General features: G+C 42.1%; 55 protein-coding genes (1 of these 55 running past the window's edge). 5 read left to right on the top strand and 50 right to left on the bottom strand.

Annotated elements, in window-relative coordinates; translation table 11 throughout:
* On the top strand, window positions 1-1307 hold the 3' portion of the coding sequence (locus MKY17_RS08050) for an NFACT RNA binding domain-containing protein (protein WP_098371059.1). 415 nt of this gene lie to the left of the window's left edge; 1307 of the gene's 1722 nt are visible here — the last part of the coding sequence; its start codon lies off the left edge, out of view; it ends in the stop codon at window positions 1305-1307.
* Between the two features lie 53 nt (window positions 1308-1360).
* Here the strand turns inward: MKY17_RS08050 and pyrE are convergent, their stop codons facing one another.
* From pyrE to spoIIGA, 23 genes are all read right to left on the bottom strand, one after another.
* Window positions 1361-1996: an orotate phosphoribosyltransferase gene (pyrE, locus tag MKY17_RS08045; protein WP_098371060.1), complete on the bottom strand. Its 636-nt coding sequence runs from the start codon at window positions 1994-1996 to the stop codon at window positions 1361-1363.
* Entirely contained in the window at window positions 1990-2706 is a 717-nt protein-coding gene (pyrF, locus tag MKY17_RS08040) for an orotidine-5'-phosphate decarboxylase (RefSeq protein WP_098371061.1), read from the bottom strand. Before pyrF ends, pyrE begins: the two co-directional genes overlap by 7 nt.
* Entirely contained in the window at window positions 2678-3619 is a 942-nt protein-coding gene (locus MKY17_RS08035) for a dihydroorotate dehydrogenase (protein ID WP_098371062.1), read from the bottom strand. The genes pyrF and MKY17_RS08035 overlap by 29 nt, the downstream gene beginning before the upstream one ends.
* On the bottom strand, window positions 3616-4395 hold the full coding sequence (locus MKY17_RS08030; RefSeq protein ID WP_098371063.1) for a dihydroorotate dehydrogenase electron transfer subunit: 780 nt from the start codon (window positions 4393-4395) through the stop codon (window positions 3616-3618). Before MKY17_RS08030 ends, MKY17_RS08035 begins: the two co-directional genes overlap by 4 nt.
* Complete coding sequence (carB, locus tag MKY17_RS08025) at window positions 4392-7598, bottom strand: carbamoyl-phosphate synthase large subunit (RefSeq protein WP_098371064.1); 3207 nt, start codon at window positions 7596-7598, stop codon at window positions 4392-4394. The genes MKY17_RS08030 and carB overlap by 4 nt, the downstream gene beginning before the upstream one ends.
* Window positions 7577-8683: a carbamoyl phosphate synthase small subunit gene (locus MKY17_RS08020; protein WP_098371065.1), complete on the bottom strand. Its 1107-nt coding sequence runs from the start codon at window positions 8681-8683 to the stop codon at window positions 7577-7579. The genes carB and MKY17_RS08020 overlap by 22 nt, the downstream gene beginning before the upstream one ends.
* A complete protein-coding gene (locus MKY17_RS08015) occupies window positions 8680-9966 on the bottom strand; it encodes a dihydroorotase (RefSeq protein WP_098371066.1) in 1287 nt (428 codons plus the stop codon). The genes MKY17_RS08020 and MKY17_RS08015 overlap by 4 nt, the downstream gene beginning before the upstream one ends.
* Window positions 9929-10864, bottom strand: coding sequence for an aspartate carbamoyltransferase catalytic subunit (locus MKY17_RS08010; RefSeq protein ID WP_098371382.1), 936 nt, complete (start codon window positions 10862-10864; stop codon window positions 9929-9931). The genes MKY17_RS08015 and MKY17_RS08010 overlap by 38 nt, the downstream gene beginning before the upstream one ends.
* A gap of 194 nt (window positions 10865-11058) precedes the next feature.
* Window positions 11059-12348: a solute carrier family 23 protein gene (locus tag MKY17_RS08005; RefSeq protein WP_098371067.1), complete on the bottom strand. Its 1290-nt coding sequence runs from the start codon at window positions 12346-12348 to the stop codon at window positions 11059-11061.
* 176 nt (window positions 12349-12524) lie between these two features.
* On the bottom strand, window positions 12525-13067 hold the full coding sequence (gene pyrR / locus MKY17_RS08000; RefSeq protein ID WP_098371383.1) for a bifunctional pyr operon transcriptional regulator/uracil phosphoribosyltransferase PyrR: 543 nt from the start codon (window positions 13065-13067) through the stop codon (window positions 12525-12527).
* 196 nt (window positions 13068-13263) lie between these two features.
* Window positions 13264-14181, bottom strand: a complete 918-nt coding sequence (locus tag MKY17_RS07995) for an RluA family pseudouridine synthase (protein ID WP_098371068.1) — start codon at window positions 14179-14181, stop codon at window positions 13264-13266.
* Window positions 14174-14644, bottom strand: a complete 471-nt coding sequence (gene lspA, locus MKY17_RS07990; protein ID WP_098371069.1) for a signal peptidase II — start codon at window positions 14642-14644, stop codon at window positions 14174-14176. Before lspA ends, MKY17_RS07995 begins: the two co-directional genes overlap by 8 nt.
* Window positions 14645-14851: 207 nt before the next feature.
* Window positions 14852-17620, bottom strand: coding sequence for an isoleucine--tRNA ligase (gene ileS / locus MKY17_RS07985; protein WP_098371070.1), 2769 nt, complete (start codon window positions 17618-17620; stop codon window positions 14852-14854).
* Between the two features lie 393 nt (window positions 17621-18013).
* Window positions 18014-18529: a DivIVA domain-containing protein gene (locus MKY17_RS07980; protein ID WP_098371071.1), complete on the bottom strand. Its 516-nt coding sequence runs from the start codon at window positions 18527-18529 to the stop codon at window positions 18014-18016.
* Window positions 18530-18614: 85 nt separating this feature from the next.
* Complete coding sequence (locus tag MKY17_RS07975; protein ID WP_098371072.1) at window positions 18615-19388, bottom strand: RNA-binding protein; 774 nt, start codon at window positions 19386-19388, stop codon at window positions 18615-18617.
* Window positions 19389-19518: 130 nt separating this feature from the next.
* On the bottom strand, window positions 19519-19785 hold the full coding sequence (locus MKY17_RS07970; protein WP_063596305.1) for a YggT family protein: 267 nt from the start codon (window positions 19783-19785) through the stop codon (window positions 19519-19521).
* A 6-nt stretch (window positions 19786-19791) separates the two neighbouring features.
* Window positions 19792-20256 carry a cell division protein SepF gene (locus MKY17_RS07965; RefSeq protein ID WP_063596306.1) on the bottom strand — a complete coding sequence of 155 codons (465 nt, stop codon included), beginning with the start codon at window positions 20254-20256 and terminating at the stop codon, window positions 19792-19794.
* 21 nt (window positions 20257-20277) lie between these two features.
* Window positions 20278-20949 carry a YggS family pyridoxal phosphate-dependent enzyme gene (locus MKY17_RS07960; RefSeq protein ID WP_063596307.1) on the bottom strand — a complete coding sequence of 224 codons (672 nt, stop codon included), beginning with the start codon at window positions 20947-20949 and terminating at the stop codon, window positions 20278-20280.
* A 2-nt stretch (window positions 20950-20951) separates the two neighbouring features.
* Complete coding sequence (pgeF, locus tag MKY17_RS07955; RefSeq protein WP_098371073.1) at window positions 20952-21779, bottom strand: peptidoglycan editing factor PgeF; 828 nt, start codon at window positions 21777-21779, stop codon at window positions 20952-20954.
* Between the two features lie 55 nt (window positions 21780-21834).
* Window positions 21835-22104, bottom strand: a complete 270-nt coding sequence (locus MKY17_RS07950; protein WP_076366653.1) for a YlmC/YmxH family sporulation protein — start codon at window positions 22102-22104, stop codon at window positions 21835-21837.
* A gap of 228 nt (window positions 22105-22332) precedes the next feature.
* Window positions 22333-23112: an RNA polymerase sporulation sigma factor SigG gene (sigG, locus tag MKY17_RS07945; RefSeq protein WP_034313871.1), complete on the bottom strand. Its 780-nt coding sequence runs from the start codon at window positions 23110-23112 to the stop codon at window positions 22333-22335.
* 150 nt (window positions 23113-23262) lie between these two features.
* Entirely contained in the window at window positions 23263-23982 is a 720-nt protein-coding gene (sigE, locus tag MKY17_RS07940) for an RNA polymerase sporulation sigma factor SigE (RefSeq protein WP_034313874.1), read from the bottom strand.
* A 58-nt stretch (window positions 23983-24040) separates the two neighbouring features.
* The gene (spoIIGA, locus tag MKY17_RS07935; RefSeq protein ID WP_098371074.1) at window positions 24041-24967 is read right to left on the bottom strand and encodes a sigma-E processing peptidase SpoIIGA; all 927 of its coding nucleotides are present in this window, start codon (window positions 24965-24967) and stop codon (window positions 24041-24043) included.
* 371 nt (window positions 24968-25338) lie between these two features.
* On the opposite strand from spoIIGA, the gene tnpB reads away from it, so the two are divergent.
* The gene (gene tnpB, locus MKY17_RS07930) at window positions 25339-26544 is read left to right on the top strand and encodes an IS200/IS605 family element RNA-guided endonuclease TnpB (protein WP_098371075.1); all 1206 of its coding nucleotides are present in this window, start codon (window positions 25339-25341) and stop codon (window positions 26542-26544) included.
* A gap of 140 nt (window positions 26545-26684) precedes the next feature.
* Here the strand turns inward: tnpB and ftsZ are convergent, their stop codons facing one another.
* From ftsZ to MKY17_RS07835, 19 genes are all read right to left on the bottom strand, one after another.
* Window positions 26685-27842, bottom strand: a complete 1158-nt coding sequence (gene ftsZ, locus MKY17_RS07925) for a cell division protein FtsZ (protein ID WP_098371076.1) — start codon at window positions 27840-27842, stop codon at window positions 26685-26687.
* A gap of 44 nt (window positions 27843-27886) precedes the next feature.
* Window positions 27887-29185 carry a cell division protein FtsA gene (ftsA, locus tag MKY17_RS07920; RefSeq protein WP_098371077.1) on the bottom strand — a complete coding sequence of 433 codons (1299 nt, stop codon included), beginning with the start codon at window positions 29183-29185 and terminating at the stop codon, window positions 27887-27889.
* 264 nt (window positions 29186-29449) lie between these two features.
* Window positions 29450-29815 carry a small basic family protein gene (locus tag MKY17_RS07915; protein ID WP_098371078.1) on the bottom strand — a complete coding sequence of 122 codons (366 nt, stop codon included), beginning with the start codon at window positions 29813-29815 and terminating at the stop codon, window positions 29450-29452.
* Window positions 29815-30525: a DUF881 domain-containing protein gene (locus tag MKY17_RS07910; RefSeq protein WP_098371079.1), complete on the bottom strand. Its 711-nt coding sequence runs from the start codon at window positions 30523-30525 to the stop codon at window positions 29815-29817. Before MKY17_RS07910 ends, MKY17_RS07915 begins: the two co-directional genes overlap by 1 nt.
* Window positions 30526-30567: 42 nt before the next feature.
* Window positions 30568-31260: a DUF881 domain-containing protein gene (locus MKY17_RS07905; RefSeq protein ID WP_098371080.1), complete on the bottom strand. Its 693-nt coding sequence runs from the start codon at window positions 31258-31260 to the stop codon at window positions 30568-30570.
* A complete protein-coding gene (locus MKY17_RS07900; protein WP_098371081.1) occupies window positions 31247-32029 on the bottom strand; it encodes an FtsQ-type POTRA domain-containing protein in 783 nt (260 codons plus the stop codon). Before MKY17_RS07900 ends, MKY17_RS07905 begins: the two co-directional genes overlap by 14 nt.
* A gap of 131 nt (window positions 32030-32160) precedes the next feature.
* Complete coding sequence (gene murB, locus MKY17_RS07895; protein ID WP_098371082.1) at window positions 32161-33069, bottom strand: UDP-N-acetylmuramate dehydrogenase; 909 nt, start codon at window positions 33067-33069, stop codon at window positions 32161-32163.
* 355 nt (window positions 33070-33424) lie between these two features.
* Entirely contained in the window at window positions 33425-34525 is a 1101-nt protein-coding gene (spoVE, locus tag MKY17_RS07890) for a stage V sporulation protein E (RefSeq protein ID WP_098371083.1), read from the bottom strand.
* A gap of 160 nt (window positions 34526-34685) precedes the next feature.
* A complete protein-coding gene (murD, locus tag MKY17_RS07885) occupies window positions 34686-36038 on the bottom strand; it encodes a UDP-N-acetylmuramoyl-L-alanine--D-glutamate ligase (RefSeq protein ID WP_098371084.1) in 1353 nt (450 codons plus the stop codon).
* Window positions 36039-37016, bottom strand: a complete 978-nt coding sequence (gene mraY, locus MKY17_RS07880) for a phospho-N-acetylmuramoyl-pentapeptide-transferase (protein ID WP_034313901.1) — start codon at window positions 37014-37016, stop codon at window positions 36039-36041.
* A gap of 88 nt (window positions 37017-37104) precedes the next feature.
* Complete coding sequence (locus MKY17_RS07875) at window positions 37105-38577, bottom strand: UDP-N-acetylmuramoyl-L-alanyl-D-glutamate--2,6-diaminopimelate ligase (protein ID WP_098371085.1); 1473 nt, start codon at window positions 38575-38577, stop codon at window positions 37105-37107.
* A 158-nt stretch (window positions 38578-38735) separates the two neighbouring features.
* Window positions 38736-40658, bottom strand: a complete 1923-nt coding sequence (locus tag MKY17_RS07870; protein WP_098371086.1) for a stage V sporulation protein D — start codon at window positions 40656-40658, stop codon at window positions 38736-38738.
* Between the two features lie 112 nt (window positions 40659-40770).
* Window positions 40771-42927 (bottom strand): penicillin-binding protein, encoded by a 2157-nt coding sequence (locus MKY17_RS07865; protein ID WP_339201625.1) that lies wholly within the window; start codon window positions 42925-42927, stop codon window positions 40771-40773.
* Between the two features lie 2 nt (window positions 42928-42929).
* Entirely contained in the window at window positions 42930-43286 is a 357-nt protein-coding gene (gene ftsL / locus MKY17_RS07860; RefSeq protein ID WP_076366682.1) for a cell division protein FtsL, read from the bottom strand.
* Between the two features lie 33 nt (window positions 43287-43319).
* Window positions 43320-44252: a 16S rRNA (cytosine(1402)-N(4))-methyltransferase RsmH gene (gene rsmH / locus MKY17_RS07855; RefSeq protein ID WP_034313911.1), complete on the bottom strand. Its 933-nt coding sequence runs from the start codon at window positions 44250-44252 to the stop codon at window positions 43320-43322.
* A 52-nt stretch (window positions 44253-44304) separates the two neighbouring features.
* The gene (gene mraZ, locus MKY17_RS07850) at window positions 44305-44736 is read right to left on the bottom strand and encodes a division/cell wall cluster transcriptional repressor MraZ (protein ID WP_034313914.1); all 432 of its coding nucleotides are present in this window, start codon (window positions 44734-44736) and stop codon (window positions 44305-44307) included.
* A gap of 343 nt (window positions 44737-45079) precedes the next feature.
* Window positions 45080-46708, bottom strand: a complete 1629-nt coding sequence (bshC, locus tag MKY17_RS07845; RefSeq protein WP_098371088.1) for a bacillithiol biosynthesis cysteine-adding enzyme BshC — start codon at window positions 46706-46708, stop codon at window positions 45080-45082.
* Window positions 46709-46817: 109 nt separating this feature from the next.
* On the bottom strand, window positions 46818-47210 hold the full coding sequence (locus tag MKY17_RS07840) for a DUF3397 domain-containing protein (protein WP_098371089.1): 393 nt from the start codon (window positions 47208-47210) through the stop codon (window positions 46818-46820).
* Between the two features lie 4 nt (window positions 47211-47214).
* Window positions 47215-48099, bottom strand: a complete 885-nt coding sequence (locus MKY17_RS07835; RefSeq protein ID WP_098371090.1) for a 2-dehydropantoate 2-reductase — start codon at window positions 48097-48099, stop codon at window positions 47215-47217.
* A 463-nt stretch (window positions 48100-48562) separates the two neighbouring features.
* On the opposite strand from MKY17_RS07835, the gene MKY17_RS07830 reads away from it, so the two are divergent.
* The gene (locus MKY17_RS07830) at window positions 48563-49051 is read left to right on the top strand and encodes an N-acetyltransferase (protein WP_098371091.1); all 489 of its coding nucleotides are present in this window, start codon (window positions 48563-48565) and stop codon (window positions 49049-49051) included.
* 44 nt (window positions 49052-49095) lie between these two features.
* Here the strand turns inward: MKY17_RS07830 and MKY17_RS07825 are convergent, their stop codons facing one another.
* The 4 genes from MKY17_RS07825 to MKY17_RS07810 form a co-directional block, all read right to left on the bottom strand.
* On the bottom strand, window positions 49096-49716 hold the full coding sequence (locus MKY17_RS07825) for an RsfA family transcriptional regulator (protein ID WP_098371092.1): 621 nt from the start codon (window positions 49714-49716) through the stop codon (window positions 49096-49098).
* 78 nt (window positions 49717-49794) lie between these two features.
* Window positions 49795-50559, bottom strand: coding sequence for an enoyl-CoA hydratase/isomerase family protein (locus MKY17_RS07820; protein WP_098371384.1), 765 nt, complete (start codon window positions 50557-50559; stop codon window positions 49795-49797).
* A 148-nt stretch (window positions 50560-50707) separates the two neighbouring features.
* The gene (gene rpmF / locus MKY17_RS07815) at window positions 50708-50881 is read right to left on the bottom strand and encodes a 50S ribosomal protein L32 (RefSeq protein ID WP_034313929.1); all 174 of its coding nucleotides are present in this window, start codon (window positions 50879-50881) and stop codon (window positions 50708-50710) included.
* A 65-nt stretch (window positions 50882-50946) separates the two neighbouring features.
* Window positions 50947-51468, bottom strand: a complete 522-nt coding sequence (locus MKY17_RS07810) for a DUF177 domain-containing protein (protein ID WP_098371093.1) — start codon at window positions 51466-51468, stop codon at window positions 50947-50949.
* A 218-nt stretch (window positions 51469-51686) separates the two neighbouring features.
* Between MKY17_RS07810 and MKY17_RS07805 the strand changes: the two genes are divergently transcribed.
* Window positions 51687-52892, top strand: a complete 1206-nt coding sequence (locus tag MKY17_RS07805; protein ID WP_098371094.1) for a nucleotidyltransferase — start codon at window positions 51687-51689, stop codon at window positions 52890-52892.
* 92 nt (window positions 52893-52984) lie between these two features.
* Here MKY17_RS07805 and MKY17_RS07800 read toward each other — a convergent pair whose 3' ends face one another.
* Window positions 52985-54010: a SepM family pheromone-processing serine protease gene (locus MKY17_RS07800; protein ID WP_098371095.1), complete on the bottom strand. Its 1026-nt coding sequence runs from the start codon at window positions 54008-54010 to the stop codon at window positions 52985-52987.
* Window positions 54000-54797, bottom strand: a complete 798-nt coding sequence (locus MKY17_RS07795; protein WP_098371096.1) for a patatin-like phospholipase family protein — start codon at window positions 54795-54797, stop codon at window positions 54000-54002. Before MKY17_RS07795 ends, MKY17_RS07800 begins: the two co-directional genes overlap by 11 nt.
* Window positions 54798-55104: 307 nt before the next feature.
* Here MKY17_RS07795 and ylbJ point away from each other — a divergent pair, with 307 nt between their 5' ends.
* Complete coding sequence (gene ylbJ, locus MKY17_RS07790; RefSeq protein ID WP_098371097.1) at window positions 55105-56322, top strand: sporulation integral membrane protein YlbJ; 1218 nt, start codon at window positions 55105-55107, stop codon at window positions 56320-56322.
* A gap of 41 nt (window positions 56323-56363) precedes the next feature.
* Here the strand turns inward: ylbJ and coaD are convergent, their stop codons facing one another.
* Both coaD and rsmD read right to left on the bottom strand, forming a co-directional pair.
* The gene (coaD, locus tag MKY17_RS07785; RefSeq protein ID WP_098371098.1) at window positions 56364-56855 is read right to left on the bottom strand and encodes a pantetheine-phosphate adenylyltransferase; all 492 of its coding nucleotides are present in this window, start codon (window positions 56853-56855) and stop codon (window positions 56364-56366) included.
* A complete protein-coding gene (gene rsmD, locus MKY17_RS07780) occupies window positions 56856-57431 on the bottom strand; it encodes a 16S rRNA (guanine(966)-N(2))-methyltransferase RsmD (RefSeq protein ID WP_034313946.1) in 576 nt (191 codons plus the stop codon).
* Window positions 57432-57671: the final 240 nt, after the last annotated feature.

Here is a 57671-nt window from a genome sequence, read left to right as displayed (position 1 = left end):
TTTTGGACAGCATTAAGCATGTTTCACATGCCGTTAACAGTTATCGGGCGATATTGCCTGGCCAGGAATATTTGGCCCCGCCCGCACAAGAAAAGAAGAATCCTTTCGAGGCTACCGAGGACGATATAAGGAAGAATATTGACTTCAATGCAGGAAAGCTGGATCGACAGCTTGTTGCCCATTTTTCTGGAGTTTCACCATTAGTTGCAAAGGAAGCCGTTTACCGGGCTGGACTTGCCAACAGCACGACCCTTCCATCAGCTTTTTTAAAGATTATCCAAGAAATCTCGGAGCAATACTATACTGCGATGATCAAACAAGATGGAAATAAAGAAGTTTTTTATATGCTTCCACTAGAGCATCTGACTGGGAATCAACGTACATTTCCTTCATTGAGCGAGATGCTCGACCGCTATTACTTCGGAAAGGCAGAAAGAGATCGGGTTAAGCAAAAGAGCCAGGATGTAGAACGTTTCATTACTAATGAAATAGAAAAAAACTCAAAAAAAATCGGGAAGCTCGAACGTACATTAAAAGATACGGAACGCGGAGAACAGTATCAGTTGTTCGGTGAGCTTCTTACAGCTAATCTATATCAAATGAAAAAAGGCATGAAGGAAATAGAAGTCGTCAATTATTATGATGAAGAACAAAGTATGGTCACCATCCCGCTTGACCCATTAAAAAATCCATCAGATAATGCACAGAAGTACTTCTCCAGATACCAAAAGTCCAAAAATGCAGTCGGAGTCGTCCAAGAACAAATCGAAAAAACAAAATTGGAATTGGCCTACTTTGAGGCCTTGCATCAGCAGCTCCAATCAGCTTCACCCAGAGATATAGAGGAGATTCGCGAAGAACTTCAGGAAGAAGGATACATTAGGCAAAAAAAGAAAAAAGGCATGAAAAAGCCTGCAAATGCAAAACCGCAGCTTGAAACATATTATGCTACAGATGGAGATCTCATTTTTGTCGGGAAGAATAATAAACAAAATGATTATCTAACGAATAAGTTTGCACGCCGTGATGAAATATGGCTTCATACCAAAGATATACCTGGCTCACATGTTGTGATTCGAAATGAATCGCCAAGTGAAAAAACGATAAAAGAGGCAGCCGTATTAGCAGCTTTCTTCAGTAAAGCACAGCAATCGAGCTCAGTGCCCGTTGATTTCACACAAGTTCGCCATGTTAAGAAACCGAATGGTTCCAAACCCGGGTTCGTGATCTACGACCAGCAGCAGACCGTATATATTACACCTGATGCCGATACTGTCATACGCTTAAAGGAAGCTGTAAAGGATTGAAAGGTAAAAAAATAGAGGTGGCCCAATCCTTTGTGATTGGGCCACCTCTATTTTCATGCAGAAATCCAAGCCGTATCAGCTGGATTCTCCCGCCATTTTTTTAGCTTTTCCAATTCTTCTGCTGTGATGTACCCTTTTTCATTAGCGACTTTTATCAAAGTCGAGTAGTCACTCAATGAATGGTTAATAATGCCCTCAGCATCGAATTTTTCTTTTCCTTTTTCCAATTCGTAAGTAAAGATTGAAACGACTCCTAGAACATCACAGCCAGCTTCTTTCAGTGCATTAACAGCAGTAATCACACTTCCACCGGTTGAAATCAAGTCTTCCACAACCACCACTTTTTGTCCTGGAACAGCACGGCCTTCGATTTGATTGCCCTTTCCGTGCTCCTTGGCTTTGGATCGAACATAGCACATCGGTGCATTTAATTTTTCACTCACCCAAGCTGCATGCGGAATGCCGGCAGTTGCTGTGCCTGCAATCAGTTCAGCCTCAGGGAAATTCTGTTCAATTAATCCTTTCAATCCTTCCGCTATTTCATTGCGAACCTCTGGGTATGAAAGGGTTAAGCGGTTGTCACAATAAATAGGTGATTGAATTCCAGATGCCCAAGTAAAGGGGTCATTCGGCTGTAGGTACACTGCTTTTATTTCCAATAGATGTTCAGCTATCTTATTATTTAACATGATATTCCCTCCCAAGCTGCTTTCATATCCAAATACGCCCTTAATGGATCTGCCGCCCCCGTTATGGCTCTCCCTACAACGATGGCATCCGCTCCAAAATCCCTAGCCTGTTCAGGCGTGGCAATTCTCTTTTGATCATGCGCCTGTCCACCTGCACTTCGGATTCCAGGTGTGACCGTTAAGAATTCATGACCGATGCGTTCATGTATGTTCTTTACTTCATGGGTGGAACAGACGACGCCATCCAATCCTGCCTGTCTAGTAAGTTTTGCATAATGGAGGACCGAGTCCTCCAGAGATCCGGCAATGTTTTGCTCAACATTCATTTGTTCTTGTGACGTGCTCGTCAGTTGGGTAACCCCTATGCATAATGGACGTTTTTTACCAGCGGACGTTCCCTTATCCAAACCTTCCATGGCTGCTTCCATCATCTTTTGTCCACCCGCCGCATGTACATTGACCATGTCAGCCCCTAAAGTTGCCAATCCTGTCATGGCCATTTTGACCGTATTCGGAATATCATGAAGCTTCAAGTCCAAAAACACATCGTGGCCTTGCTCTTTTACGAAAGAAATTATTGATGGTCCATTCTGATAAAATAATTCCATCCCCACTTTTACAGCCAGTTTTTCCAAATGGAACTGTTTTAGGAATTCTTCTGTTTGAATGAGGTCAGGGAAATCAAGAGCGATAATTAGTGACTGCTTCATTCTGCTTCCAGCTCCTTCCGGTACATTCTGAAATATGGTCAAATCCGAGCTCATCCAACAATTTCGGTAATTCTTCGATGATGGTCGGGCATACAAAGGGATCCACGAAGTTAGCGGTTCCCACCGCAACGGCACTTGCACCCGCATAGAAAAATTCAATGACGTCTTCCGCTGTAGCGATGCCGCCCATTCCGATGATCGGAATAGACACTTGCTGGCTTACCTCATAAATCATCCGGAGCGCAACAGGTTTTATTGCAGGACCAGATAACCCACCCGTCCTGTTAGAAAGGATCGGTCTGCCAGTTTTTAAATCCAATCGCATGCCGACTAATGTATTTATCATTGTCAAACCGTCGGCACCGCCTTCTTCTACGGCTTTAGCCATTTCCACAATATTACTGACATTCGGTGAAAGCTTCACATATACAGGGACGGAAGACACTTCCTTAACCGCCTTGGTCACCTCTTTAGCAACTTCCGGCACCGTACCGAAAGCAATGCCACCTTCTTTTACATTCGGACAAGAGATATTCAATTCAAGTGCTTTTACATTCCCCACCTTACTTATATCACTGGCTACCTTTACATAGTCATCTATTTGCGAACCGGCAACGTTGGCGATGATGGGAACATCATACCCACCTAGCCAGGCCAATTCTTCACTGATGACCTTTTCTAAACCTGGATTCTGCAGACCGATAGCGTTCAGCATTCCCGAAGAGGTTTCCGCAACACGCGGAGTCGGGTTACCGAACCTCGGCTCAGGAGTGGTCGCTTTGATCATGATCGCCCCAAGAATATCCAAGTCGAAAAATTGACTGTATTCACGGCCGAATCCAAAGCATCCAGATGCTGGCATGACCGGGTTTTTCAAGTTTAATCCTGGTAATTCAACTGAAAGCCTGCTCATAATACCACCTCTCCTGCCCGGAATACGGGTCCATCACTGCATACCTTTTTATAACTGAAACCAGTTGGATCATCCCCTGTATGACACACGCAGGCAAAGCATGCACCGATGCCGCACCCCATCCTTTCCTCAAGGGACAGGTAAAGCTTTTTCTCACGATAGCCCGCTTCCAACGCTTTTAACATTGGTGTCGGCCCGCATGAAAAGATCGTTGCAAACTCTTGCTCCAGGTTGTCTATTACAGTCGTAACAAATCCTTTTGTCCCATATGAACCATCCACCGTGGCAATATAAGTATCACCTAATTCACTGAATTCTTTTTCGTAAAAGATGGCTGACTTGGTCTGGAAGCCCAATACATGGATTACCTTAACACCTTTCGCAACCAACATCCGTGATAATTGATACAGGGGCGGGACCCCAATCCCGCCACCAACCAATAATGCCGTTTCGCCCTTTTTGGCCTCATGAACGGGAAATCCGTTGCCAAGGGGTCCAAGGATATCGACCGCTTCCGCCTCTTTACGCTGTGATAACAGCGTCGTTCCTTTACCTTCAGCGCGGTATATCATCGTGAACTGTTTTTCACTGTTGTTGTAAGAAGAAATTGAAATCGGGCGTCTTAACAATGGCTCAGTGCCATCTGTTGTCTTGACTTGGACAAACTGGCCTGGCTGATTCATCTCTGAAACCAATTCACCTTGCAGAGTAAGTTCAAAAATGGATGGGGCCAGTTCCTTATGATTTAACACCTTCATTCTTTCCTTCTTGATCATATATAGCTCACCTCACGACTTTTTTCCGTTTTTCCCATTGCTTCTGCCGAGAAAGTCATGGATTCTATCACTCTTAAAATAGCTTCTGCCGTATCAAGTGATGTTAGGCATGTCACTCCATTTTCAACCGATTCACGTCGGATTCTGAAACCATCTCGGGCCGGCTGCTTACCTTTTGTCAAAGTATTTATGACAAATTGTGCTTCCCCGTTCCGGATAACATCCAGCAGGTTTGTACCTTCTTCGCCAATTTTACCGACAATCGCAGTAGGGATGCCGGATTGCTTCAATAAGGCAGCGGTTCCGCTGGTGGCTATCAGCTTGAAACCGATATTATGGAAACGTCTTGCTAAAAGTAGCGCTTCTTGCTTATCTTTATCAGATATCGTCAATAACACCGAACCATGCCCCTTAATTTTGAAACCGGAAGCGACCAGCCCTTTGTATAAAGCCTTTTCAAGGGTGCTATCTTTCCCCATTACTTCACCAGTCGATTTCATTTCAGGTCCGAGTGAGATGTCCACACCTCTTAATTTCGCAAAAGAGAAGACCGGCACTTTCACATAGACTCCAGTTTGTTCTGGCACTAACCCCGATTTGTAACCTTGGCTTTCAAGTGTGTGGCCCAAGATGACCTTCGTGGCTAAGTTAGCCATCGGCACGTTCGTAATTTTACTTAAGAATGGAACGGTTCGGCTTGAACGTGGATTTACTTCAATCACATACACTTCTTCATTGCTGATGACATATTGAATGTTCAAGAGACCAATTATATTCAAACCTTTTGCCAATCTGGTCGTATAATCGATGATTACTTCTTTTTGTTTTTCCGTTAAATTTTGAGGCGGATAGACTGCAATCGAATCACCTGAATGGACGCCTGCACGTTCGATATGCTCCATGATTCCAGGGATAACAACCGTTTCGCCATCGGAAATTCCATCGACTTCGATTTCCTTACCCGTTAAGTAGCGGTCTATCAGGACAGGATGATCCGGATTTATTTTCACGGCATTTTTCATGTAATGCAGCAATTCTTCTTGTTTATAGACGATTTCCATCGCTCTTCCTCCGAGAACATACGATGGCCTTACTAAAACCGGATAACCAATATCTTCAGCGATGACGATCGCTTCATCAACGGATGTTGCGGTTTTACCCTTTGGCTGCGGAATGCCTAAATCCTTAAGTGCTCTTTCGAATTTATTGCGATTTTCCGCCCTATCCAGGTCTTCAAGTGAAGTACCAAGGATCTTCACTCCTCTTTCAACAAGACCATCTGCAAGGTTGATTGCTGTCTGTCCACCAAACTGGACGATGACCCCTTCCGGTTTTTCCAAATCGATGACATGCATGACATCTTCAATAGTCAATGGTTCGAAATAAAGTTTGTCGGAGATACTGAAATCCGTCGAAACTGTTTCGGGATTGTTGTTGATGATGATCGCTTCATATCCCGCTTCTTTAATGGCCCATACCGAATGTACGGTCGCATAATCAAACTCTACTCCTTGCCCGATTCTAATTGGGCCTGATCCCAGAACAATGACACTTTTCTTGTCAGTAACGATGGATTCATTCTCATCTTCGTATGTCCCATAAAAATACGGTGTTTCCGATTCGAATTCCGCAGCACATGTATCAACCATTTTGTAAACAGGGATGATTCCTTGCTGTTTCCGGTACTCATAGACGTCAATTTCGGGAACTCCCCATATTTCTGCAATCGTTTTGTCAGAAAACCCTAGTTCTTTAGCCTTTTGCAATACTTCACAATCAAAAGAATGTTCTTTAAGCTGATTTTCAAAGTCGATAATCTTTTTCAACTTATGCAAGAAGAATAAATCGATCTGGCTCCATTCGTGTATTGTTTCGATCGTTATTCCCCTTCTTAACGCTTCACCGATATAGAATAACCGTTCATCTCCCGCTTTTCGGATCCGTTTCTCTATTTTTCCATCTTCAAACTCGTCATTCAAATTAAGATGGTATATACCCGCTTCAAGGGAACGGACAGCTTTTAAGATTGATTCCTCGAATGTACGGCCGATTGCCATGACTTCTCCGGTCGCCTTCATTTGGGTCCCGAGCCTACGGTTGGCGCTTTCGAACTTATCGAAAGGCCAGCGCGGAATTTTCGTAACGACATAGTCCAGTGCCGGTTCAAAGCTGGCATAGGTTTTGCCAGTGACAGGGTTCATCATTTCATCGAGCGTCAAACCAACGGCTATCTTTGCTGCAAGCTTTGCAATTGGATATCCTGTTGCTTTTGAAGCAAGTGCCGACGAACGGCTGACCCTTGGGTTCACTTCAATGACATAATATTGATAGCTGTTTGGATCTAGCGCCAGCTGAACATTACATCCACCTTCAATCTTCAAGGCACGGATAATCTTCAAAGACGTATTTCGAAGCATTTGGTACTCTCTGTCACTTAATGTTTGGCTTGGTGCGGCAACAATTGAATCGCCTGTATGGACACCGACAGGATCGAAGTTTTCCATATTACAAACGACTATCGCATTATCATTTGAATCACGCATCACTTCATATTCCACTTCTTTGAAACCGGCAATGCTCTTCTCAAGCAGACATTGGTGTACCGGGCTGCTTTTCAGGCCACCCTCAACAATCTCGATCAGCTGCTCTTCGTTATCACAAATCCCACCGCCTGTTCCGCCAAGCGTGAAGGCAGGACGAACAATGACTGGGTAGCCGACTCGTTCAACGAATGTATAAGCCTCTTCCAAGTTATGAATAATGTCGCTATCAGGTACTGGTTCCCCTAGATCGTTCATTAGCGTACGGAAAAGGTCACGGTCTTCCGCTTGTTGGATAGCTGAAAGTTTGGTCCCAAGAATCTGTACATTGCATTCTTCCAGGATTCCTGCTTCGGCAAGCTCGACTGCCATGTTCAAGCCAGTCTGTCCGCCCAAGGTAGGTAACAGTGCATCCGGGCGCTCTTTACGAATGATTTTGCTGACAAATTCCAATGTGATCGGTTCGATATAAACCGCGTCAGCCATTTCACTGTCTGTCATGATTGTAGCAGGGTTAGAGTTAATCAGGATCACACGATAACCTTCTTCTTTTAAGGCTATACACGCTTGGGTTCCTGCATAATCGAACTCGGCGGCCTGTCCGATGACGATCGGACCGGAACCAATTACTAGGATGCTTTTTATATCAGTGCGTTTTGGCATGTTTTTTCCCCCTTGTTGGTTGCAGTTTCAATCATTTGTAAGAATTCATTGAATAAGTAGTTGGCATCTTCCGGCCCTGGTGATGCTTCCGGGTGATATTGTACGGTGAAAGCCGGATACTTTTTATGGCGCAGACCTTCAATCGTATCATCATTCAATGCTGTATGTGTCACAATAAGTTCTGTATTTTCAATGGAAAGCTCTTCTACTGTATATCCATGATTTTGAGATGTGATGGATACCTTTCCGGTACGAAGGTCCCTAACCGGATGATTAGAACCTCGATGGCCGAATTTTAATTTTTCCGTATCCGCCCCGTTTGCCAGTGCGAATAATTGATGTCCTAAACAGATTCCGAATAATGGCACTTGAGTTTGGATTGTACGGATCATTTCAAGCGTCTCATGAACACTTTTCGGATCTCCAGGACCGTTTGAAAGCATCACGCCATCCGGATGATATTGCATCACTTCTTCGGCCGTGACGTTATAAGGCACAACCACGACATCACAGCCGCGCTTCGTCAACTCACGTAAAATCCCATGCTTCATGCCATAATCTACAAGAACTACCCGCGGGCCTCTGCCCGGACTGGAATAAGGTGCTTTTGTTGAAACCTGTTTCACTTGATTAGAAGGAATCACTGTTGCTTTCAACTGGGAAACGACTTCTTTTGCATCTTTATTGATATTGCAGAGCGCCCCTTTAAGTGAACCTGATTTCCTGATGATTCTAGTCAGCTTTCTCGTATCGATTCCGCTTATTCCAGGTATGTTCTTCATTTTCAGATATTCATCAAGTGATAATTGGTTTCTCCAGTTGGAAGGAAGTTCTGCCGTTTCCTTAACGACGAATCCCGATATCGCTGGATTGATGGATTCAAAATCATCCCGGTTTATTCCGTAGTTCCCGATTAATGGATACGTAAGTGTAACGATTTGACCGCAATAGGATGGATCGGATAGAATCTCCTGGTACCCTGTCATTCCTGTGTTAAAAACGACTTCACCTATTTTTTCTACGTCCCCTCCGAATGCTTCCCCAAGGAATACTGTCCCGTCTTCTAAAATTAGCTGTCTTTTCATCCTTGAACACGTCCTTTTTCCCAAGCTATTTTTCCTTCCGCAATCGTCATGACTGGCCAGCCATAACATTTCTTTTCATTAAAAGGTGTATTTTTTCCTTTTGAAGCAAACTCTTCAGCATTAATTTCTTTTTCTGTTTCCAAATCGATGAGCACGATATCCGCGATAGCACCCTCCTTTAGCTCTCCATAAGGAAGGGAGAAACTTTCAGATGGTTTGATTGTCATGAAATCGATCAATTGCTTTAATGTAATGACTCCCTTTTTAACCAATTCGGTGTAAAGCAGCGGGAAGGCCGTTTCCAATCCTACTATTCCGAAAGGAGCCAGCTGCATTCCCTGCGCTTTTTCCTCTGCCGCATGCGGGGCATGGTCAGTTGCTATAAAATCGATGGTTCCGTCAAGCAGTCCTTCTATTAATGCATCCCGATCTTCACGGCCCCTCAATGGCGGGTTCATTTTATAATTCGTATCAAGTCCCGGTATATCATCTTCACACAATAATAAGTGATGCGGTGTAACTTCGGCTGTGACGCGGATACCGGCGCGTTTGGCATCCCTTACCGTCCTTACCGATTCCTTCGTGGAAATATGGCAAACGTGATAATGGCAATCCGCCGCTTCAGCAAGGAGGATATCCCGGGCAATATGTACAGCTTCACATACTGACGGAATTCCATTGATTCCCTGTTCTTTTGAGAATCTTCCTTCGTGGACGGAGCCTTTATTGATTAAGCTATTGTCTTCACAATGAGCAACTATGGCCATATCTTGAGCGGCTGCCCGTTTCATCGCTTCCAGCATCATCCCTGCTTCTTGAATTCCCACGCCATCGTCCGTAAAGGCGAAAGCACCCGTTTGTTTTAATGAAGAAAAGTCGGTCAACTCCTTGCCTGCTTCCCTAATCGTAATGGATGCATATGGGAGTACCCTGACATGAGCCGTTTCTTCAATTTTCCTGTTTAGCGCTTCAAGGTTTTCCACTGTATCGGGAACTGGCCTTGTATTAGGCATCGCCGCTACCGTAGTGAAACCGCCTCTTGCCGCTGCAAGCGTTCCACTTGCGATTGTTTCTTTATGTTCACCGCCCGGTTCGCGTAAATGGACATGCAGGTCAATGAAACCTGATGTAATAAGTAACCCTTCAGCGTCAACTACTTTACAATTTTCCGTTGCCAAGTTCTCGCCGATCTTTGTGATTACCTTGCCTTCCATTTCAATATCCGCTTTTTTGAATGAGTTTTGATTATCTAGCAATACTCCATTTTTGATTACTGTTTTCATGAATGTTTCCCCCTTCGGATTGGTCAAGCACATTTTTTAATACGGCCATTCTAATGAACACGCCATTCTCCATTTGTTTAAAAATTCTTGAGCGGCTGCATTCGACTAAATCACTGTCTATTTCAACACCGCGGTTTATTGGTGCAGGATGCATGATGATCGCACCCGGTTTCATATTTTTTTCACGTTGTTTGGTCAGGCCGAAACTTTCCAGATAATCTCCATTTGCCTGATCGTATTTTTCAATATGCCTTTCATGCTGTATTCTGAGCAGCATGACCACATCCGAGGTAGCTACCGCATGGTCGATGTCTTCATACCTTCCTAAACTGTTTGTTCTGTCAAACCATTCAGGCGGACCCGAAAATACGACATTCGCTCCTAAACGAGTTAATGCTTCTGCATTCGATTTCGCAACTCGACTATGCCTCACATCACCGATTATGGAGATCTTCAGACCTTTGAAACTTTTAAACTCTTGTTTTATCGTCAATAAGTCCAGTAATGATTGGGTTGGATGATTTCCGCAGCCATCACCTGCATTGATTATTGGAATCCCGATCTTCTCATTCAATTCGTCAAAATAATTATCCTGTTCATGACGGATGATCAAGGCATTTACACCTATTGCTTCTAACGTTTTAACAGTGTCATATAAGGTTTCACCTTTTAACACGGATGATGTACCCGCATCAAAAGGAATGACCTCTAGTCCCAATTTTCTTTCAGCCATTTCAAAGCTTGATTTTGTACGTGTACTTGGTTCAAAGAAGAGATTGGCAACTGTGGTCTGCTGCTTTGGATTCCAGCTAGATCCGTTGGCAAAACACTCTGCCTCATGTAAAATTTTTTCAATATCAGTTAAAGTCAATTCATTCATGGTCAATAATTTTTTCATCGATCCTGCTCCTTTCACATTTGTGATGCGGGGCATAAAAAATACCCCGCCATTAAGGACAGGGTGTAGGTCATAAAGAGTGTGAGGACACGGAATGGTTTACACTTTATCCCGTTCTCATTCTTTACAGCAACACCCTTTTAAGCCTCTCTGGACTTCTTTTAAAAGGTGATTTATTGTTTTGATGCAGTATCTTATTTTTCAAATATATCTCCGGATATTTTTTCACGGTCCGGAAGAATCAAGTTAAGAAGGATTCCGACGATGGCTGAAAGTGCCATTCCGGAAAGCGATACCGTTTCCGATAGTTGTACGAACGCTCCTCCGATTCCTAACACCAGGATGACTGAAGCTATCATCAGGTTCCTTTTCTTGTCAAAATCGACCTTATTATCAATCAGCATCCTCAATCCACTTGATGCGATGATACCGAAGAGCAAGATGGAAATACCGCCCATCACAGCTGTAGGTATCGAGCTGATGACTGCTGAAATCTTACCGTTAAAGCCAAAGATGATTGCAGTCAATGCTGCCCCACCGATGATATACACACTGTACGCCTTTGTCATAGTCAGGACCCCAATATTCTCGCCATATGAAGTCAGCGGCGGCCCACCGATTAAGGAACCAATCATGATTCCTGCTCCATCTCCTAAAATCGAGCGATGCAAACCGGGATTTTCCAAAAAATTTCTGCCGACTACTTTGCTCAGTACCATCTGGTGTCCGATATGTTCTGATAAAGTTACGATGGCGACCGGTACCATGATGGCAATGACTTCCCATGAGAAGGACGGTGTATAGGTTACATAGGGAAACATGAATTCAGGCATTTCCCACCATTGGGCTGACTTGATCGGTTCATAATCTATTATACCTGCAACAGCCGAACAGCCGTAGCCGACTATGATTCCCATTAAAATGGGGATCAAGTTAATGAATCCCTTAAAGAACACGTTGCAGATGATGGTTACCGCTAAAGTAATCAGCGCTATCACTATATATGTGACGCTGTATTTATCTTGTGGATCATACATTGCCATGTCCACGGCCGTTCCGGCTAGGCTTAATCCGATTACGATAATCACCGGACCCACCACAACCGGAGGAAGTATATTCATCAACCAGCGCAATCCGACTTTTTGGATAATCAAAGCTACTATCCCATATATGAACCCTGCTGCAAAACAGCCGATCATGGCCGCTTCCGGACCTCCTAGAGCCTTAGCCGCGATGATTGGCGAAATGAAAGCGAAAGATGAACCGAGATAAGCAGGTATCTTACCTTTGGTTATCAATAAGTATGAAAGTGTGCCCAATCCGCTTGAAACCAGTGCTACCGCCGGGCTCAATCCTACCAAGAATGGCACCAGCACCGTTGCACCGAACATGGCGAACAAATGCTGGATGCTTAACGTAATCCACTGGCCAGCCTTTGGCACGTCCTCGACATCCAGTACGATGTCCCTTTTAGTTTCTTCCATTTCCGTATCCCCCTCATGAAAATTCCATCAAAACTGCAAAAACCCTCTTTGCAATATACAAAGAGGGTTTCTCAGAAGGCGAATGCCTATGCGTAGGCACAGCTCTCCCGATTGACTCCCCTTTGCCAGCCTCTCTGGACTGTCTTTAAAAGGGTAATATGAAATTTTCATGTTGTTTAGTTTTCTAATATAGTAACTTGATCTACTTCATCTACTTCTGTTAAAGTAACTGTAATTTTTTCAGATTGAGAAGTCGGAACGTTTTTGCCGACAAAATCCGCGCGAATCGGCAATTCCCTATGTCCCCTATCCACTAATACGGCGAGCTGGATCTGCGAAGGTCTTCCCAAATCCACCAGAGCATCCATTGCCGCTCTAACGGTTCTGCCTGTGAAAAGAACATCATCCACTAAAATCACTTTCTTGTCAGTGATATTGACCGGAATGTCTGAGCCTTTTACGATGGGTTCCCCATCATTGGTCTTTTTCGAAAGGTCATCACGATAAAGTGTAATATCCAGTTCACCAAGTTCTATTTCCTTGCCTTCTATTTGATTGATGCGCTTTGCAAGTCGGTCAGCGAGGAAAATCCCGCGAGTACGTATCCCGATTAAGACGCAATTCTCAATACCCTTATTTTTCTCAATAATTTCATGGGCAATTCTCGTCAAGGCTCTGCTAATGGCCTGCTCATCAAGTACTATGGCTTTCTCATTCAACACGTCGGCCACCCCGATTCCTTTTTTCTGATAGGTTAATTTCAACAAAAAATCCTCATGCCAAGAAGGCATGAGGATTTTATCGCCATGGGCATGGTTATCCCACTTTGCGTATCCGTTTCCTTCTCAGTCTCTCTGAACTGTGTTAAAGGTTCTTATTAAGTTGTTATTATAATATATCAGAAAAACGAATTTGTCAATCCTTACTTCTACGTAATTGATTAATTAGATTTGCAAACTCTTCCGGAATCGGAGCTTCAAATTCCATATACTCATTTGTACGCGGATGAATGAAACCTAGAAGACCCGCGTGCAACGCTTGTCCATCTAATTTCAGTGTCTTTTTCGGACCATATTTCGGATCTCCCGCCAGTGGGAAGCCAATGTATTTCATGTGTACACGGATTTGATGTGTTCTTCCTGTTTCAAGCTGGCATTCCACCAAAGTGAAAGCTTTGAAGCGTTCGATGACACGGAAATGCGTGACAGCATTTTTGGAATTCGAATCTGTGACAGTCATACTTTGGCGATCTTTTTTATCGCGGCCGATCGGTGCATCGATCGTTCCGAAGTCATGAGGGATCACACCATGAACTACAGCTTGATACTTACGGGTAACCGTTTTATCAACAAGCTGCTGTACCAGTTTCTCATGTGCCATATCATTTTTGGCAACCATCAATAAACCTGATGTATCTTTGTCGATCCGATGGACGATTCCAGGCCGCATGACTCCGTTAATTCCAGAAAGATCCTTGCAGTGAGCCATCAATCCATTTACAAGCGTGCCAGATACATGTCCCGGTGCCGGATGGACGACCATGCCGCTCGGTTTATTAACAACGAGTACATCTTTATCTTCATAATAGATATCCAAATCCATTTCCTCTGCTACCGCATCCAATTCCTCAAGATCAGGAATCGTCACTTCGATTGTATCGCCAGGAATAGCTTTGTAATTTGTCTTTATCGCCGTGCCATTTACCAAAACATGATCATCCTTAATCCATTGCTGGACCTGAGTACGTGACCATTCCTCATTCAAAGTGGAAAGAGCCTTATCAATCCTAACTCCTTTTAGTGTTTCATCGATGCTGTATAACCTTTTATCCATTATCTTTCTCCTTAGCGTTTTTTTCTTCTAAAAACATATGAATCACGAGCAGTCCGACACCAATTGAAAGCGCAGCATCAGCAACATTAAATACCGGGAAACTGTAGCTGAAAATATAGGTATGAACGAAATCCACTACTTCCTGACGAGCAACACGATCGATGAAATTACCAATCGCACCGCCTAGCATGAGAGCAAGTGCAACTCCAAGCAAAATGCTTTCCTTCGCCATTTTCTGAATATAATAGACAAGTCCAATAATGACAGCGATGGTGATGATGTAGAAAAACCACATTTGACCTTGTAGAATTCCCCATGCTGCCCCACGATTACGATGCGAGGTGATATATAGAAGGTTTTCAATAATTTCAATGCTTTCTCCGTACTCCATTTTTTTCACAATCATCCATTTTGTCAGCTGATCGATAGCTATGACCAAAAGGGCAATCAAATAATAAAACACATTTTTTCCCCCAAACTAATCAAATCTTCACTTTTGAATTGTAGCATAAACTAGAAATAATGACTAATCCGAAAAGCATAAGTCTGCTAACTGTACCTGAAGAATATCAGGAAGATTGGATAAAGGTAGAATTCCCGATTTGGGTTTTAGCTTTTATTCCCGCAAAAAGCCGGCCCTTTATAAAGGGACCGGCTTTTTTTGTGGGAATTATTGATTCACGTAATGCTCTTTCACGACTGTAGCACAACGCGGGCAAAGTGTTGGATGTTCTTCCACTTGACCTACTTCCTTCGAAACATTCCAGCAACGTTCACACGTTTCACCTTCTGCTTTTGTAACAAGGATCGCTATATCCTCAAGTTTAACCGCTTCTGCTGGGGCACTTGCCACATCGCCAGCGATTTCGAATTCGGATACGATGAATAGCTGTTCAAAGCTTTCCTTGATGCCATCAAGCAGATTCTTCGTTTCTTCATTAAGATATACCATCACTTTAGCGTTCAGTGATTTTCCGATGACCTTCTGGTTACGGGCTTCTTCTAATGCTTTTAGAACATTATCACGGACATCCATAAACGCCGTCCATTTTTCTTCAATGACTTCAGCATCATCAACGGAAATTTCTTCAGGCATCAATGTCAACTGTACACTTTCTTCCGTTACACCCGGAATGAACGCCCATACTTCATCAGCTGTATGAGAGAGGATCGGTGACACCAATTTGGTTAAGCTGACCAATGATTCGTAAAGGACCGTTTGAATGGCCAAACGCTCTTTACCATTTGGAGCTTCACAATAAAGAATGTCTTTTGCATAATCAAGGTAGAACGAACTTAAATCCTGTGTACAGAAATTATTGACCATATTATAAATTGTAGCAAACTCATAATTTTCATAACTTAGCTTCGAATGTTTGATCAGTTTATTCAATTTAACGAGCATGTATCGATCTACTTCAGGCAATTCTTGGACTGCCACTTTATCGGTTTTTGGATTGAATCCATCCAAGTTCCCTAACAGGAAGCGGAATGTATTACGGATTTTACGGTAAACTTCCGAAACTTGTTTTAAAATAGGATCGGAAACCCTGACATCCGATTGGTAATCCACCGAAGCTACCCAAAGGCGTAAGATATCTGCACCAAGTTGGTTCATGACCTTGGATGGCAGTACAACATTCCCAATCGACTTACTCATTTTACGGCCTTCGCCATCCAATGCGAAACCGTGGCTAAGTACACCTTTATATGGCGCTTTGCCTGTAACTGCAACACCTGTTGAAAGCGATGAGTTAAACCAGCCGCGATATTGATCGGACCCTTCTAAATAAAGGTCAGCAGGCCGTTGCAAGTCGTCTCTTTCTTCAAGTACCGCTTGATGAGAAGAACCGGAATCGAACCATACGTCCATGATATCCGTTTCTTTCGTGAAGATACCATTCGGGCTGCCTTCATGTGTATAGCTTTCAGGCAGAAGATCTTTCGCTTCACGTTCAAACCAGATGTTTGAACCGTGTTCGCGGAATAGATTTGAAATATGGTTGATTGTTTCATCCGTAATGATCGGCTCGCCATTTTCTGCATAAAACACAGGAATTGGCACTCCCCAAGCGCGTTGGCGGGAAATACACCAATCCCCGCGGTCACGGACCATATTGAATAGGCGCGTTTCGCCCCAAGCCGGTACCCATTTGGTTTCTTCAATCGCTTCCAGAAGTTCACTGCGGAAGTCTTTGATTGACGCGAACCATTGTGCTGTTGCACGGAAGATCGTTGGCTTCTTCGTCCTCCAGTCATGTGGGTAAGAGTGCGTAATGAACGTCAAGTTCAATAACGCGCCTACTTCAGTTAATTTTTCGGTAATAGGTTTATTCGCTTGATCATAAAATAATCCGGCAAATTCCCCTGCCTCTTCCGTCATGACTCCTTTTTCATCTACAGGACAAAGTACGTCCAAGCCGTATTTTTGCCCAATGATAAAGTCATCTTCACCATGGCCAGGCGCAGTATGAACACAACCCGTTCCAGCTTCAGTCGTTACGTGCTCACCTAACATCACTAAAGATTCGCGGTCATAAAGAGGATGTTTGGCAACAGCACGGTCCAACTCGCTTCCTTTAACTGTTTTCAGGATAGACGGGTTTTCCCAGCCTAATGTTTCCGTAACCGACTCAAGCAGTGCCTCAGCAAGTAAGTACTTTTCATTTTCGACAGCCACCACTACGTAATTTAATTGCGGGTGCAATGAAATACCAAGATTAGCAGGGATCGTCCATGGTGTTGTCGTCCAGATGATGATTTTGACGCCCTCTTCGATTACACCTTTGCCATCTGTGACTTCAAAAGCAACATAGATGGACGCAGAACGTTTGTCTTGATATTCAATTTCTGCTTCGGCAAGAGCTGATTCACTTGACGGGGACCAGTAAACAGGTTTTTTCCCTTTATAAATATAGCCTTTTTTCGCCATTTCACCGAATACCTTGATTTGCTGGGCTTCATATTCAGGCTTCAATGTGATATAAGGATTATCCCAATCACCACGGACCCCTATTCTCTTAAACTGCTCACGTTGATTGTTAATCTGACCATAAGCATACTCTTCACAAAGCTTTCTGAATTCGGCAACGCTCATTTCTTTCCGTTTCACGCCTTTTTTTGTCAATGCCGTTTCGATCGGAAGCCCATGCGTATCCCAGCCAGGTACATACGGAGCTTGAAAACCGCTCATAGATTTAAATCGGACAATGAAATCCTTTAAAACCTTGTTCATTGCATGGCCCATATGGATATCGCCGTTTGCATACGGAGGTCCATCATGCAAAATGAATAAAGGACGTCCTTCCGTTTGTTCTTGCACTTTTTTATAGATGTTCATTTCATTCCATTTTTCTTGGATTTCCGGTTCACGTTTCGGCAAATTCCCCCGCATTGGAAATTCAGTTTTAGGCATCAATAAGGTATCTTTGTATTCCATCATTAAATCCTCCATCCGTCTTTACATAAATTCATTCGAACCGATGACTTGATATCCGACCAAAATAAAAAGCCCTCTCATCCCTAAAAAAGGGACGAGAAAGCTTAGCTTCCCGCGGTACCACCCTGGCTAGAAAGATTCACAAAGTGAATCCATCCTCTCGAGCATTCGTAACGTGAATGAAACGCTTCATTTACTTACTGCAAAAGCAGGTTCAACTCAGAACTCAAGGGTGATCTTCAATATCTTCGCTTATTCCGGGCTTTCACCATCCCCGGTTCGCTAAAAATAAGTGTGTGAAGAATTTACTTTCCCTGTCATCGTCTAATTTCATAATGAATAGTATTGTTAAAAAATTATATGCGAAAAAAGTGTTCAAAGTCAAGGAATCGTTTAAATTTCCTCTTCCACTCTCTCATTTAATTCTATTTCAGTCGCATCCACTTCATAATCCAGAAGATGATCCCAATCGTCATTGTCCAGCAAATCGAGCTGTGCACCGACAAGCATTTTGAAACGCGTCCGGAATACTTTGGATTGCTTTTTCAAATCCTCAATATCCATCGCTATTTTCCTTGCTTTCACGAGTGACTCATTGACGATCCTGTCCGCGTTTTTCTCTGCTTCCTTTATGATCAGTTTCGCTTCTTTTTGGGCATTGCGCCTTAATTCTTCAGCTGCTTCCTGAGCGACAATAATCGACTTGTTAAGTGTACCCTCAATTGTCGTAAAATGTCCCAAACGATCAAAAGTCTCGTTCAGTTTATCTTCAAGTTCTTTCTTCTCCCTCAAAATCAGTTCATAATCTTTAATGATCTGGTCGAGAAATTCATTAACTTCATCTTCATCATACCCACGAAATACTTTGTTAAATTCCTTGTTATGTATATCTATCGGGGTTAAGGGCATTACGGCACCTCCAGAACGGTTTCTACTCTAGTATGTTAAAACTCTATATTCGACAATAAATTTATAAATCCTGCTTTTTATTGAATTATTTTTGTCTGCCTAACGAGATTCTCCACTTATCCTTCTTGGTTTTCCCATCGATTGAAGCTATTTTACATCTGCCAAAACCTCTGATGGAAAGTGAATCACCTTCACGGCATTCTTCCGAGACGTTTTCCGTTTGCTTGAAATTCACCTTTACTTTACCTGACGTTATCAAGGCCTGCGTTTTTTGACGGGACATGTTCAGGACGGACGATAGCACACTGTCAAGCCTAAGAGAACTGACGGTGGTTACTTGCTCTTCCCATTTTTCTTTAACTTGGACGATATCCTCGATCGGAAGCCGTCTGATGGAAACAGAAGCATTACCTATTTTCTCCATATTCCCTGTGAGATATGAATCCATCTCCTCGGCAGCTATAAACTGAGTATGCTCCTCCGTCACTATTATATCACCAAATTTTTCACGTTTTACCCCTAGTGACATCAAGGTTCCAAGTATTTGCCTATGTTCAAGCGTAACAAACTTTTTTGGATAGGAGATATCGTATAAGGAGATATTGAAATCCGATGGTTCAGGAGAGTAATAATCAGGGTAAATGAGCACACGTTTTCGCTCTACGAAATCGCCCCCGCCATTGAATTGCAGTTTCGCATCCGGATCATTCCCCAATAAGGAAGTAAGGATTTCCTGCTGACGCGGATCAAGAAAATCAGATAGTTTCGGAGCGTAGGAATTTTTAACCTGATCGATCCAATTCATAGCCTGGTCAATAAAATCTTTTTCCTCCGGCCTGAAATGCTGATAAATACTCATGATTGAATAAATGCTCCTTAATTATCAAATTAATGGACGATCATAAGTAATTGATTAAACGGCTCTGCGTTGCTACTACACAGCAGAGTATCTTCCGACTGTGTAGTAATCATGTCAGGTTAGTTGTTGATCATCCTATTAAAGTCTGTAAGTAATTGATTCCATAACCGCTGGCAAAATTAAGTACCAGCAAAGCCACAAGAGGTGAAAGATCAATCATGCCAAGTGGCGGGATGAACTTTCTGAACGGTTCTAAATACGGTTCGCAAATCTTTTCCAGAAATTGACCAATCGATGTCTCCCTTGCATTGGGGAACCATGACATCAATATGTAACCGATTAATGCCATTGAATAAATTTCAATTAAATAATATAAACCCTGAAGCACTAAACCCATTAACCATTACCACCTCGCTTCTTCGTACTCCTCTTCGGCGGCGAAGCCGGTAATATTACCGGAAACATCGACGTTGTCCGGGGTACATAAGAATATATCTGTTCCGATTTTTTGGATATCCCCGCTGATTGCATAAACAGTCCCACTTAGAAAATCAATGATTCGCTTTCCTTGGTCATGCTGGATTCGTTGAAGGTTCACGACTACAGCACGCCTGTTTTTTAAATGGTCAGCTACCTCCTGGGCTTCTGCATAAGCACGAGGCTCCAATAATACTACTTTAGAAGATTTCTGTACGCTTTGCAAACTTACGATATTCTGATTGGCATGATTCCCTGCAGAAGCGGACTGATGCTGTTTAGCTGACTTCACGACTTTTGGTTCAGCCTCCTCTTCTTCCATCATTTCATCCTTGTACTCATACTCATCATCCAGCGCGAAATAAGATTTAAATTTTGATACGAACGACATCTATAGGGTACCTCCTTAAAATTATTCGCCTACAAGTGCTGTACCAATCCTGATCATTGTAGCGCCTTCCTCAATGGCAATCATGAAATCATTGGACATCCCCATGGACAACTCAGTACAGGGGGCATGCTTCAACTCTAAATTTTGTATTTCAACCTGGATACCTTTCAGTTTGCGGAAGCATTCCCGCAAAACCTGTTCATCATCGGTCAGTGGAGCCATTGTCATCAATCCTGCAACATTCACCTTATCAAACTTGGATAATCCTTTGATGAAATCCATCGTCTCCTCAGGACCCAGGCCATGTTTTGATTCCTCACCAGAAACATTCACCTGCACTAAACAGTTTATCGGCTCATTTGCTCGTTTTTGAATTTCTTCTGCCAAAGAAATGCGATCCAATGAATGGATATACGAAATTTTATCGATGACATTCTTTACTTTGCGTGTTTGCATAGAACCGATATAATGCCAGTTGGGCTTGTCCTTCAGCACTTCATATTTAGTCAAAAGCCCTTCGTCACGGTTTTCACCCAAATCAAGTATTCCCGCTTCCAATGCTTCATTCGCTCTCTCGACCGAAACATATTTCGTCACTGCGATCAACTTTATCGCTTCACGGTCCCTTCCACTATTCTCACATGCTCTATTTATCTTTTCTTCGATGTTTTTTAAATTGTCCACTACTTTCACTGTTACTCTAAATCCTCCTTCCAACCGATAAAACTCATCAATCTGCCTGTCTTCCCGTTATCACGGCGATGTGAAAAAAACAATTCATGATCACAGCTTGTACAGTATGATGTAACGTCGATCTGACTTTTTGGAATTCCTGATTTTTGAAGAATCAATGCATTAAGTTGCTTAAGGTCTAACTGATATTGTCCTTCACTGATTAAATTATAGGGCTTTTCGTCAATATCTACCAGCATATTCTGCACTAAATCCATGACATAATCATCAACTACATAGCACTTTGAACAAATCGACGGTCCAATAACAGCAAATATCTCACTTGCTTTTATACCCTCACTCAGCCATGCCTCAACCATTTTCCGTGCAATTCCATAAACCGTACCCTTCCATCCAGCATGTGCCACCCCAATCATACCATGTGCCGGAGCAAGAAAGTATAAGGGCACGCAGTCTGCATAGCAAAGGGTCAATAGAGCGTTTTGGTCCTTCGTATAGAATCCGTCAGTCGCTTTAAAGGCTGAATCATAATCCGTAGCACCTCTCCCGCCATCGCGGCTGGTAACTTGATGGATTTTCGTTTCATGTGTCTGCTCGGCGCCTATCCATTCATTAAGCGGAAACGTCAGCTTATCAGCTATAATACTGCGGTTTCCCTGTACATCTTCAAGTTTATCACCGACATGAAAACCGGTATTCAATGTTTGAAAATCACCTGTACTGACTCCCCCATTTTTTGTGGTGAAGCCCGCTACGAGCTGGAGATTTTTTTGTCTCCAGCTGTCAATGAGCATATATTGGTCTTTTATTAAAACAAATGGCTCTTTCATGCTATAAACCTCTTTATTTTTAGTCTAGTGTATCATATATTTGTGCCACGCACCTTTAAAACCGTTCATCTTTCACTTCGGCTTGAAAAACAGTCTGATGCTCAACAAGTATGACATCTGCACCGATTTTTTTTATTTTACGCCATGGGATCACAATATCCTGTTCCCTGCCAAAAAAACCCATCAACCTAGTTCCATTTGAAACAATGATGGCCTCTATTTTCCCCGTGGCCGTATTGATTTCAAGATCTGACATATTACCTAATTTCTTACCATCCGCTATATTGACGATATCCTTAATTTGAAATTCGGAAATCCTGGTCACATCACTCAGCTCCTCAAAATTTCATCATAGATGAAGGTCCTATTCCTATGTATATGACATGATGCGCTCAAGGATGAAGAATACGATAAATAAACGTCCATTCGATCACGATCCCTTCCGGAAGGGATTTTCAACAAAATAAAAAAGCCGCTATGGATAAGTAGCTTTAAGCGGGTATTGACATTTATGCCCTACCCGCTTCAGCTAACTTTTTCTCATGCTCAGCTTCTACTGTTGGATATTTTTATTCATTTGTTTGATTGCCGCTTTTTCCAATCGGGAGACCTGTGCTTGTGAAATGCCGATTTCCTCGGCTACCTCCATTTGCGTCTTCCCTTGGAAAAACCGTTTGCGAAGGATCATTTTTTCCCGGTCATTCAACCGTCTCATGCCTTCATTTATAGCTATTTCATCAATCCAGGTACTATCTTTATTTTTTTCATCACTTAGTTGGTCGAGTACATAAATCGGATCCCCGCCATCATTATAAATCGGTTCAAAAAGTGAAACTGGATCTTGTATAGCATCTAGTGCAAAAACAATTTCTTCATGAGGTACTTCCAACACCTTGGCGATTTCTTCAGCTGTCGGCTCACGAAGGGTCTGGCTTATGAGCTTTTCTTTTACCTGCAAAGCTTTGTAAGCGATGTCTCTTAAAGAACGGGATACCCGAATCGGATTATTGTCACGAAGATATCTTCTGATTTCTCCAATAATCATCGGAACAGCATACGTTGAAAACTTAACATTTTGACCTAGGTCAAAGTTATCTATCGACTTCATCAACCCTATACAGCCTACCTGAAATAGATCATCTACATACTCTCCCCGATTGTTGAAGCGTTGAATGACGCTTAGAACGAGTCGAAGATTCCCGTTTACCAGTTTCTCTCTTGCTGAAATATCGCCATCTTGCAGTTCTTTAAAGAGTTTTCTCATTTCTTCATTCTTTAAAACCGGTAATTTTGATGTATCCACACCGCAGATTTCAACCTTATTACGAGACAAAATTATTCCCTCCTCACAGGAGCGCTGTACAAAAAACAGTATTTCCGCGGGAGGAAAAAATATGCACATGGCTAGAACAGAAAATCCCCATTATTTTTCAATATAGCTACCAAAGTATTGATTTGATTGACATTTAAGCACTTTATTTTTTTACACCATTTTATTAAATTCTTTACGAAGCCTCTTAATAATCCTTTTTTCCAAACGTGAAATGTAAGATTGGGAAATCCCCAGCATGTCGGCAACGTCCTTTTGGGTTTTTTCTTCTCCGCCTGCAAGCCCAAAACGGAGTTCCATTATCTGTTTTTCACGTTCGGATAACTGTGTAAGTGCTTTTGTCAGCAGCTTACGGTCAACATTTGCCTCAAGGTCTTTCGTGATAATGTCATCGTCCGTTCCAAGTACATCGGATAACAGAAGTTCATTTCCATCCCAATCAATATTCAGGGGTTCATCAAAAGAAACTTCAGAACGGATTTTGTTATTTCTGCGTAAATACATTAATATTTCATTCTCGATGCATCTCGAAGCATATGTAGCGAGTTTTATTTTCTTCTCAGGATTGAATGTATTCACAGCTTTGATCAAACCTATGGTTCCAATGCTGATTAAATCCTCAATATTGATGCCAGTATTTTCGAATTTCCTGGCAATATAAACCACCAGCCTTAAATTACGTTCAATCAAGATCGAGCGTGCAGCTTCATCGCCATTCGGTAATTTATTGATCAGTATTGCCTCTTCTTCCTTCGAAAGGGGCGGGGGCAGTGCCTCACTCCCTCCTATATAAAATATTTCGTCCGTTTTCAATCCGAGCTTGAACAATAGTTTGTACCAAAAATAAGTGAGCCGAAGAATGAATTTCTTCAAAATAATTCTCCCTTCTAATAAACGGATTATGGGTCAAATTAAAGAGTGAATTGATGGTTCAGGAGGCATTTTGCACCGGTATCCCGGTTAACATTTTCGGGTGAACGATAGATTGATAGCTATTGTCGGGAGAGAGTTGCTGAAAGGTAAACGAAACGAGACCCTGCTTGACATGAAATTCTTTTTCTCCTTGAATGATTTTAATGTAATCCGGTTTGATTGCGGTTAACAGCTGATGTTCATGGCCCACGACTTTATAAGGGATGACACGCATTCTTCCTGTCCATGAATATTCGGGCTGCGTTTCCTGACTTATCAGGTTATCAGGATTTTTAAAGAGTTCTAGCATATCGTCCGGAATTCCTGTTTCCCCTCCTGAAAGAGAGATGATCATGACTGGGGAGCGTGTAATCGGATCATATAGTTGATTGCCGCTATCCACCAATCCATGAAATTCCCCTTCAAAGTCAGAGATTTTAACCGAGACTGAAACCATTTGTTCATGTGTAAGCTTGGTCATCTCCATCCCTTCTAGTGTTCGCTTGGAAAATTGCCATGCGAGCGGGAACCCGATCATTACGAATATCCAGCTGACAGGGTCGCCAAAACGGTTGATTCCTGCATATTGACCAGGGTCCTTGGACACGATTTGGAATTCAAATAAGTAGTGAAGTCCCAGAAGGATTCCTCCCGATAAAAACGTCACGAAATATAAAGTGGCCACCGATTTCATGAAAAGTTTCAACCTATTAAACCCAAAGGTTGCCAGCACCATGACAAGGGATACTAAAATCTTCATGTACACTCGGTCGGCAATTGCATAAAAAGGAGTGAATGCCAATACGATAATGAAGGAACCAATCAACCCGCCGATGCATACCCGCCAAAGAGCTACCCTTCGTTTAAGAATGATTGCGGTCCAATATAAAAGGAGGCAGTCAAATAACCAATTCAACAACCAGATCACATCTAAATATAAAGTCAAACACCCTCCCCTCCTTTTATTAACAAACCTTCCACTAGCAAAAAGTATAGCGTACCTGCCCTTAGAAAGTGTGTCACTTTTTGTACTGAAAACTTAAGAGTTTTTCAGTCATTTTTACCCTTTTTGTAGAAAAACAGCCATTGATATTTTCAATACCGTCTTAGAGACTATCCTGCTCCCTTTTACTTCTGTCGATTTATGTTATAAAAGTTTAATAATTTATCATTTCCCTCCAGAAGACTCCCTCTTCAAGCGTGTGAAGGGCGAGAGTCCAACGGTAAGGGGAGATGAATGGCGGTTGGCATAATCCAAAGTAATCTTTTGACAAACATACGTTCCCTGAATGATAATAACTATAAAGGGGTGAACCAATGGTCGTAAACAAGGCTTATAAATTTCGAATCTATCCAACGAAAGAACAACTAGTTCTCATCAATAAAACGATCGGCTGCTCCCGTTTTGTCTATAACTTCTTTTTAGGCAAGCAAAATGAGAAAGATGCCTACTGGTATATCTGTGAAGAAATGAAGCAAAACGGCCAATTACCCTCTAATGAATGGAAAGGTTCTTTTCTGAATAAATATGCAACAATCAAAGAACTTCCAGCTTTAAAGAAAGAGTATTCTTTCCTAAAAGAAGTAGACAGTATAGCCTTACAGAAATCAGTAGAAAATTTAGCAGATTCCTATAGTCGATATTATAAAAAACAAAACAAGTCTCCACGCTTCAAATCGAAAAAGAATCCGGTCCAATCCTACACGACTAAACATACGAATGGAAATATCGGAATGTTTGGAAACCAAATTAAATTGCCAAAACTCGGTTTAGTTCGTTTTGCTAAAAGCCGCGAGGTCGAAGGGCGAATCATCAATGCAACAATCAGGCGGAACCCTTCGGGTAAATATTTCATTTCTGTTTTAGCGGAAACCAATGTACAAGTACTTCCTAAAACGAATCGTTCGTGCGGTGTAGATGTTGGTTTGAAGAATTTTGCCATTCTTTCAGATGGTACGGTTTATCAAAACCCAAAGTTCTTCGGAACGGTCGAAAAAAAATTGGCCAAAGCACAACGAATTCTTTCAAGGCGACAAGAAATAGCCTTGAATCAAAATAAACCATTGGCTGAAGCCAAAAATTATCAAAAACAAAAACGAAAAGTGGCCATCCTACACGAAAAAATTTCAAATGCCCGAATGGATTACTTACATAAAGTCTCAACCGAAATCATCAAAAACCACGATGTTATTGGAATGGAAGACTTGCAAGTGTCCAATATGATGAAAGATCACAAACTAGCTAAAGCGATTAGTGAAGTATCTTGGTACCAATTCAAACAAATGTTGGAATACAAAGCAAAATGGTATGGTAAACAAATCGTGTCCGTATCTAAAACTTTTGCTTCTAGCCAACTGTGTTCTAGCTGCGGGTACCAAAATAAAGACGTTAAACATCTTAATCTTCGTGAATGGGATTGTCCTTCTTGTTCTACTCACCACGATCGAGATATTAACGCAGGACTCAATCTAATGAACGAAGCCATAAGGCTTCTAACCGTAGGAACTACGGGGATAGCCTAATTAAAATTTGGCCAATAGGCTAATGTTCTTAGGAATCCCCCACTTCAATCAGACCGTAAGGTCGATCAATTGCTTTTAAGAGTTCACATTATTAACGACAAAAAACCGTCCCCAAATGGGAACGGCATATGACGTCGATATTAACGGCGTCTATTACGGTTACGGAGGAAGGTTGGAATATCCAGGGCCTCATCACCTTGATTGGCATTACGTGCAGGCTGTTCATTGACTTCTTCTCTCTTCACTTCACGCTTCACGTTTGGCTGTGGCGTTTGTTGTGTCTGAGGTCTTGATTGCTGCTGTTGTCCGAGTGTTGGACGTCCAGTAGGCCGTATTGAAGCTTCAACCTCGTTAAAGCCTGTTGCAATTACCGTAACGACGATTTCATCTTTAAGGTTTTCATTGATAACAGAACCAAAAATCATGTTGACGTCTTGATCGGATGCAGTAGCCACGATATCGGCCGCTTCCTGGACTTCAAAAAGACTTAGGTTCGTGCCACCTGTAATATTCATCAGTACGCCTTGGGCACCATCAATCGATGTTTCAAGCAACGGACTGGAAATGGCTTTTTTCGCCGCTTCCGCCGCACGGTTTTCCCCTGAGGAAATCCCGATTCCCATAAGTGCGGAACCTTTGTTGGACATGATTGTCTTCACATCGGCAAAGTCCAAGTTAATAAGACCTGGAACAGCAATTAAATCTGAAATCCCTTGTACACCTTGACGAAGTACATTATCGGCTTCACGGAATGCTTCAAGCATCGGCGTGCTTTTATCGACGATTTCAAGGAGGCGGTCGTTCGGAATGACGATCAGTGTGTCAACCGATTCCTTCATGGATGAAATGCCGCCTTGTGCCTGTGTTGCACGTTTTCGGCCTTCGAAAGTAAATGGACGTGTAACTACACCCACTGTAAGAGCCCCTAGATCTTTAGCGATGCCCGCTATGACAGGAGCAGCCCCTGTTCCTGTACCGCCGCCCATTCCAGCAGTTACGAAAACCATATCGGCACCTTTAAGCGCTTCTTCAATCTGCTCTTTGCTTTCTTCAGCAGCTTTTTTTCCTACCTCGGGATTGGCACCTGCTCCCAAACCACGAGTAAGCTTTCCACCGATTTGCATTTTGATTTCTGCTTTTGATAGATTAAGAGCCTGTGCGTCAGTATTGACAGAAATAAACTCAACACCCTGTACACCATGCTCGATCATTCTGTTTACCGCATTGTTTCCGCCGCCGCCAACACCTATTACTTTTATCGTTGCTAATTGTTCTAGATTAGAATCAAACTCCAACATGACAATCCTCCTATTTTGACGAAATTCCCGATTCTTAATGATTGTTATTCAAAAAAGTAACCCAGGATTTTTTTGAATTTAGATTCACCTTTTTCACCTTGTTTTTTAGCCGTGTTCTCTTTGTTTTTCTGAGAAACCTTCTGGCTGCGCTGGTCGTTATCTTCTTGAGCTTGTCCAGCTGCTACAGGAGTTTTATTAGCGGTGTTTTTTTGCATTCTCTCTTTCTTGCATGCGTGTTTAATCAAACCAACAGCTGTCGTGTATTGGGGCTCCCTGACACCGATGTAATTCGGTTCAGCTGTCCTTACTCGGTTTTGGAACACATATTGAGCTAGCTCCAGGACTCCCGGCATCTTGACGACGCCCCCGGTCAACACGAAACCACCCGGTATATCCTGGAAGCCAAGTCTCTTCAAATCATCTTGAATCAACTCGAATATTTCGGTCACCCGCGCTTCAATGATATCCGAAAGCATTAACTGGTTGCAGGTCTGTTGCTGATCGCTGCCGATGATCGGTATTTGGAATACTTCATCTTCAGACGCGTCATCATAAAAGGCATGTCCATGCTTTACTTTTATTTTCTCAGCTTCCTCCATCGTTGTCCTTAGAACGATGGAAAGGTCCTTCGTAAGTGTTTCCCCGCCTATAGGTATCACAGACGTATATTGTAAATAGCCTTGTTCGAAAATTGCCAGAGTCGTGGAACCACCGCCAATATCGACAAGTGCCACACCAAGTTCTTTTTCATCCTTGGATAAAACAAGGGAACCTGCGGCTAACGGCTGAAGCGCGATATCGGTTATTTCCAACCCTGCCCTTTCCACACAGCGCAGTGTGTTATGTAAAATTGTCCGAAGACCTGTGATTAAAATCCCTCTCATTTCCAACCGGACACCTATCATGCCCCTTGGATCACTGATTTCATCAAGTTCATCAACTTTGTAGTGAATCGGCACCACGTCGATGATTTCCCTGTCGGATGGTATCGTTATTAACTCCGCTGCTTCCCTAACACGGAAAACGTCATGCTCGGTAATTTCTTTATTGTCACTGGATACCGCTACTACCCCATGGCATGGCTGAAGCGTCACGTGATTTCCGCTTATGCCGACGATTACATTCTTTATCTCCATCCCTATCATCCGTTCTGCTTGCTCTATAGCCTTTTGAATGGATTGGACGGTTTCATCTATACCGACGATCGAACCCTTTTTGAGCCCTTCTGATTTAACATTTCCTACGCCGATTATATTTAATGTGTCATTGACCATTTCCCCAATGATAACTTTTACACTGGATGTACCGATGTCAAGACTTACGTATATTTCGTTGCTGTTCATTCCATGGCACCTCCTTCAGTTTTATACATGTATTAGTAGAATAACATTTTTATATCGAAGACTTATACATTATAGAATAACAGAACTGATTACAACAACTCGCGAATTTCATAGAAATGCGGTTCATTTAGTATTTCCCGAACAAAACTCGTAGATTTCCCACCTTATGGTGCTTATTGTTCGCTTCTCAACGAGACTGATACACTTAATAAACTAGATACTGCCATAAACTATTCGTCATTTATAACTTAATTCCCTTTAAAATTATAGATTTTTTTTCTGCTTTTTCCGGGAAATGGACCATTTTTCAATTAGGATCCTTCTAATCAGGGCGATATTTTGAAAGAGCCTTACACCGAACACAAAGATTGCGGCTAAATATAAGTCTACACCAAGATGTACACCTAGAAAAGCCAAACCTGCGGCTAAAACAATATTAAAGAAGAATCCTGTTACAAATACAACTTCATCATAAAGATTTTGCAAATGGGCCCGTATGCCCCCAAATAAGGTATCAAAAGCAGCAAGCACAGCAATGGAAAGATAATTTGAATATTCATGTGGAATATCAAAATCCACCAAAAAACCAAGAGTGATCCCAATCAATAGTCCAAAAACTGGAAGCCACATTACGATTCACCCCCATCCATAATGGGTTCCATATGTTCCACATTAATAGCATTTTGGTAAGCCGGCAATGTCAACTCACCGGAAGGCACATTGATCTGCACTTCAAAATTATCTATAAAGAAATCATCCATAAGTTCGGAACCTTCAATGCGTTGCTTCAGTTTCTTTGGATTAACGGTTATTGCCTGTATTTCGACCGGGTAATGAACAAGAGGATACCCGTCCATTTTCGGCTGCCCATTAATATCACGAATAACCGATGTTGATATATACCTTTGTCCTGAAATGGAAATTTCGTCAGCGCCATACCTATACATTTCATTAATGAGCCGAATGATCAAAACAGGTGAAATATACTCGACCCTCTCACCAAGAAGGAGATCTGCTTTGATAGGCTGTATAGATACGATGACCCCATTACCTTTAATTTCGGTCAAACCTGCATCTGTCTTTAATTCGGTCAGGGTGTCACGCAATACTTCTTCTTTACTCTCATTTTTCTTTGTTTCATAGGATGCTATTTTTCCCTCAAGCTTCCCTATACCCTCTATTAGATCCGCCTGGGTCTGCTGTTCTTTCAATAAATCATTTTTCAGCTCCCACATATCCCTTGTATCGGAAACGACAGGCTGATTCACCAAATTGAATTGAATAGCGAGCATGAAGCCAGCAATCAACGTAACCAAACTAAAAGAAAGCTTTTTTTTCATTTCCAGTTTCTCACCATTCTTTCATCGAATCCGGCGGTCTGATCACCCTCCAATAATTGGATCAAAAATGATATTCTTTTGTTTTTCCACTGTAAAGATAATATTCTCATTAACCAGCTGTTCCTTGATGCCACCGGGTAAGTCCAGTGAAGCACCCAGGACATCCGGGTCCCCAATCGCAGATATGATGAAGGGAGCAGGATGCTGATGGCCATCGATTGTAATCACAGGCCCATTACAGATTATGTATGAATCATGATTTAACCTTTGACCGTTAATCGCAACAGCCTCTGCACCTGATATGTATAGTTCATTGACGACCTTGAAGACATGCTGTTCATGGACGAGGTAATTATTAACATTGGCTTCTGAATCCATATCCGTACCATCTTCAAGCGTCACCTGCAGGCCTGAGCCTTTCACTTTCACTTTCCCGAGAAACATACGGTATTTTTCCGTATCCTTTGCCAAATTGAAAAAAAGCTGCTTTTCCTGCGCTAAGTCTTTTTCTATTTGGGATACATTTTCTTGCTTCTGAAGGAGTTCCTTCTGAAGTTCCCGGTTCTGCTTCTCCTGTTCGATCAGCTTCTGCCTCAGCTCATATTCCTGATCCCAGGCTTTGTCCTTCCCTGCACCTTCACCTTCTTTGGTCAGATTGTAAGAGAAGGCTATCATGAATCCGAGCACCACGCAAACCAGGGGTAAAACCACCCGCTTGCCATTAATTTTCCTCATTAGTGTCTTCCTTTTGATCAGCGTCTTCATATGCCTTAAAATAAGAACCCACTTCCAGATCGATGACTCCCTTTACATTTGGATCCAACTGGCTGACAATTGATGGATAGTGAATCATTTTCTCGTATAAAGTCCGGCTTGTCGCACTTACTTCAAACCCATCGTTCATATACATGACGATATGGTAGACATCAGTTTTGGTTGGAGCGTAATGAATTTCTGAAATGGCATTCTGAATCTCGATTGGAAGCTTGTCCAGCTCTTCTAAAAGCAACTTTAATGCTTTACCCTCTTTGAAACCAATTAAAACAGGGGCAAATACTGGAATTTCTCCTGTTGCCAACTCCTCTAAAACGGACCCGTTTTCCAAAATGGGTGCAAACTTCCCATTATTGGACAGATATGCCATCCTATTATGTTCCGAAACCGTAATTTTAATGGAATTAGGAAATATCGGTGTCACCTTAACGCTTTTTATTTCTTGATTTTTTTTGATATTGGCTGCAGCTTCCCCTGTATCAACCTTCCAGATGCTTCGATCCTTCTTCACCTTACTCAATTTAATGATCTGTTTGGAAGTAATATAACGATTCCCCTCTACCTGCACGGATTTCACATAGCTTAACGGAGATAAGAAATATAGCACACAAGCAACCAGAATGAAGAAAAGGGAAAGCAAAAGAACAAGCCGCCTGTTTGCTTTGCTTTTTCTTAATTGTTTTAATTTCGGGATGCGGTCCTCAATGGAAACGATTTTCCCCTTTTCCATCCCCTTCACCTCTTCCTGAAAAAATGGATGGTTCTTGACAGTGCGAAATCAAGACAAACTCTATATTTGGTTATTAACAAACTTTAAAAGGTAACACATTATATCACAATATTTGGATATTATGAATCCTATTATTTTCGGCCGATAATTTCCACTTCTGTTTCCATTTCAACTTCAAATTTATCATACACAGTATCCTTCACATGCTGTATCAACGCTTGAACATCCGCTGCACTTCCATTACCTGTGTTAACGATAAAGTTCCCGTGCATCGGTGAAATCTGAGCTCCGCCAATAGAATGTCCCTTCAGGCCTGCATTCTCGACCAATTTACCAGCATGGTGTGGAAGTGGATTCCTAAATATGCTCCCGGCACATGGAAGATTATACGGCTGGGTATCTTTACGATAATTCTTGTTATTCTGCATTCTTTCAACGATTTCGGTTTTATCACCCTCTGTCAATTGAAAAATTGCTTCCAGTACGATACCAGGTCTTTTCTTCTGAAGCAGAGAAGTTCGATAAGAAAACTCCATTTCTTCTTTCGAAAGCCAAGCCAGGGTTCCATCTTCAAAAAGAACATGTGCCTCCTTGAGAATTTCACTCATATCGGAACCGTGTGCACCAGCGTTCATATAGACTGCTCCGCCGACGGAACCAGGAATCCCACTGGCAAATTCCAATCCTGCATATCCTTTTTTACTGATTTGTACGGACAGGCTGACAAGTGATACCCCAGCTCCTGCTTTTATCTCCGGCCCATTTATCTCGAGATGATCAAGTCCTTTACCCAATTTAAGCACGGCACCTTCAATTCCGCCATCACTCACAAGTAGGTTAGAGCCCCTGCCGATCACCGTCCATGGAATCCCATTTTCTTTGATGACCTTCATTGTTTTTTCTATATTCTCAATGGATGAAGGCACGATGAATAAATCTGCCGGCCCCCCAATTTTCATAGTTGTATGATTTGCAAGCGGTTCCTGTTCAAGAACTTTGCCGATTTTCATTTCAGTTAATTGCTTTATCACATTATCCATGATAAACCTCCTTGTTGTTCCAAAAATTCCAGGTTATAATTTTCATTTCCTCTTCCATGAGGTCACTTATATTACAAGTTTAATAACGCCTTTTTAGCAGAAAAATGAACAGAAGCAAGCCCCAGTACGGCCTAACCCTCTTATACTATAGTCTAAACAAAGACGTATTGCCAATATTTATTGTGGATTCCTCAACATTCATACATGGTAATATTTAAGCGGCATTTCATTTATTTCTAAATTTCGGCAAGGCACCATCCAAAATCGTTTTCCTGCAAGGGTTTTCAACATAAAAAAAGGAAGCCCTGCGTTTAACAGAACTTCCCTTTTGCCAAACCATATATTTCACTTATTTTCAGAACCTTGAATAACGGCTAATATTCAGGAGCACCCCAATCGCCATCAACATGAGCGTCAGTGATGAACCACCATAACTTAAGAGGGGCAAGGTGATACCCGTAACTGGCATCAAACCCGTTACCACACCTATATTGATCATCACTTGAATGGCGACCATTGCAATGATTCCCACCGCTACAAGGCTCCCATATAAATCAGGGGCACCAAGTGCAATCCGAATGCCCCGCCAAAGCATAAGCGCAAATAATAAAATGACAAGAGAACCCCCGATGAAGCCAAGCTCCTCGGAAAGTATGGCAAAGATAAAATCAGTCTGCGGTTCTGGTAAATAGAAAAACTTTTGGCGGCTTTGCCCGAGTCCCAATCCGAACAATCCCCCTGGTCCGATTGCATAAAACGATTGAATCATTTGAAATCCACTGCCCAAAGGGTCCTCCCAAGGATCCAGAAAAGACGTGATCCTTTTTATCCGGTAGGGCGCTGACAAAATCAGTCCGATAAAACCTGCTACCCCGATTAGCCCCAAGCCGACAAAATGACTGATTTTTGCCCCGGATATAAAAATCATAACGATGCACGTTCCAACCATCACCGTTCCCGTTCCAAGGTCCGGCTGTAACATGATCAATCCAAATGCCAAAAACACTAAACCCAAGGATGGAAGCATCCCTTTTTTAAAGGAGGTGATCAGCTTTTGCCGTTCTGATAAAAACTTAGCTAAAAAAGCGATCATCGCCAGCTTCATGAACTCAGAGGGCTGCACCGAAAAGGCACCCACACCAATCCAGCTCCTCGAACCATTTCTCGCCATCCCTATACCTGGTACAAGCACAGCCAGTAACATAATGAAACAAATGATGATAAGGATCTTGGCCCATGTCCGCCACGTCCAGTAATCCACATTCATGATGAAAAACATGGCTATGACACCAACGCAGGCAAACAGCAACTGCCTTTTAGCAAAATAAAACGAATCATCAAATTTATATGTTGCCCAAATGGCACTCGCGCTGTAAACCATGATTAATCCAACAGTCAAAAGACTTAAGGTGACGATAATGAGAATGAGATCAGGATTCGATTTTTTTAATGGCACGGACATCCACCTCTAGGAAGTTTTTCGAGCCTGCGAAATATAAACATCAATGCTGATTGCTTGTCAGCACTTTAGTCAAAAAAAAAGCGATAACGGCTCATTATCGCTTTTTTCCATGGTGTCAACGTAGAAGCAAGTTCACTTCTCTCTGCGAAAGCTCTTACTTAAGTTTATGCACGGCCTCCATAAACATGTCTCCTCTTTGCTCAAAAGTTTTATATTGATCCCAGCTTGCACAAGCAGGGGAGAGAAGAATGCAGTCGCCTTCATCTGATAATTCAAATGCAGCCGGCACGGCCTTTTCTACATTATCGACACGTTTTATATTCGCTATTCCTAATTCTTTGGCTACCCGTTCAATTTTTTCTGCCGTTTCACCAAAAGTTATCACGGCTTTGACATTTTTCATCGCCGGTTTCAGCTCATCAAATTCATTTCCGCGATCCAAACCGCCCGCCAATAAGATGACAGGTTCAGTAAAGGAAGTTAGCGCTTTGGATGCTGCAAGAATGTTCGTCGCTTTCGAATCATTATAAAATTTACGGTTATCGATCGTTGCCACAAACTGCAGACGGTGCTCCACACCATAAAATGTTTTCAGTACAGTCTGTATGGCTTCGTTAGCTACACCCTTCAGTTTGGCCGCTGAGATGGCAGCAAGCACATTTTCCAAATTATGTTTCCCAGGAAGGGCTATCTCTGAAACTTCAATGATTTTTTCTCCTCTGAAACTGACGGCACCATCTTCCACATAGGCTCCATTCTCATGTTTCACTTCAGCTGAAAAAGGAACAAGTTCAGCCTTGGTCTTTTTCGCCATGGACAAAACAAGATCTTGATCTGCATTATAAATCATGAAATCTGAGTCTATTTGATTTTTCGTAATGGCAGCTTTTGCTTCGACATATTCCTGTTTGGAACTGTGATAATCCAAATGTGCATCATACAAATTTGTCACGATTGAGATTTCAGGGCGAAATTCGTCTATTCCCATTAGTTGAAACGATGATAATTCAATGACGATCGAGTCATCGGGTTTTGCATTTTCAGCAACACCAGAAGCCACTGTCCCGATATTACCGGCAACCAGCGGGGATTTTTCACCGGTCTTCAACATTTCGTATACCAATGTTGTCGTGGTCGTTTTCCCATTTGTACCAGTGATCCCTATGAAAGGTGCTTCACTTATCTGATAGGCCAGTTCAACTTCCGTGATAACAGGGATCCCTTTTTCCAATGCCCCTTTTACGATAGGGTTCCGATAAGGGATTCCCGGATTTTTCACGATCAGCTCGAAACCCTCATCAAGAAGCTCGATCGGATGACTGCCGCAGATGACTTTGATTCCCTGTTCAAGAAGTCCTTGAGCCTCAGGATTTTCCGATAATGGCTTCATGTCATTAACCGTCACGAAAGCACCTAATTTATGTAGAAGCGAAGCTGCAATCACTCCGCTTTTTGCCAAACCCAATACTAATATCTTTTTCTCTGAATACTTTGCAGTCTCTTTCAATTATATCCACACCTCTAAATAGATTCCAAGTACCGCACACAGCAGCCCCACTGTCCAGAAAGTCACGACGACGCGCCATTCCGACCAGCCGGAAAGCTCATAATGGTGGTGAAGCGGACTCATTTTAAAAATACGTTTACCAGTCGTTTTAAAAGATCCTACCTGCAGGATGACCGAGAGCGTCTCAATCACGAAGACTCCGCCAATGATTACCAGGAGGATTTCAAGCTTCGTTAACAAGGCGATGGTTGCGATTGCTCCCCCAAGGGCCAAGGAACCCGTATCCCCCATGAAAACTTTTGCTGGATGTGCATTGAATACCAAGAACCCGAGTACTGCACCGACAACCGCCACCGAAAAAATAGCGACATCATATTGTGACTGACTCCAGGCCAAAATGGCAAAAGCACCAAAGGCAATGGCTGATGTTCCTGAGACAAGTCCATCAAGCCCATCCGTCAAATTGACGGCATTCGAAAAACCTACCAGCCAGAAAATAACGATAAACAGATAAAACCAGCCAAAATCAAAAGCAAAGTCAGTACCTGGAATCGTCAATTCAGGATTAAAACGGTCTGTCTGCTTAAAGACGAAGTAAAAGATGACAGAAATCACAATTTGTCCAAGCAGTTTTTGCTTGGAAGTCAATCCTAGGTTTCGCTTCATGACCACTTTGATGAAATCATCTAGGAAACCTAATAAACCAAAACCTAAAGTAACGAATAATAATAAATACGTTTCGGTTGAAGGTGCCGAAAATTTCAAAGTCATGACTAGTGTAGCGATGGTGACAGATAATAAAATAACCAAACCGCCCATGGTGGGTGTTCCAGTTTTCTTCAGATGCGATTGTGGGCCTTCTTCCCTAATACTTTGCCCGAATTTCAATCTTCTTAAAAACGGGATGAAAATCGGCGAAAGAAGAACGGTTACTAAAAACGCCACCAAAATCGTATAAAAAATCACTTGTTCCAACATTCCTTACTCCCTCATTCCTAACACAATTCAAATATAAAATTCTGCTTGATGTCTTTTCTTATTTGTTGCATGGCAATTTCAGCTTTGTTCAAACTGAACCCAAACGACTTTGAATCGCCTTTTCCGCTTCTTCACGGTCATCGAAGTGAAGCACTTCGTCACCGACCAATTGATAGGTTTCATGACCTTTTCCGGCTATTAATATAACGTCGCCCTCTTCCGCCTTGGAAACAGCGTAAGCAATCGCCTGCCTGCGGTCTTCAATAACCGTATATTCTTTGCCTGCTACACCAGCTTCCATATCCCGGAGGATCTGGGCAGCATCTTCACTGCGCGGATTATCCGAAGTGAAGATCGGGTCAGTCGCCAAACTGCATGCAATTTCGGCCATGATGGGACGCTTTGTCTTGTCTCGGTCCCCGCCGCAGCCCACTATCACGAAAATTTTCTTTCTAGCAAACTCACCAACAGTCTTTAGAACATTTTCTAAACTATCCGGAGTATGGGCATAGTCAACAATGACAGGGAAGTCCTGATTCGCTGTAATGAGCTCAAAACGGCCTGCAACACCTTTTATATCCTCGATGGATCTAATTGTCTCATCTAGATCGTTACCGGCACACAAAGCAGCTGAGATTGCAGAGAGCACATTATAAACACTGAATTTACCAATTAGCTTCAGCTGAATGTAACGCTCTTCTTTACCTGCTGTCAAGGTGAACGATGTGCCATTTGCATCAATTTGTATATCCTTGGCCCTGATATCTGCTTCTTTGTCTATGCCGTATGTTACAACTGTAGCAGCAGTCGCTTTAATGAAATCAGCTGTTGCCTCATCATCAGCATTAAGCACAGCATATTTAGGACGATTTTCTATGTAAGCATTGCCTAGCTGTGAGAAAAATAAGGATTTTGCCTGCCTGTATCTGTCCATGGTTTTATGAAAATCCAAATGATCCTGTGTGAGATTCGTAAAGACGGCAATATCATAATCACAGCCATGGACGCGTCCAAGCTCAAGTGCATGTGATGAAACTTCCATAATGGCAGTGGTAACGGATGCTTCGGCCATTTCATGAAAAGCCTTCTGCAGCGTAACGCTATCTGGCGTCGTATTCTTAGTTTCATATACCGTATCGGCAATTTTTGTATACATCGTGCCAATCAAGCCTGTTTTTTCTTGTCGATCCTCGAAAATCTTCTCCAATAAGTGACTGGTCGTCGTCTTTCCATTTGTACCTGTAATTCCGATCAAGCGCATCTTCTGAGTCGGATGGCCATAGAATGCATCGGCAAGCACCGCCATCGCCCTGCTCGAATCCCTGACTACGATCACGGGAACATCGAGGTCAAGCGGCCTTTCGGCAATGACTGCTGCAGCTCCATGTTCTACAGCAAGTCGGGCAAAATCATGACCATCGACTGTATAACCTTTTATACAAACAAATAAACTTCCGTCTATGACTTTACGGTTATCATTTTCAATGGAGGTGATTTCAGGATTTTCTCCTTCATACGTAAATAAGGAGTGTAAATAAGATAGTAATTTGTGAAGCTTCATTTTTCCATCCCTCTCAACTTAATTTGAGGATTCATTATATGTGATTAGCCTTGGCTTGTCGAGAAACCAATTTCAATTATACGGGGTTATCCCGACTCCGTAAACAAAGCGGCTGATGATTCTTCAGCCGCTTTAACTATTCATATATTATATTATACTTATTCTGTATTTTCGCCAAGATAAATTCTTATTGTGGAGCCTTGTTTTACTTTAACACCTGGATCCGGGGCTTGATTTATGACTTTATCCCCATTTCCGGCAATATCCAGCTTAAGGTCGATCAGCTGGGTTTGCAACTCTTTTTTGCTTAGACCCACAACGTCAGGTACCTCGACCATGACAGGATCCGTCCAGACCGTTTCCTTCTCAATCTGGTTTTTCCTTGGCTTGACGCCCATGGCCCTAAGTGAATCCTCCATGATATTCCCAACGATTGGTGCGGCAACGACCCCGCCGAACTGTACCGTTCCTTTCGGATTATCCACAGCGATATAAACGACGATTTGCGGATCATCCGCTGGTGCGACCCCAATGAATGAGAGAATATAATTATTTTCAAGGTATCTGCCATTTTCAGCTTTTTGGGCTGTACCCGTTTTCCCGCCGACTCGGTACGACTCCACGAATGCTCCTTTACCGCTACCTTGGGCGACAACGGATTCAAGTGCTTCACGGACTTTCTTCGAGGTTGCTTCTGAAATCACTTTTTTCTTCGCCTGTGGGGTCTTTCGCATCAGCACTTCCCCATTTTTTGGATTCACAAGTTCCTTCGCGATATAAGGTGTATACAAAGTTCCGCCATTCACAGCCGCCGATACCGCTGTCACCTGCTGAATGGGCGTTACGGCTACACCTTGTCCAAACGCTGTCGTTGCCTGCTCAACCGGACCCACTTGATCCATGTTGAACATGATTCCTTTTCCTTCTCCTGTTAAATCAATCCCCGTCTTTTGCCCAAACCCAAAATCATTTATATATTTAAACAGCTTGTCTTTACCAAGCCGGTTCCCTAATTCTACAAAACCAGGGTTACATGAGTTCTCGACGACTTCAAGAAAAGTTTGGTCCCCATGTCCTCCGCTTTTCCAGCAATGCAGTGTAGACCCTGACACTTCCACATGTCCGGAATCATAAAAATGTTCCTTTTGTAAGTCGACCTTCCCTTCCTCAAGCGCCGCAGCAAGCGTGATGATCTTAAAAGTCGAACCTGGTTCATATATACTCCAAACTGGTAAATTACGATTATACACTTCTGAAGGTACATTTTGAAAATTGGCCGGGTCGAAGGTTGGCCTGCTTGACATTGCCAATATTTCCCCTGTATTCGGGTCCATTGCAATGGCAATTAGACCATCGGGATCATATGTCGCCTCCGCATTATCGAGCTCCCTCTCCACAATTGTCTGGATTTTGCTATCGATGGTTAGCTTCAAGTTATCACCATCAACAGGGGGCTTATAGTCATCGGCCATATTCTCAAGCCTTTTCCCTTTCGCATCGGAGTAAAATTTAACGAATCCTTTTTCTCCGCTTAGTTCCTTATCATATGACAATTCAATACCCATCAACCCTTGATTGTCAGAGCCTGTAAAGCCAAGAACATGCGAAAGGTATTCACCAAATGGGTAATGGCGCTTTGAATCTTCAGCTATATAAACGCCCTTTATCCCTAATGCTTTTATTTCCTTCGCCTTTTCATGAGATATCTTTCTGCCTTCCGGAATTCTGACGCTCATCGCCTGTTTCGTTAACCATTGATAAGCCTTTTCCTTTGTCATATCCAATATTGAAGCAAGCTGTTCCGCCGTCTCCCCAGGATTCTCAATCTGTCTTGGGATGACATAGACTGTTGGAGCAGATATATTCGTTGCCAGCTCAACACCATTCCGATCGAGAATTTCTCCTCGTTTGGCTTCAAAAGGAATATTCCTGCTCCAGGAATCTTTAGCCAGCCCCGTCAACTTATCCCCTAGATAAAACTGTACAATTCCCAATCGGATATCAATGATAAAAAAAACAACGATACCGATCGCCAATGCGATTGCCAGCCGTTTTCGGACAGTAACATTCGAAACACGCAAAAACAGGCACCTCCATTTCATACATGCTTCAATATATGCTTGTCTACTCGATGCTAGACTAGAAACTTTGTAAGAATTAAAGAGGGGATCCATTTGGATCCCCTCTTTATCTTCACTCTGTTGTCTCTTTTGTCGGTATTTCTTCACCAGCCCCTTCAGGCTGGGATAATTCAATATTGAAGGTCTCTCCTTCCTTCACTTTTTTCCCGGCCTCAAGACTTTGTTTACTCACATATCCAGTACCTTCAGTTTTTAGCTCCAGTTTTGCAACCTTAGCCAATTTCATAACATCGCGCAGGGACCATCCCTTCATGTCAGGAACTTTCATTTCTCCTTCCGTCCTCAGGATTATCCTTTCACCCTGTAACAGTATACTCCCCGCTTTTGGGGATTGATCGAGCACTTTACGCCCACTGCCGATCGTACTTACATCATAGCCAAGTTCCTTCAGTTCTTTGGCAGCTGAACTTTCGGTTTGATTCGTATAGTCAACGATTTTATTTGCTTTTTGTTTTTTAACCTCAGAAGGCTTTATGTTTAGATATTGCAGGCTATTTTGCATGACAGGATTAAATATCTCTGACAATGGATCAGCCCCAACATAAGATACACCTAACTTCGGCTGCTTGACCGCCACATACATGACCAACTGCGGATCATCTTTTGGAGCCATACCTAAAAAGGAGAATACATAGTTATTTTTCCCTTCTAAATATCTACCTGTCGGACCAGGAATTTGTGCAGTACCGGTTTTCCCCGCTACTTCATATCCATCAATGGCATATTTTTTCCCTGTTCCTTTTTTCGCGGAAATTACCGTTTCCAAATAATCACGTACTTGTTTTGCAGTTTCTGCCGAAATCGGTTGCCCTGTCACTTTTGGCTTTGTCGTTTTCAAAATTTTTCCGGTATCTTGATCGGAAATGCTTTTTATCACGTACGGCTGCATCATTTTTCCGTCATTGGCTATTGCGGATGCAGCTTGGATTTGTTGAATCGGTGTAACGGTCGAACCCTGTCCAAAGGAAGTAGTAACTTTTTCAAGCTTATACTTGTATTGAATTTTTCCAGTTATCTCGTTCGGCAGGTCAATTCCCGTTTTTTTATCAAATCCGAACTTAGTCAAATACTCACGGAAAGTATCCTCTCCTATCTTATCCATTGCAAGAGTGGCAAAAGCGACGTTGGAGGAACGTTGAACCCCTTCAAGAAATGTCATGCTCTTCCCTCTTTCGATTCCGCTATGATCTCCGATTTTCCCCGATCCGGCTTTGTAGGTTCCAGCGACAAAGCTTTCATTCGGATTAAAGACCCCTTCCTCAACAGCCGCGGCAAGGGTGAATGTTTTCATGGTTGATCCCGGTTCGAAGCTTTCTTCAATAGCCAGGTTACGCCAAGTATCCGTAAGCCCGACTTTCGTTGTCGGGTGGAAGGTAGGCCTTTGCCCCATCGCCACAATTTCCCCCGTTTTTGGATTGGAGACAATCGCTATGATTTGCTCGGGATCGTATTTTTCCTGCACTTTGCTCATCGAATCTTCCAGGAACGTTTGTATTTTCTTGTCGATCGTAAGCATGACATCATTGCCATTATCCGGGGCAACCACCTTTTCCTTCGTATCCGGTAAAAGAAAGCCCCATGAGTCACTGTCATATGTCAGCTCCCCGTTCGTTTCCTGTAGTTCTTTATTGAGGTACTTTTCAATGCCGAACTTACCAGCCATTTCTTCCGTTTCTTCATCCTTTTCTACATAGCCAATCAGATGGGAGGCGAAAATTCCATTAGGATAAAAACGTTTATTCGTACTTCCGAATGTAATTCCCGGCAGTTCCATTTTTTCTATTTTCTGCTTGACGACCTGAGTCAAATCCTTGCCCGCACTGCCAAACTCCACCTGGTATGCCCCTTTTTTCGTAAGTCTTTCATAAATGTCCTGTTCATCCATGTCGATATATTTAGCTAGCTTACTAGCGGTCATCTCCGGATCCTTGACATGCTCCGGCTCCTTTTCACTGAGTACAGCCCTTAAGATATAGGAGGGAGTATCCTCAGCGATGACTTCACCCTTAGTATCGAGTATGCTTCCCCTTTTGGCTTCTAGGACCTGTTTTTTTTCATATTTCTTGTCGATTTTCGAAGCCAGTACCTCCCCGCCTGCTGTACCTGTCACCTGAATATACAAAAAGCGGCAGACTAATACAAAAAAGAGCAGGCCGAATAAGAAGAATAATCCGGCTGCCCCATGCTTCATATTTTTTTGTTTCTGCATTATCACTGCACACCCTTCACATTATTCTCATTTAACTTGAAGCCTAGCGCTGCAGCTTTTTTCCAAATTCTTTCGTATGTACTAAGTTCAGCAACCTGTACTTTCAAATCTTCATTCACTTTACCCTGTTTTTCAATCGACGTTTCCACTAGCTGGATTTCTTTATTCGTTTCATAGATGGCCGCTTGATTAGAGACTATTTTCACTCCCATAAAGGTAACCATGATAGCAAGGGCACATAGTAAGAAAACTTCACCAATGGATATCTTCGCTTTACGGATGACCACTGTTTGATGCGTCTGTTGCTGCTGTTGGTCTTCATATTGCTGTTCTTGTATTTTTTTGGCTATGGAACTCATTCATGTTCCCCCTCTACTGATTTTTTTCTGTGATTATTGCTTTTCGGCGATTCTTAACTTAGCCGACCGGGAACGATTATTCCCTTCCAATTCTTCTTCAGAAGGTAAAATCGGTTTTCTCGTAATTATTTTCATAGTTGGTTTGAATTCATCCGGGATAACTGGAAGTCCAGGCGGAAGGTCCGGCATGCTACTGGCTTTTTTAAATACCGTTTTACAAATTCTATCTTCTAATGAATGGAATGTAATGACAGATATTCTTCCTTCTTTATCCAAAAGCGATATGGCTTGCTCCAAGGAATCTTCAAAGACACCAAGTTCGTCATTCACAGCGATTCTTATTGCTTGGAACACTCGTTTCGCAGGGTGTCCGCCTTTACGTCTTGCCGGGGCCGGTATTCCATCCTTAATTAACTCCACAAGCTCGAATGTCGTTTCAATCGGTTTTATTTCACGTGCCGCTTCAATTTTCCTGGCAATTTGTTTCGAAAACTTTTCTTCGCCATATTGGAAGAAAATTCTCAGCAAATCATGGAATGACCAAGTATTCACGACATCATAGGCAGAAATTGCAGCACTTTGGTCCATCCTCATATCCAAAGGTGCATCATGGTTATAGCTGAAACCACGCTCTGGTGTATCCAATTGTGGGGATGACACACCTAAATCATAAAGGATCCCGTCCACTTTCTCGATTCCCCGGGCATTCAACTCTTCTTTTAAGTATTTAAAATTATTAGGAACAAGAACAATACGTTCGCCATAGCTTTCCAATTTTTCCTTAGCATTCCGAATCGCCGTTTCGTCCTGATCAAAAGCATAAAGCCTACCCTTGTCAGAGAGCTGTGAAAGTAAGTATTCGCTGTGACCGGCTCCTCCTAAAGTACAATCCACATAAATTCCATCAGGTTTGATGTTCAATCCATCAACCGTCTCTTTTAATAACACTGTTGTATGTTGAAACATGCTAGACATCCTTCCAATCGGTTATTGAGTGACCCTATTTCTGGGGGCAGCCTTAAATATCAAAGCCAATCATATTTTCTGCTATCTCAGCGAAAGAATCCTCAGAAGCTGAAAAATAGTTTTCCCAAAGGGATTTGCTCCAAATCTCAATACGATTGGTAACACCAAGAATTACACATTCTTTTTCCAATTGGCCATATGAAGTAAGCGGCGTGGGGATATTAATTCGCCCTTGTTTATCAATTTCGCACTCTGTAGCTGCAGAAAAGAAAAAACGGGTAAAGGCTCGGGCATCTTTTTTTGTTAAAGGTAGGGCTTTCAGCTTTTCTTCAAGCAGCTTCCACTCTTCCATAGGGTAACCAAATAAACATTGATCGAGTCCGCGGGTAAGGACAAATTGCTCCCCGAGATTTTCCCTGAATTTCACTGGGACAATCAAACGGCCCTTTATATCGATGTTATGATGGTACTCTCCCATGAACATACCCACAACCCCCACATTCTAATCTCAATGTACCACATTCCCCCACCTTTCTCCACTTGTTTTTACTTTCTCCTTCTAAGTAAAAATTCCCTTCTTTTCTACTTAAGTTTATTTAGCCAAATTATTCACAGAAACGTGCAATTCCCTCGAATGGACTCAGACTAAGACGCAGTCCCACCATTACTGTCGAAGCACTACCTGACAAGTGCCAATGAAACAGAAAAAAAGACAGGCTTTAGCACCTGTCTTTTTTACACTTTTTAATCCCTCCGTCAGGATTGGTTTGTGGCAACCCTATTCAAAATGATGTATCCGCCACTTTTCCCCAAAACGGATGGTTTTTCTATATGAAAATCAATTTATGTTGATTATTGAACCGGTATTCCAGTTTCATCATATCCCGTACGAACTCTGGCCCGTATTGATTCAAGTAATAAAACACATTCCAAATCCTCTCCTGGGGTGATCCAAGAGGGTACAGTGAATTTGCGATCCGTTCATATTTTTTCAATATGAACGAATGCCGTTCCTTTGTCCGGTCACCGATTTTGCCATACATGAAATTCAATTGCTTTTGAATGAATTCAATGTTTTTGTTCAACATCGGCTCAAGTCCTCTATCTAAAGAGACAGCGTGGTCAAATAGCTTTTCATGGTTCTCTTCAAGCTGTGATTTCAGAGTCCCGAACAGGGTGTCAATCGTCTCATCTTTCACCGAATCAAGGTAACTTTTTACAGCATTAGCGGTTCCTTCAGTCAGAACAGTTTCCAAACTGAGTTCCATTTCTTCAAGGTCGCTATGGATACTGCGCTCTACCAGCGTGATGTTTAACCTAGGAATGATTGGCGGCATCTTCATGGAAAACAACTCAAATGCCTTTTTTAATTCTGCCCAATAAGCTATTTCCCCTGGTCCAGAAACGAAAGCCAATACAGGGAAAAGCATTTCCTGCATGAGCGGGCGTGTAATGACATTGTTGCTTAATCGTTCTGGATGATTCTTGGCTATCTGCAAGAGTTCCTCCCCGGTGAATGATACCTCACCGTTTTTTCCGCTGAAACCGCCTTCTACACGTTCGAGTAAACATCGATCTTTTTTTTCTGGATCATAATAGAATAAATTAGCTGCCCGATTATCCATTTCAATCATTTTTGCATACCCCTTCGCATGCATGAATGATTGCTGTTCCTCGACCACCTCAGCAATTCGTCCACTTTCATTGACCATCGATTCAAAGTATGACTTCTCAATTCGCCTTAATTCCGGATCTCCGGCATCGACTAGTAAAAGGCCATATTCTTTGAACCATTCATGAATCAGTCTGGCGAAGAAATCAACGAAAGTATTCGATTGCTTAATGGTTTCCTTCATATCAATCAGGAGTTTATTCGTAAAGGCCGTTTCTCCATAAGTTTCAATGATTTCCTCAAGCCACTTCTCAGCCTTATCCGTTTCCAGCTCTACATCAGAAACCATTGTTTTATACGGCTGATAGGAAGGATAGGTTTTTTTATCGGGTTTACCGTTTTTCATAACATAAACATGATTGACTTCAGCCAAATCATGATCTTCTCCAGCTATCCAAAAAACTGGAATGACTGGCTGCCCCAGTTCTTTTTCCTGTTCTTCCGCAAGCTTAATGATAGAAATCACTTTATGAATGGTATACAGCGGCCCTGATAATAACCCAGCCTGCTGTCCTCCAATCACCACCACGGAATCATCCCTGCGCAACCTTTCAATATTCCCCTTAACTGCCTCACTGATTGAAAAACGAGACATGTATTGTTTTATGTAATCCGACAATTCATCACGTAAAAAAGAGCGGTTTATCAATTCATTATATCTATTGGGATAAATGTCAGGCTTAGACAAGTCATAGTGAAAATAATCCTCCGTTTCAAGACGGTTTTGTAAATAGTCCGATGCAAAACGGTTTAAAGATGGTAACGCGAGATCTTTCATCTCCATTTCTGTTCTCCCTTTCTCTGCAACTACAATTCTTTTTAGAGTATAACATTCCGGTTTAAGAAAACAAAAGAAGTTGCCCAGCAGCAGAAAATTGATGTGATGTTCTATGTTATGTAGTCAATATCTTCGTAATACTTGTAATTATTCCGATGGAGAATAATAGAAGGTAAGCTACAAAAAAGAAGGCGAAGTTCACTCTCCAAAAACCCTTTAATACCTTATGGAAAATGATTTCTTCTTTTACCTTGTAATGGACAAGGACCACCACGAATGCGTTGATGATCATGATTAGCATGATCACCCAAAGAATCTGCTTATCCCAAATCGTAATGATCAAATAATGGACGGATAATATGAACAGCAGCGTACTCATGTCCATTGCAAATTGAACGGAGCGCCTATGGTTTCCAGTGAATTGTTTGGCACTTATAAAAAAAAGTAAATACCCTACGAAAGGCAAGGTAATAAATATCGCGGCAAGGCTTGAAACTACGTACGGCACATCCTCATCCCCCCTGAGACTCTTTTCCTTTGACCATCATATATAGAGAAGATGTCAGGCAATCACTTTTCCCTTTACTCTTTGCCTCCGAGAGGATATGACCCAAAATAGCATCAATTTCCGTTTTACGGCCATTTTCTATATCTTTTAGCATTGACGATCGATTTTCTGCAGTTGCCATACAAACGGATTTCACATGTTCAAAAGACTCATCCTTATTTTGAACTTCCAAAATACCGGAGATTTCTTCAAAAAGATCTTGAAATAATTGGTAGTAATAGGAGTTAGTGATTAAACCGCCATTTTCCACATCAAGTATCGCCGTTAACGGGTTTATCACTGCATTAACGAGAAGCTTATCGATCAGCATCGAGTGAAAATCCTCGCTCTTCGCAAAAGGAAAATGATCGATCCTTTCATTCACTAACGATAGTTGCTCAAGTTCCCCTTTAAAGGAAGCGATCCTTGTAATGCCGTGCCCTGTATGCTCCACGGTATTCCCGTCATGTTTCAATGCCCCATGCTCCACTACCCCCACATATATGGTCGGGGATTGAAGCTGCTTTAAATAAGAAATATGACCATAGCCATTCTGCAAGAATAGCAATGGAACCTGAATACCTTTTATCCTAGGCAGTATTTGCGGCAGATGATATTGCTTGACGGCCAATATTAGAAGATCCACATCCGATATCCCATCATCCAGGCCCTTGGAAATGATGCCTGTCAGCAGCCTGCTTTCACCATCCGCAATAAGACGGATTCCATCACGTTGGATGATGGACGCCTGATCCGCAGTATGAGTATAGAGTGTCACACTATGTTTTCCACTTAAATAAGATGCAAACAGCAGCCCTATGGCCCCTCCCCCAATGATTCCAATTCTCATAATACCCTTCCTTACTTATTGAAATATATTCACTATTTTATCACATTATCTTTTTTATCCTGCATCAATTTTCCCATCGTTGGAAAACGCAGCACATCTGATTGAATGAAATTGAACTGCCATTAACAAGGCTCGTCATAAAATACCAATGAAAAGAATTATTAATACGCCCTTGAAGATATATTTTCTTCTTTAAGCGTTAATTTAATGGTATATTAGATACGAAAAGCTTAGCCATTTTGAATACTTTTAGGAACAAAAGATAACTCCAAACTCAACCCGCGAGAAATTGAAGGGAAAAGGGCGGGGGATTAAAGGCTATAAGCATTTAGACAGCTAGGATAAGTCGATGTTGTCATACTAGATTTGACCTTAGCTGGAATTCCACATCGTAAAGATCAGTGGGATGACTTTCAAAGGGTACTATCGAAGAGGTTTATCAGAATTAAGGGGGAGCTTTTTTATGGAATACAAGGTGGAACGATTACTTGTAAATTTTAAAACGCTTGAGGAATTCAAAAAATTCAAAGAATACGGGATACAGGAACTGTCAATGCTAGATGATTTAGAGGGTAACATCATCGAAAATGACAGCCAATCACCTTTTTACGGAATCTTTTATGGCGACAAACTTGTAGCCCGCATGAGCCTGTATAAAAGAAGTGCTAAATTCGACCAGTATTTTGACAAGTCTAGGGACTTTCTTGTTCTTTGGAAACTTGAAGTCCTGCCTAACTATCAGAAAAAAGGTTATGGAAGCGCTTTGGTCGAATTCGCCAAAAGCCTGAACACGCCTATCAAAACCAATCCAAGAGTTCATTCACAAGACTTTTGGAAAAAGATGGGTTTTTCTGCTGTTTCCTATGATTTGGACAGGGACCTCGGAGAAAACCCGCTGATTTGGAGCCCATTTGACATACAAGATAATAAAGAAATAGATACACAAGAATAAGGAAGCATCAAGAAAATGCGGGCGGATTTTCCCACCCGCATTTTTTATTTATTGACCCTTTCTAGATTACCATTCTTATCCATTTGGAAACTCACCTTCGGATTAGTCTTTTCGTCCTCTTGTACACTAAGTTTTCTCGCGCGCTCCATAATCTGCATTAACGCACGGTAATCTTCCTCAACAGCTTTCAGGTTTTCTTTAAGCAATACATTCTCTTCCAATAATCGGGCATTTTCCCGTTCAAGAAATAGGGACCGCTCAGAAATCCGTTCTTTTTCCTTATTATCAAGCTGAAAGAATTCATCCATTTTAGTTAAATATAATATAACTTCCTGAAGGGTAATAGATTCTTTATCTTCATGCTCGGGCGTTTTTTCTTCAATCGTGACATTCTCCGCCACTGCAACCGAATCCATTTCCATTTCAGGATTATTGACTACCTGTTCTTTCCTTTGTTTTTTCGCCAGCTCTATCCCAGACTTATATTGCTTCCTTACAAATGAATTCCAACGGAACCCACAAGCAGCAGATGTCCTCGATAACTGTTTCCCCACTTCTTCAAACGCCTTTAATTGTGTACTGCCTTCTCGTATATGCCTCAGTACCACTTCAGCCAACAACAGATCCTCATCATGATTCCATGCATCTTGTCTCGCAATCGTCATCTCTCTACCTCCCAGCAAGTTTTAATTCATAATATGCACATGCTAGGAAAGATAGAAGATATATAGAGCGTGTAATATTTATTTTTTCTTATTTAAAAAACGATCGACAGCAGCATGATGCTCATCACTCGCCCACAGTTTAGAACATTCCCGGATTTCCGCATCCATTCTTCCTTTAAGCCCGCTCCCCTGCCATTTATGGACCAGCAATCGTTTATAGGCCATCAATACCCCTGTCTCATGGCGAAGAAAATCTTCTGCGAACATTTCCCATCCATCCGTACCTTCTCCGACTATCTCATCTACGAAACCAAATTCCTTTGCTTCCTCAGCTTTATGTATTTTTGCATCCAATAATAGCTTTAGCGCTTTTTGCTCTGGTATTTTTTCAAGTAAAAGTGAAGCTCCGCCCCAGCCTGTCGTTATTCCCAGTGTACCTTGCACAAACCCTAGCTTGACTTCACTCTTTGCTAATCTGAAATCACAAGCTGTCGCTATTTCGCATCCACCGCCGAAAGCACTTCCATTGATGAGCGCTATTGTTGGTTTTGGGAAAACTGCTAGTTTATACAGAATTTCACCCATTTTCGATAACATAGCAAAGGCCTCTTCTTCTGTATGCAAATCCTGAAATTCCCTTAGATCCCCACCTGAACAGAATGCCTCAGATCCCGCCCCTGTCAGGACTAGCAACTTAACTTCATCATCGTATGCAGCTTCTGACAATATCAACTCAAGTTCGTCCATCAATTGATAATTCACGGCATTCCTTTTCTCCGGTCTATTAAATAGGAGCTTCATGAAACCGCGTTTATCCTTTTCAACTTCAATCACCTGATCCATGTAAACACCTTCTCCAAAATCATCGGCAAACATAGATGATTCAAAATATTCTGCCAAATATATTTGTAAAAAAAGCACAGAGAAAAATCCCTGCGCTTTGATTAGCGTGTTGCATCAAGAAAGCAAAGCTCTCAAGTAGGTCAAGAAATTATTTTGCGACAACTTCTTTTCCTTTATATGTTCCACATTCTTTACAAACGTGATGTGAAAGAGTCATTCCACCACAGCTCGGGCATTCTACCATACCAGGTACTTGAAGCTTGAAGTGCGTACGACGTTTTCTTTTTACAGTTTTCGACGTTCTTCTAAAAGGTACAGCCATTATTCCCACCTCCTTAAAAAATATAAAAAAGCTGGAAAAATCGGATTAACGATTTTTCGTTCCAATCAAGATTCTTTATTGTTGTCAAAAAAGTCGGCAAGCTTTGCAAATCTCGGATCAACCTTATGCTCATTTTCCTCTTCAGAAATAACAGCCCAGTCTTTTCCGGATTGAGGAGCAGCTTCGTTCGAATCGACATCCTCACAAAAAACCTGCATCGGAATTTCTAGCAATAAATTTTCTTTAATTACCGGTATTAGGTCTACAACATCACCTTCCACAACAGTGACATCATCTCCGTAGAAATCAGCGCCATCTGCCTTTAAAAGAAAGGTTTCCTTTGTATCAATATCAATCGGATATTTAACGTCTACCAGTGTACGGGAGCAAGGTAATGTTAATTCACCTGAAAGATGCAAGTGAAAAGTAATCTCGGTCGAGCTGATATCAGCTCTTCCTGCTACTCTGATCGGAGAAACATCGCGAATTTGCGGGTCTCTTTCTCTAATGTCCAAGACATCCACCAGTTCATCAAACCGTAAATCTTTGTCCCGAATTTTTTGAAGTTGACTAATCGTCCATTTCAAATGAAATCACCTCAAGGCAACAAAAATAATTATAGCTTTCAATTATAAGTTTGTCAATATTTTTTCTTTACACTATAATGTAGTCATCCTAACTGATTGTCTAAGTTTAAGAATCATTTCAAACAAAGAATCCGGACGATTACTTATAGTAATTTTACTTGAAATACTATTTTAGCACTAAGTTGATAAAATACAAAGTTTTTCTCTGAGGTGAACGAATGAAAGCTTGCGGTTTAGTAGTCGAATATAACCCTTTTCACAATGGACATGTTTTACATGCAAGAGAAAGTAGAGAAAAAACAGGGGCAGATGTTGTGGTCGCTGTTATGAGCGGACCCTTCTTACAGCGTGGCGAGCCCGCTATCGTCAGCAAGTGGACACGTGCCGAAATGGCCTTGAACGGCGGCATAGATCTTGTCATTGAGCTACCCTATGCTTTCGCGACACAGAAGGCGGAAATATTTGCAAAAGGATCTATTTCTCTTTTGGAATCCCTTGGCTGTGACTCCTTTTGCTTTGGAAGCGAGGATGGCAGAATTGAACCATTCATCACTGCCCACAGAATTCTATCGGATAATTCCGCTGCATTCGATGCCGCAATTAAATCGGCTATGGATGCCGGTAATAGTTATCCGGCCAGTGCTGCCCAGGCTTATCGATCGATCATCAATGGTGATGCCGGATTGGATTTGACTAAGCCAAATAATATTCTTGGAAAGGAATATGTAAGTGCTGCACTTTCCAACGGCTACTCCATTCGCCCTTATACGATTCAAAGGGTCGCTGCCGGATACCATGAAACAAAGTTGTCCAAAGACCCTATTGCCAGTGCAACGGGGATACGAAAAGCCATCCATGAACACCAGGAGTTAAATTCTGTTTCCAGTTATATTCCTCAACCGACGATGAATGGTCTTGAGCAATATTTAAAGCACTACCATGCCTTGCATGACTGGGAAATGTATTGGCCCATGTTGAAATACCGAATCCTTTCTTCCTCTTTAACCGATTTAGCAGGGATATACGAAATTGAGGAAGGCATTGAACACCGGATAAAGGAGATGGCCAAACAATCTTCGAGCTTTTCTGGATTCATGGCAGCCCTGAAGACAAAACGCTACACTTGGACACGACTACAACGGATGTGTGTCCATATATTGACCCATACATTAAAGGAACAGGTGATTCACAATGACCAACCAGCCTATATCAGACTTCTTGGCATGAATGGCCGGGGACAAGATTATCTTCGCACTGTAAAAAAAGGCTTACCCCTCCCGCTCATCTCTAAACTTTCGTCCTATCAGAAACAGGATATCGATACGGACTTGCGAGCGGCACGGGTGTATGCATTGGGCTTGTCGGAACCATATCAAGCTGCATTGATGAAACGGGAATATGAATCTCCCATCATTTTCAAATGAAGAATCGTTTAAGCTTGGCCCGTCCATCCTTAAGAGTAAAAATCAAATCATCAAAAAAAGCGCAAACAGTAGATGACTGCCTGCGCTTTTTTTCATTTTTCTTTTCCTTTTAGCTTCGTTAAATAGTCTATTGCATCATCAAAGTTGTCCACCGGCACGATCTTCATGTCCGTGTCGATATCCTTTGCTGCAATAAGTGCATCTTCATAATTCGAACCTGCTGCTCCGTTTTCATTCGGGGCAAAGAATATTTCGGCTCCTGACTTATCGGCTGCAACTATTTTCTGTTGAATTCCGCCAATTGGACCGACTGTCCCATCGTCGGACATCGTTCCTGTCCCCGCTATGTCATATCCATTTGTAAGATCGCCCTTTGTTAATTGATTATAAATTTCCAATGAAAACATTAAACCAGCCGAAGGACCGCCTATTTGTTCTGAATCAATGGAAATCGCCGGTTTTGTGGTCACTTTTCGATTATCATCCAGCGAAATGCCTATTCCTACCCTATTTGGGTCATTTTTAAAAGGCTGCAAAGAAAGAACGGCCGTTTTCTCCGTCTCTTCCCGCTTATAAACTATTTTAACTTCGTCTCCAGCCTTCTTTCCGTTAATATAGTTCATGAATTCCTGTGCAGACTTGAATTTAACATCATCGACCTGAATGATTTGATCGCCCGCTTTCAGCTCTTTAGCTGCCGGCATTCCTTTTAGCACGTCCAAAACATATACACCCAGGTACTCGTATTCGACTTCTTTCCCTGCTTTTTCATATGCGATCTGAATGGCATTATTTTTAGAACCATCCATTAAGTGCAGCTGCCTGATATTATATTCTTCATCTGTTTCATCTTCGCTTCGAATGGAGGTTTCCGGATAAAGTTCCTGATATTTGCTCCACTTCGCCAGCATGTAGGAATATACATTCGCCCGGCCCATCCTTACAGTGGTTAACATAAAGCTTCCTTTTGCTTCATCTCCTCCGGATACCTCAATGATTGGCTCCAATTCTTTAGCCATTCCTGGTTTTGATACATAAAAAGGTAGGGAATAAAGGGCTGATGCTATGAGAAGTATAGCCACCACCAGGAAAGTGCGTACATACATTTTACGGCTCATCTTCAAAGGACTCCTTCCAAGTAACAATACTCTGCTTAATTTGATCTATCTTTCCTCTTGCAGCTTCTTCTCCAATACTAATTATTTCCTGAACGTTTGTAAATGATTTCGAGCTGTATTTCTCCACCCTGGGGCGTATCATGACGTCTGAAGCAAACTCCCTGCTTTTAACCAGCTCCATTTGCAGGATATCGAGGCTTTGCATGATGACGTCATAGATGGAGTTTATCTCCATATCCTGTTTCACGTGGGCTACATCCACACCAATTATGATGTCTGCTCCCATATCCTTCACGACTGAAACTGGAACCCTGTCAACAACGCCTCCATCTACAAGCAGCCTGTTCCCGATTTTTTCGGGAGTGAAAATACCGGGAATGGAGATGCTTGCCCTTACAGCCGGTGCGATGGGACCTTCCTGAAAAATGACTTTTTCCCCCGTTTTTATATCAGTGGCGACCACCGCCACAGGAATATCAAGTTCTTCAAATTTCTTTCCATATGTAAATACCCTGATTAAATCCTTTGTCCGTTTACCCGAAATGAAGCCCATTTTAGGTATGGTAAAGTCTAAATAATACTTTCGCTTAAATGCACGGGACAACTTATACAGCCTCTCGATATCCGAACCCGCTCCATAAAAGGCAGCAACCATAGCCCCCATGCTGCTTCCGGCAATCATATCTATCGGAATGCCTTCTTGCTTTAATACCTTTATCACGCCAATATGTGCAAACCCCCTAGCTCCTCCTGACCCAAGTGCAAGCCCGACCTTTGGTTTCGACAAAGATATCCCTCCCGCTGTAACTAGTTCAAAATATTGAAATAACACTCATTCAAAGTTATGGTCTTAAACGGATTTATAGAAGCATATTATTTATATTGACAGTGAAACAAGCATGGCGGATATAACCTATGTAGCCAATAAAGTGAGGTCTTCATTGAAATTCCATTGTGCGGATCATCCTCATTTATACATGTCGGTACAATCCATATTCCATCATGCGCTTACTTTTCGAGAAAAGGAAGTTCATATTTTATTATATACGAAACGAACTGCCCTTATTTAGAAACCTTCAAGAGGAGGATGAATTTTGCTAAAATCAAAATCAAAAACAGTACTGTTAGCTACCTCCGTCACGATGATGGCAGTTGGCTTGATCATCTTCCCCCAAGAATCCTTTGAAGCTTCCAAAGGCGGACTGAATATTTGGTGGACAATTGTTTTTCCTTCGCTTCTACCTTTCTTGATTCTCTCGGAGTTATTAATCAGTTTTGGTGTTGTCAGGTTCATTGGCGTCATGCTCGAACCATTTATGCGTCCCTTATTCCGTGTACCAGGAGTGGGCGGTTTCGTTTGGGCGATGGGACTTGCATCAGGGTTTCCAGCTGGAGCGAAATTCACTGTAAGGCTTCGTCAGGAGGAACAATTGACACGCATCGAAGCTGAGAGACTCGTTTGTTTTACTAATTCATCGAATCCATTGTTCCTGTTCGTTGCCGTTGCCGTTGGGTTTTTCCACAATCCTCATTTAGGGATCATCCTTGCACTTTCCCACTACTTAGGAAATTTTTGTGTAGGCATCATCATGCGTTTTTACCGTTGGAAAGAAGAAAAATCCCATACAAATGTAATGGCCAAGCTCCCCTCCATAAGACAAGCCTTTAGCCAAATGCATCGAACCAGAATAAAAGAAACAAGACCATTTGGCAGTTTACTTGGAGATGCGGTACTCTCATCCATTCAAACCCTATTAATGATCGGGGGATTCATCATTCTCTTTTCGGTGGTGAACAAGCTTTTATTTCATATGAACATAACCGGATTGCTGGCATCAGGGGTCAGAGGAATTTTACATATTTTCAATTTCCCCGATTCCTTAAGCCTCCCCTTCATATCAGGCATGTTTGAAATGACTCTTGGTTCAAAATTAACCAGTACGGTCGAAGATGCGACACTCTTTCAGCAAACTGTGATGACAAGTTTCATCTTAGCTTTCAACGGTTTCAGCATTCAAGCGCAAGTTGCCAGCATCATTGCCGCAACAGACATTCGTTTCACTCCCTTTTTTCTGGCAAGGATAGCACATGGCCTTCTGGCATCCATTATTACCGTCTTACTTTGGGGACCATTATATAAAGGCAATATGTACAGCGGCAGCCCGATAAATGCATTCCCAGTCAGCGGTTCCGGTGAACACGTGAATTCCCTATATCAGAACATGCTTGATTTCGGACCCATTCTGACACTCGTGTTTTTGATCCTATACATCATCATATTTACCAAAAGGCTATTCAAAGGCCTTTCGTAAACCGAAAAAAAGAGCATTGCGCGTTGGCAATGCTCTTTTTTCTATCCTTTCAGTTCCTCGTATTTTTTGGCCAGAGCTTTCTCGACGACGCTTGGCACTAGTTCGGAGATATCCCCGCCATACTTCGCAACCTCTTTCACGATACTTGAACTCAAGAAAGAATATTGATTTTTCGTCATGATAAAGAATGACTCTATTTTATTGTTAAGGAATCGGTTCATCGAAGTTCCCTGCATTTCATATTCAAAGTCGGAAGTCGCCCTCAATCCCCTAATGATGGCATTCGCGGAAACGCTTTCAGCATAGTCGACCGTCAATCCCTGATAGAAATCCACTTTAACATTCGGCATATGAGCAGTCGCTTCAGTAATCAATTCCAGTCTCTCCTCCACAGTAAAAAGTGAATTTTTCGCTGAATTGTTCACGATGACCACATATACCTCATCAAAAACATTCGCTCCCCTTTGAATGATATCAAGATGACCAAATGTTATTGGATCAAAACTCCCCGGACAAATCGCTATTTTGGACATTCATAGTTCCCCCTGTTCGTGTACGTTTCCCCATTGATAAATCGTAACGGCAATGACGCCATAAACTTCTTTTCTCTTAACGGTAAAGTCACCAACTTTTTCTGGCAATGTAACATCATGGCCATGCTCACAAACAATGTATCCCATATCGTTCAGCAATCGGTATTTATGTATTTCTTCAAGAATCTCGACAAGCTTTTGTTTCTTATAAGGTGGATCAAGAAAAATCAATTCAAAAGTCATTTCCCTTTTCACCAAAGCCTTCAGTGCACGCTCTGAATCATTTTTATAAACTTCTGCACGGTCTGAAAACTTGCATAGTTCCAAATTGGCCTTAACCGTTTGATTTGCTTTAAAATCCCGGTCGACAAATATGGCTTTATCCATGCCTCTGCTTAACGCTTCAATTCCCAGTCCACCGCTCCCGGCAAACAAGTCGAGGACCAGCCCTCCTTCGAAATAAGGACCAATCATGTTGAAAATAGATTCCTTGACTTTATCAGTAGTCGGCCGGGTTCCTGTACCCGGTACAGCCTTAAGTGGTCTTCCTTTGCAAATTCCGGAAACGACCCTCATCATCCTCACCACATTTTATGACAAATTTCTGTTACTTTCCTATCCTAACATATTAGAAAAAGCTAGCCAATATTTAAACCGATTTGGCTTCACTTCCAAGATGAAAATCGACTTATCATTTCGGACCATAAAGGAAGATATCCATTCTTTTTATAAATCTTTTACATTTTGAATAATAAAGTGGTTTTTGGCAATAATGTGAATAACAACATTCCTTTTTAGGTGTTGTTGCCAACCGCG

The organism is Peribacillus sp. FSL P2-0133, from assembly GCF_037975445.1.
Taxonomy (GTDB): Bacteria; Bacillota; Bacilli; order Bacillales; family DSM-1321; genus Peribacillus; species Peribacillus simplex_E.
Note: the sequence above shows the minus strand (reverse complement) of the source record. Positions and strands in the feature narration are given on the sequence as shown.

Coding starts and splice junctions, on each gene's coding strand:
- pyrE (WP_098371060.1), bottom strand. CDS start 1,996: ATGTTAAATAATAAGATAGCTGAACATCTATTGGAAATAAAAGCAGTG.
- pyrF (WP_098371061.1), bottom strand. CDS start 2,706: ATGAAGCAGTCACTAATTATCGCTCTTGATTTCCCTGACCTCATTCAA.
- MKY17_RS08035 (WP_098371062.1), bottom strand. CDS start 3,619: ATGAGCAGGCTTTCAGTTGAATTACCAGGATTAAACTTGAAAAACCCG.
- MKY17_RS08030 (WP_098371063.1), bottom strand. CDS start 4,395: ATGATCAAGAAGGAAAGAATGAAGGTGTTAAATCATAAGGAACTGGCC.
- carB (WP_098371064.1), bottom strand. CDS start 7,598: ATGCCAAAACGCACTGATATAAAAAGCATCCTAGTAATTGGTTCCGGT.
- MKY17_RS08020 (WP_098371065.1), bottom strand. CDS start 8,683: ATGAAAAGACAGCTAATTTTAGAAGACGGGACAGTATTCCTTGGGGAA.
- MKY17_RS08015 (WP_098371066.1), bottom strand. CDS start 9,966: ATGAAAACAGTAATCAAAAATGGAGTATTGCTAGATAATCAAAACTCA.
- MKY17_RS08010 (WP_098371382.1), bottom strand. CDS start 10,864: ATGAAAAAATTATTGACCATGAATGAATTGACTTTAACTGATATTGAA.
- MKY17_RS08005 (WP_098371067.1), bottom strand. CDS start 12,348: ATGGAAGAAACTAAAAGGGACATCGTACTGGATGTCGAGGACGTGCCA.
- MKY17_RS07995 (WP_098371068.1), bottom strand. CDS start 14,181: ATGGATAAAAGGTTATACAGCATCGATGAAACACTAAAAGGAGTTAGG.
- ileS (WP_098371070.1), bottom strand. CDS start 17,620: ATGGAATACAAAGATACCTTATTGATGCCTAAAACTGAATTTCCAATG.
- MKY17_RS07980 (WP_098371071.1), bottom strand. CDS start 18,529: ATGCCCTTAACCCCGATAGATATACATAACAAGGAATTTAACAAAGTA.
- MKY17_RS07975 (WP_098371072.1), bottom strand. CDS start 19,388: ATGAGTATTTATCAGCATTTCAGGCCGGAGGAAAAAGATTTTATTGAC.
- MKY17_RS07970 (WP_063596305.1), bottom strand. CDS start 19,785: ATGGGTTTAGTGCTTCAGGGTTTATATTATTTAATTGAAATTTATTCA.
- MKY17_RS07965 (WP_063596306.1), bottom strand. CDS start 20,256: ATGTCGTTCGTATCAAAATTTAAATCTTATTTCGCGCTGGATGATGAG.
- pgeF (WP_098371073.1), bottom strand. CDS start 21,779: ATGAAAGAGCCATTTGTTTTAATAAAAGACCAATATATGCTCATTGAC.
- tnpB (WP_098371075.1), top strand. CDS start 25,339: ATGGTCGTAAACAAGGCTTATAAATTTCGAATCTATCCAACGAAAGAA.
- ftsZ (WP_098371076.1), bottom strand. CDS start 27,842: ATGTTGGAGTTTGATTCTAATCTAGAACAATTAGCAACGATAAAAGTA.
- ftsA (WP_098371077.1), bottom strand. CDS start 29,185: ATGAACAGCAACGAAATATACGTAAGTCTTGACATCGGTACATCCAGT.
- MKY17_RS07915 (WP_098371078.1), bottom strand. CDS start 29,815: ATGTGGCTTCCAGTTTTTGGACTATTGATTGGGATCACTCTTGGTTTT.
- MKY17_RS07910 (WP_098371079.1), bottom strand. CDS start 30,525: ATGAAAAAAAAGCTTTCTTTTAGTTTGGTTACGTTGATTGCTGGCTTC.
- MKY17_RS07905 (WP_098371080.1), bottom strand. CDS start 31,260: ATGAGGAAAATTAATGGCAAGCGGGTGGTTTTACCCCTGGTTTGCGTG.
- MKY17_RS07900 (WP_098371081.1), bottom strand. CDS start 32,029: ATGGAAAAGGGGAAAATCGTTTCCATTGAGGACCGCATCCCGAAATTA.
- murB (WP_098371082.1), bottom strand. CDS start 33,069: ATGGATAATGTGATAAAGCAATTAACTGAAATGAAAATCGGCAAAGTT.
- mraY (WP_034313901.1), bottom strand. CDS start 37,016: ATGTTGGAACAAGTGATTTTTTATACGATTTTGGTGGCGTTTTTAGTA.
- MKY17_RS07875 (WP_098371085.1), bottom strand. CDS start 38,577: ATGAAGCTTCACAAATTACTATCTTATTTACACTCCTTATTTACGTAT.
- MKY17_RS07865 (WP_339201625.1), bottom strand. CDS start 42,927: ATGCAGAAACAAAAAAATATGAAGCATGGGGCAGCCGGATTATTCTTC.
- ftsL (WP_076366682.1), bottom strand. CDS start 43,286: ATGAGTTCCATAGCCAAAAAAATACAAGAACAGCAATATGAAGACCAA.
- rsmH (WP_034313911.1), bottom strand. CDS start 44,252: ATGTTTCAACATACAACAGTGTTATTAAAAGAGACGGTTGATGGATTG.
- mraZ (WP_034313914.1), bottom strand. CDS start 44,736: ATGTTCATGGGAGAGTACCATCATAACATCGATATAAAGGGCCGTTTG.
- bshC (WP_098371088.1), bottom strand. CDS start 46,708: ATGGAGATGAAAGATCTCGCGTTACCATCTTTAAACCGTTTTGCATCG.
- MKY17_RS07835 (WP_098371090.1), bottom strand. CDS start 48,099: ATGAGAATTGGAATCATTGGGGGAGGGGCCATAGGGCTGCTGTTTGCA.
- MKY17_RS07830 (WP_098371091.1), top strand. CDS start 48,563: ATGGAATACAAGGTGGAACGATTACTTGTAAATTTTAAAACGCTTGAG.
- MKY17_RS07825 (WP_098371092.1), bottom strand. CDS start 49,716: ATGACGATTGCGAGACAAGATGCATGGAATCATGATGAGGATCTGTTG.
- MKY17_RS07820 (WP_098371384.1), bottom strand. CDS start 50,559: ATGGATCAGGTGATTGAAGTTGAAAAGGATAAACGCGGTTTCATGAAG.
- rpmF (WP_034313929.1), bottom strand. CDS start 50,881: ATGGCTGTACCTTTTAGAAGAACGTCGAAAACTGTAAAAAGAAAACGT.
- MKY17_RS07805 (WP_098371094.1), top strand. CDS start 51,687: ATGAAAGCTTGCGGTTTAGTAGTCGAATATAACCCTTTTCACAATGGA.
- MKY17_RS07800 (WP_098371095.1), bottom strand. CDS start 54,010: ATGAGCCGTAAAATGTATGTACGCACTTTCCTGGTGGTGGCTATACTT.
- coaD (WP_098371098.1), bottom strand. CDS start 56,855: ATGTCCAAAATAGCGATTTGTCCGGGGAGTTTTGATCCAATAACATTT.
- rsmD (WP_034313946.1), bottom strand. CDS start 57,431: ATGAGGGTCGTTTCCGGAATTTGCAAAGGAAGACCACTTAAGGCTGTA.